This window comes from Halomonas binhaiensis, from assembly GCF_008329985.2.
Taxonomy (GTDB): Bacteria; Pseudomonadota; Gammaproteobacteria; order Pseudomonadales; family Halomonadaceae; genus Halomonas; species Halomonas binhaiensis.
On record NZ_CP038437.2, the window covers coordinates 2935578 to 2993248 of the forward strand.

The following is a 57671-nucleotide window of genomic DNA, read 5'->3' on the forward strand; positions in this document are numbered from 1 at the left end:
CCTCGGTCCGCTGATGATTGCTGCTGTACTTGGCGTGTCACTGATTCCTCAGCAACCAGACGCCACTAGCTGGAGTGCCACTCTCCTCGGCTGTATCGTCACTTTCGGAGTATGGTATCGCACCCGAACCCTTGGCTGGCCAGTCGCCGCAGGCGTCGCGACCTTCGGGATGGTAATCGTGGTGGGTAGCATGCTGTAAGTGATCATCCATATTTCCACCGGCACCAGGCATGCAGAGCGCTCCACAGATAGGCCTCCTCTGCATGGCTATGCGACAAGACCAAAGTCGGGAAAGGCGCTCACTCTAGTGCGTGATACCATTCGTGCCGTTGTCAGCGATCTCGTCGCCAGATCAATCTGGAAGTAAAGGTGTCCTGCCTTTGCCTATCGGTCACGGCGAACGCTTTATCGTACGAGTCGTCGAGACTCCAGCGTCAAACTCTCTACGACAGGAAACCCTGCGCGCACTGGACGAGTGCAATACCCAGCCCCACGCCGACCACTAGCGGGGCCTGGAGTGAGCCTCCCATTCCCTGGCCGGGTCGGTTCCCAACAGCTGCCACACGGTTAGCGTTTTACCGGCCAGTTTGAGCTTACTCATGACGCTGGTATGACCAGGTACCCAAGATCGGCAAGAGTGCATCCTGCCTAACTTTTTACGGTGGTGAAATGAAATACCCCCTCCCTCCCCTTAACCCACTGAGAACCTTCGAAGCCGCAGCACGGCTTTGCAGTCTGACCAGCGCAGCTGAGGAGCTGAACGTTTCCCAGGTTGCCGTCAGTCGCCAGGTTCGGGTGCTCGAGGACTACCTGGGTGTCGCCCTTTTCCGGCGCCTGCACAGAGGTATCGAGCTGACACGCGAGGGCAAGGAGCTGTATGAAGGCATCACTCAGGCCTTTCAGGACATCGGCAGTGCCGCGCGCAAGGTGTCGCGCCGGGGCCGAAGAGATATTCTTTCGATTCAGTCCTATACGACCTTCTCGCAACGCTGGCTGATCCCCCGACTGGCCAACTTCCATGACACTAACGAATCTATCGAAGTCAGGTTATCGTCCTCGCTGTCACCGGTGGATTTCGACACGCAGAATATCGACGCCTCCATCCGCTCTGGCCGCGGCGACTGGCCCGACCTGCATGCCGAGAAGCTGGTGGACATCGAGCTCATCCCGATATGCTCCCCGGCGCTGATGGAATCGGCGAAACTGACATCACCACAGGACCTGTCCCGCATACGCCTGCTGCACTCCATGGCACGCCCCAACGACTGGGCCAGCTGGCTTTCGTCGGCCGGCGCCAACATCGACGCCGATGCCGGTATTCGCTTCGACAACTCAGCCTTGGCCTACGAAGCGGCCTCGATGAACATTGGTGTGGCTATCGCAGTCAAGGTCTTCATAGAACGCCAACTTCAGAATGGCAGTTTTATTGCGCCCTTTGAGACCACGTGCAAAACAGGTGAAGGTTATTACCTGACATGGCCGCGAAACATGAAGCCATCCGAGCCACTGCTGAAATTTTTATCCTGGATGCGCGAACTATTGGCCAATACGCAATAACTTCCCACCTTCATTCTTCAGCCAACCCATCTTGACCTAGATTCAATGGGTTCGATATTCGAGCCTTATTGTTGGCTCTCTCCTTTGCAAAAGTCGCCACAAAAGCGCCAATGACGAACCTGGAGTAGCGCCCAGGCTTGCCTGACCAAAACATGCCCAATGACTGACAAATCATCAGTACCACGCTCACATGCTTTTTGGGATTCTTGATGCAAGGGCTCAGCCCCAGCATCAGATATTCAAAGAATAATACCCAATTGGAGCGCCGGACATGCTACAGAAAATCACAAAGAACGCCTGCAGCTATCTAAACACAGCCTGTCTAAGCACATTCTGTCCAAGTACGTTCTGTCTAAGCACAACCCGCCGTGTCCTAAGCACGACCAGCCTTGCCGCCACGATATTGCTGTGTAGTGCAGGAACAGCCCTGGCCGACAATGACTGGCCGACGGGTCCCGTCAACATGATCATGCACACCAAGGCGGGTGGCTCTGCGGATGTATTCATCAGGACGTTGGCGAAGTCGCTGGAACCAGAGATCGGCCAGCAGGTTGTCGTTATCAATTCTCCCGGCGGGGGCGGCGCTACCCAGATGACGCGGGTTCGTGGCGCCAAACCTGATGGCCTGACACTTGGCGTCAATACGCTGACCCACTTCACGTCCATGCTGACCAATCTCGAGGGAACCTTCACGCCTGATGATTTCTCCTGGATCGCCTCGACACAGGAAGATGCCATCTTGCTGTTCGTCAAATCCGATTCCGATATCAAGAACCTTGACGACCTGATCGCCAAGGCCCGGGAAAACGATGGGCAGATCAATATGGGAGGCTTTGGCCCCATCGGTTCGATGCAGAGCATAGGCATTTCAATGCTCGAAGAGGCCGCTGACGTCAAGTTCAACTGGGTCGCCTTCAACTCCACACCAGATATTGTCGCCGCGCTGCTGGGCGGCCACGTGGATGTGGGCGTCTCTAACCTTGGCTCGGTAAGTTCCTTCTTCGATGCAAACCGCATCACCGGCCTGGGTGTCCTGGGAGAAGAGCGCCTGACCGGCCTGCCTGATCTGCCTACCTTCGGCGAGCAAGGTTATGAGGTCGACACCAGTTGGCTGCAGGTTCGAGGCATATTCGGTCCAGCAGATATCCCGATGGACATCCAACAGAAAATTGCCGATGCCTTCCACAAGGCGATGCGTGCGGAGGACTACCAGACCTATGCGCGCAATGCCGGGGTCGTCGATTCCTGGATGGGCCCCGAGGAGTACACGGACTTCGTTCATCGGATCAGTGACATCGCGGAAAAACAGCTGAAGACAGCGGGCATTAGCGAGTAACGGCTGCATGCCTCCTTGTTCGCCACATCTTGCACCGAAGGGGTAAGTGCCCCCTTCGGTGTGACCTGATGGGCTTCGATGGCCAATAACCGCCATACGAAACTTTCCCGCCCCCATAACTTCGATCTCGAGACCCCGCCCAGACCGGTTCGGTCTCCTGCTAAAACTCCGGTACGTAATCAGGTGAGTCCCCATGACCAAAGCATTTGATGGAATTCGAGTCGTCGATACAACACATGTACTCGCGGGCCCCTTTGCCAGCTATCAAATGGCCGTACTGGGGGCCGAAGTCATCAAGGTCGAGTCTCCCAATGACCCCGATCAGGCACGCATGCAGGGCTCTGACCGTGCCTTGAACGACATCGGAATGGGCACCGCATTCATGGCTCAGGCTTCCAACAAGAAAACGCTGGCACTCGACCTCAAGACCCCCGAAGGGCGTGAGGCAATGATGCGACTCATTTCAACGGCAGATGTATTCGTGGAAAACTACCGGCCAGGTGCATTCGATGAGCTCGGCCTGGGCTATGAAGAAATGTCTAAACTGAACCCGAAGCTGATCTATTGTTCGATTTCCGCCTTCGGATCGACCGGCCCCCGTCGTAAGCAAACCGCCTACGACAACGTGATCCAGGCATTCTCCGGCATGATGGCAATGACGGGACATGGCGACGGCAGACCCCTGAAATCGGGCGCTCCAGTGGTCGACTATGCCACTGGCACGACGGCGGCCCTTGCGATCTCGACCGCCCTGTTCCAGCGTGAACGGAACGGCGGTAAAGGCCAATTTGTTGATGTTTCCATGCTCGACGTTGCGCTGATACTGTCCAGTTCCCACCTCACCGGCTATCTCTGGAACGGCAAACACCCCGAGCAAAAGGGCAACACCTTCCCCTTCGCCACCATTGGCTGTTATCAAGCGGCCGACGTACCGATAATGATCGCCGCTTCGAACCTTCAGCAACAGCGGCGCCTCTGGACAGCGCTCGGTCGCGAAGACATGATCAAGACCGATAACAATCAGCGCCTGGACGCCCATGCCGAAGAAAGCGACGCCCTATCGAAGATCATCGGCACAATGACGGCGGACTACTGGGAAGAATTCTTGCAGAAGAGACGCATCCCGGCCGCGCGCATACGCCGCATGGAAGAAACTCTGTCCGACCACCAGGTGGCCAACCAACAGGTACTGTACAAGCATGCGGTTCCCAATAGTGCCATCAACGGCCTGACGGTCCCGGTCGCTGCCTTCAACTTGTCCGATAGCCAGCCGGAAGTCACACTGCCACCGCAGCCAATGGGGGCACAGAGCACGGAGATTCTCACACAACTCGGCTACGAAGCAGAGGAAATCGAGGCAATGCGGGCAGCTGGCGCCATCAACTGAGCACTCGCCGGCCTGTCCACAACCCACAGTGTTGACCAACGGCCCTGTGCCTTCAGGATCAAGATCACACCATGACCAATCCCATTGTTGTACTGGCCAACACGGCAGCTGCCTGGCACAGCCAATGCTTGAATGCAGACGTGACCTGGGCGACACGACGCGCTCTCCTCGACTGGTTCGCCACGACACTACCGGGTTGCGTACTTCCACCGACGACACTGCTGTCCGAGGCTTTTGCCGCCAGCCGCGGCCAGGGCAAGGCCATTTCTTACGTCGATGGTCAAACCGGATCCGCGCGGCACGCGGCCCTCCTGAACGCCACCGCAAGCCATACCGTCGAATTCGATGACATCTTCAAGGATGGCGGCTATCACCCAGGAAGCCCGACAATTGCCGCCGCCCTGGCCATGGCACAGGACAAGGGAACCTCACTCGAACAGCTGCACCGCGCCATCATTGCCGGCTACGAGGTTGGCTGCCGGATTTCACTGGCCATTCAGCCCAGCCACTACCGCTACTGGCATACCACCTCGACGGTGGGCACTATAGGCGCCGCCGTCTCGACCGCCATGATCCTGGGATGTGACGCAGATCGAATTGCTCATGCCATTGCCCTGTCCAGCAGTTTTGCCGGCGGCCATCAACAGAATCTCCAGGGTGAAGGCATGGCCAAGGCCCTCCATCCGGGCCATGCGGCCGACGCAGGGATTCTGGCGGGCCTCGCCGCAGCCAAGGGCGTCACTGCTTCCCTTGACAGCCTGCATGCGGACAAAGGTTACGCCGCGGCGACTAGCGCGTCGTGCGGTGACTGGGACATAGCGCTCGAGGGTATCGGCGACTGGACGCCTATCACTCGCATGACGGTCAAGAACCACGGTTGCTGCGGACACATATTTCCCGCGCTCGATGGGCTGAAGCTTATGCAGGAAAACGATGGATTCGTACCCGATGACATCGGCTCGATTCATGTCGAGGGGTACAGCGCCACCTATCAGATGTGCAACCGACCGGAGCCCCGCTCGGCCCAAGAAGCCCGGTTCAGCATTCAGTACTGCCTCGCGGCACAATTGCTGCTGGGCGGCGTCCGGCTGGCAGCTTTCACACCAGAGACACTGGCAAGGCAGGAAATTCGCGCTTTGATGCAGAGAATAACCGTCAGCGAGGATGCAGATCTGGCCTCTGCCTATCCGAAGCAACGCATGGCCAGGTTGCTCGTTCATCTAAAAGACGGCCGGCGAGTCCAGCATTTCCAGGCAACCCGGAAAGGCGATCCGGAAGACCCACTGTCGGATCAGGAACTGATCGACAAGTTCGACGAGTTGGCTAGGTCCGTCCTCACTTGTCAGCAGATAGAGGCATTGCGTCGAGACATATTGTACGGAACCGAGCTGCCAGGCTCGGTCGTACCATCGGCTGAAACCCACGCCTGATTCGCAAGCCTGCACCCGTCGATTGGCCCGGCATGATCCACTGGGCCAATCACTGCCACCGATACCTCCTTGCTGCACTGATTAACGCACTTCTCTTACCCACTACACGGATATTCCATCTGCCAATGGAAAGGTTATCCTGAACGCTCGGATTCATATCGACGCGCCACGGCGATAAACCCGTGTATCCCCGGCATGAGAATACAGATCCTCACGACCTGGAAAGAGGTGATAATCGCCACATCGTATCCCAGAAATTGCGCGGTCAATGCCATTTCTGTCACTCCTCCGGGGGCGGCACTCAGCACCATTGTTTCCCAAGGCTGGCCAATCAGCTCGGCGAAGACAATAGCGGTAGCGCTGGTAAAAAGAATAAAGCACAACATCGAGACGATCAGCGCAAGCGTCAGCTTTCCGCCACCGAAAAAGAGGTCCTTGGTAAACACAGAACCCAGCCAGGTGCCAAGCACCACTTGGGCCCCTGCCAGAACCAGGTATGGATAAGGTGCCACCTGCAGGCCACTGCTGGATACGACGGCACAGCTCAACAGGGATCCGAAAAAATAGGGGTTTGGCAAGCGTAATATCTTGAACAGAAGCCCACCTGCCAAAGCGGAAATCGCCAGTAGCGCGACGCCACCCAGATCGAATACATACGCCGAATCAAGCCCTCTAGCGGGATCGCCAGGCCAACCATCGGCTAAATACAACGCGATAGGAATGAGCACCACAACGCTAGCTATTCTGATGGTTTGTGACAGGACGACCAGACCGAGGTTCAGGCCAAACTTTTCCGCGATAACAACAGCTTCCACCGGGCTGGTCGGCATAGTGGCCAGCAGTGCCGTTGGGTAATCGAGCCCAGTAAATCGCCTGAGCAGAACCGACACTCCTACGGCATTCATGCTGGTAAGAAATGTCAGTCCGACAATGACAGGTGCCATAGTCATGACGATGGCCAACGCATCACTGGTAAAGGCCATACCTACCGTCGAAGCAATGATCATCTGGCCCAGAGGTCGGGTCTTTGCAGATACTGGTGTCGTTACCAGGCCTGAAACGTATAGCGTGGCTGACAACATGATGGGCCCTATCAAGAACGGCAATGGCATTCCTATTTCACGAAAAGCCCAGCCTACAGAAGTTGAAGACAAATAAAGCGTCAACAACTTAATCAAATTGGTCAATGCGACCCCCTAAGGAATAAATCCACCATATGGCAGCACAAATATCGAAGCCAAAGGCGCCAATGCTCGATCACCCATGACACATGAAGGAGAAAAAAGAGCCCGCAACAGCAAATCAAAATCGATCTGCGGTTACGGGCTTGAAACGTCATGGACGGATTAGCCTATATCTCGACAAAATAGCAACATTACTCTTCTTCGTGAGAGACTTTTCGAGCATGTCGACGCAGGTTGAATTTCTCGTGTAGAAACCGAACAATCGGCATCGCAAAGGACAGAACTGCAACCGACAGCAGGATCAACGTTAGCGGACTGGTATAGAAGATATCGAGATTTCCATTGGAAATGACCAGTGCGCGACGGAAATTCGTTTCAAGCATTTCGCCCAACACCAGAGCCAGAATGATCGGCGCCAGTGGGATATTGACCTTGCGCAGAAGGTAGCCGATAACACCGAATGCCAAGGTGACATACACCGGGAACATCGAGTTTTCGGAGGCGTAGGCTCCCATCAGGCAGATGGCCGCAACGATTGCCGCAATCGCCGGACGAGGTACATCGGCGACTTTCGCCCAGTACCTGGCCCCCGCCAGGCCGATAAAGACCATCACCGGAACGCTGATCCAGAGGGAGGCAAAGATCGTGTAGGGAATCTCCGGCTTGGTGGTGAACAGCAAAGGGCCAGGCTGGATGCCGTGTATCATCAGGGCGCCAATCATGATCGCCGTGGTTGGTGATCCAGGAATGCCCAGCGCCAGCAATGGCGCCAGAGCTCCTGATACCGCCGAATTGTTGGCCGCCTCCGATGCAGCGATGCCCTCTATGCTGCCCTTTCCGAACTGTTCGGGCGTCTTCGAGGTCTTCTTGGCAACCGCGTAGGAAACAAAGGCAGCGATCGAGGCACCTGCGCCCGGCACGACACCAATGACATAGCCAATGAGCGAACTGCGCATCAGATGAAATTTCAACTTGCCGAATGTTTTCAAGGGTACCGCAAGAATACCGCTCATCGGCTGACTCTTGGTCTTTTCGGACGGCCCCGCCTCGACCATGAAAAGTACCTCGGAAAGCGCGAAGAGCCCCAGCAACACCGGTACCAACGGGAAACCTTCGAAAAATTCGGGGTGTGAGCTGAAACGGGGAATTCCGGTCTGGTCATCAAGCCCTACAGTCGCAAGTGCAAGGCCAATGCCCATGGCGATACCGCCCTTCAGCGCCGAGCCGCTGGACAAGGCCGATACAAGGCTCAACCCCACCAGGGCCAACGCAAAATAGGCCGTGGGGCCGAAGTTTAACGCAAATTCGGATAAGGGAACCGCTGTCAGGAACAACAGGATGGTACTGACGAAAATGCCCATACCCGAAGAAACGATCGAGATGTTCAGCGCGACACCGGCCTTGCCCTGTTGTGTCAGCGGAAAACCGTCCCAGGATGTGGTCACGGCAGCTGCAGTGCCGGGAGAATTGACAAGTATCGCCGAAATGGCACCGCCGTACTCAGCCGCGGCGTAGAGGGCAACCAACGTTACGATCGACACCAGAGGATCGAGACTATAGGTAAAGGGAATCAGCAACGCGACACCGAGGCTTGGCCCTAACCCCGGCACTGCCCCAATCATGTATCCGAGCAACGCACCAACAACCAGCCCGATCGGCACCAACGGATCAGCGAATGCTGAGAAACCAAGCAATATATTCTCAAACATGTCGACACCTTAAGGAAAATAGACACTGAGGACGAGAACGAAAACAGCATAGAGGCCAAGTGCCAAGCTCAGAGGAACAGCAATGAGCTGAAGCGGCCGTCGTTCCCCTACCGCCATCATGAGCAAAGCAGACAGGCTCACTATGGCAATGATGACTCCCAGAGCGTCCAGAAAAGCGCCAATACCGCCCAGAACAAACATCGCAATAATGACGGAGACAGGGCGATTCAGTGACACCAGTACAGGCTCCTTTTCCCTAAATACTTTCCACAGACCTTGGCAGCACATCATAAAAACGGCGACCAGGGTTCCGATGGCTATCATCATCGGGAAATCGCCAGCCCCCACTGCCTTGGGGTTTATCGGAGCGGGAAGTTGAGTCGCTTCGTATAGATAGACTGCAACGCCTATCAGCAAAACGAGTCCAAACAGCAACTCCAGCCATGCCAAGGGAATCTGTATTGTTCTCTCTTGCCTGCGATGTGTTTTGGCTGACTCCTTCGGCGCGCTTCGAGCCGATACTGTCGACGAATTCATTCTGTCCTCCTCAGGACCAGATGCAGGTCCTGCTTGTAACCACTCCAACGCTGGACGTGGACCGATTGTTATTGTGCGAGGCAACTGCCTCCCCGATGTACCCTGGCATTCGATGCCCAAGCACCACCGATCGAACGGCTATCCGACGAGACTCAATGCCTCTGAATACGACGCTTACTATGGCTGAAGGCACATCACTGCTGAACTGAGTATTTATTGGGCCTTAGGCCAGCTTTATGTTGGGCAGAAGAAAAAAGCATCATGGAAGCTTCCTCAAGTTACGCTCCTGGCCTTTACTACGACTACCTTGATCTTTCTCCCTTCCCAGCTCTTTCCCTCCACCCGCCCCTCCCTCTATCCAGCTCCTTCCCCCTTATCCAGCCCCTTACTTCTATTCACCCTCTAACTTTTTGTTAGTGCTGGCGGCAGCTTTACTCATTTGCACGCTGAAGACGCAAATTCAAGAATAATTCGCGGGATAACGGGATGAACAAACGATGACAAGTGTTCTGTTCCCGATGTGAATTCAGTTTTTTCGGACAATCAACCCGACACCTATCTTTCCAATAACACTCGAATTCGTTTTACGAAAAGAACAAGAGGCCCACCATGAATCAAGACGCTCTCATCGAATATCAGCAGGAAGATGGTATTGCCATTCTGACACTCAACCGGCCCGAAAAGCGCAATGCCATGAGTGATGCTATGCGCGCTGAATTGGTGGAACATCTAGCTCACCTTCGGCGCGACCGTAGCATCCGCGCACTGGTCATCACCGGGGCCGGCAAGGGCTTCTGCGCCGGCGGTGATATCGCCGGCATGAAAACACGCATGGAAGCAGATCCGGCCACGGTTGGATTCAATGGATGGGAACGTCAGCAAGGCGTGCATCAGGCCGCCAGCATGCTGCTCAACCTGCCGATTCCCACCATCGCGGCGGTCAATGGCGCCGCGGCAGGGCTCGGAGCCGATCTTGCCCTCTCTTGCGATTTTGTCGTAGCTGCGCGCTCTGCCACCTTCACTTGGGCTTACATCGCCCGCGGCCTGATACCTGATGGCGGCGGCATCTACTTTCTGCCACGCCGAATTGGTCTGGCACGCGCCAAGGCCCTGATCTTCAGCGGCCGCCGTGTCGATGCCGAAGAAGCCGTCCAGCTCGGTATCGCAGACCAGTTGTGCGAAGAGAATAGGCTGTTGGCAACCGCCAAGGCTATAGCCGAAGAAATGAGCAGTGGTTCGCGTACTGCTGTCGCCCTGACCAAGTCAATCATCAACCGCAGCTATGAGTTGTCAGAGCACCAGGTATTCGCTGAAGGCAGCAAGGCCCAGGGCATCTGTTACACCTCTCAGGAACATCGCGCTTCAGTGCAGTCCTTCCTCGATCGCGCCAAGGAGACAGGCAAATGAAACAGCTCGACGCCCTGCTCAATCCCAGAAGCATCGCCGTCATCGGGGCCTCGGCGGATCCCGGCAAGACATCCGGTCGTCCGATATCCTACCTGCTCAAGCATGGCTTCAGTGGCGCCATCTATCCGGTCAACCCCAAGGCATCCGAGATCCAGGGCCTAACCTGCTATGCCAGTATCGAGGCACTGCCGGAAGCTCCTGATGTCGGCCTGGTGCTGCTCAACGCCAAGCGTAGCGTCGACGCCGTCCGCTCTCTTTCTCAAATGGGCTGCAAGGCAGCGATCGTTCTTGCCAGTGGCTTTGCCGAGGCGGGTGAAGATGGACAGGACCTGCAGGAAGCACTGAAAGAGGCCGCCGGCGCCATGCGCATTCTCGGTCCGAACACCATCGGCCTGGTCAACCTGTCCGCGCGGATTCCACTCTCTGCCAGTGGTGCCCTTGAAGTCAGTGACCTGCCCACCGGCCATGTTGCCGTTGTCTCCCAAAGCGGCGGTATTCTCGGTGCCCTGCTCTCCCGTGCGGCCGGCCGCGGTGTAGGCCTTTCATCGCTGATATCCACCAGCAATGAGGTAGACCTTGAAGTCAGCGACTTCATCGACTATCTGGTGGACGATGACAATACCCGGGTCATCGCGCTCTACCTGGAAAGTGTGCGCAACCCGAAACGCTTTCGCGAAGCGGCCATCCGTGCCCGAGACGCCGGCAAGCCGCTGGTGGTGTTCAAGATCGGCCGTTCCGAGGCAGGTGCCAGTGCAGCCAGTTCCCATACTGGCGCGCTGGCCGGCGAAGACCGTGTTTATGATGCATTCTTCCGTGAACTGGGCGTTATCCGTGCCAACACCTTCGACGAGTTCCTAGACATTCCGGCTGTACTGGTATCCGGTCGCAAGCTGACCGGCCGCCGCGTAGCCATCCTGACGTCAACTGGCGGTGCCGGAACACTGATCGCCGACAGTCTCGGGATGAATCATTTCGACACACCGGCACCTGATGCCAACACCGCCTCGCAATTGCGTGCACTGCAGGGCAACACTCCGACAGCCCTGGATCGCAATCCGATCGATGTGACACTCGCCGGCCTGCAGCCCGAGCTACTGCGACAGGCAATCCGTACTCTTCTGGCAAGTGATAGCTACGATGCCCTCATCGTGGTCATCGGCTCTTCAGGACTGGCCATGCCCGACCTGGTTGTTGGTGCTATCCAGGACTGCCTGGATATCAATGACAAGCCGGTGCTGGCCTACGTCAGCCCCCACGCACCGGATACGCTGAAGCGTCTGAATCGCGCCGGCATTCCGGGATTCAGTTCTCCGGAAAGCTGCAGTGCTGTGCTTGAGGCCCTGCACTTTACCGGACAACCACTGCCTGGCGGACGGCCCACTCCCAGTGTCGAATTGCCTGATCTGACCGGCCTGACCGGAGGAGCAATCGATGAGGCCTCAGCCAAGTCATTGTTCAGCCGGACGGGTATCCAGGTGCCGGCAAGTCGTGTCGTGACTTGCCGCGATGAAGCCGTACAAGCGGCTCGCGAACTGGGGCAACCAGTGGTTCTCAAGGTGCTGGATGCCAACCTGCTGCACAAGAGTGATATCGGTGGCGTGGCCTTGCATCAGAATGCAGACACCATTGGCGCGCGCTTCGAGCAGATGATCCAGGATGTGGGAAGCCGGATTGACCGCCGTCCGGACCGCTTCCTGGTCGAGGCGATGGTCACCGGCGGCCACGAACTGATTCTCGGTGCCAATCGTGATGCCTTGGGTACGGCGATCCTGCTGGGTGCCGGAGGTGTGACCGCCGAATTATTCAAGGACACCACACTCTGCCTGTTGCCCGAGCAAGGCGGCCTGACGTTGGAACAGGCCAAGACGATGATGCGGAAACTGACGACCTGGCCACTGCTTGATGGCTACCGTGGTTCTGTTCACTGCGACACAGATGCCCTGGCCCAGGCCATCGTCGACTTCTCGAACCTGATCGCTGCGCTCGGCGACCGCGTGGTGACCTCTGAAATCAATCCGTTGTTCGTCCTGCCAGAGGGCCATGGTGTCGTGGCGGCTGACGCCGTCCTGGTACTGGAACAGATGGAGAGTGACAACGTCGAGGGAGAGCGCCGTTATGGCTGAACCAAAGCGCTACGGCCAGGTTCATTTTCGGCGCGAGGGGGAGATAGCCGTGATCACCATCGACAATCCCCCCGTCAACAGCAGTACGGATGCGGTACGCAAGGGAATCCTGTCCGCCCTGGCGAGCATCGATGCTGAGCAGGTTCACGCAGTCGTCCTGACCGGAGCCGGCCGGCACCTGATGGCCGGTGCCGATCTGCGCGAACTCGAGAACCAACCGACGGAGCCTACCCTGCCCCAGGTTACGGCAGCCCTGGAAGCCTGTCCGGTGCCGGTTATCGCTGCCATCAAGGGTCACACCCTCGGCGGGGGCCTGGAGTTGGCTCTAGCCTGTGATGCAAGGCTGGCAACGACCGATGCGGTCCTTGGCATGCCGGAGGTCAGCGTCGGCATCATCCCGGGAGCCGGAGGTACCCAGCGTCTGCCGCGCGCGGTCGGCCTGTCAGCCGCGATCGACATGATCGTCACAGGCAAGCCGATCAACGCCTCTCGCGCCCTGGACCTGGGGCTGGTCGACCAGTTACTGGCCAGCACCGACGCGGACGCCCAATACGCCGAAATCCTGGCTTTCGCCCGAGATTACCAAGCGGGTAAACAGCCATTGAGCGCACAAACGCCCGACCCCAGCGACAGCGCCGCACTGGAGGAACAAGCACAGCAGCTGGTTACCCGCGCCCGTGGCTTGCCGGCTGCAACCGTGGCGGCCGAGGTTGTTCTCAATGCGGCAAGACTGAGCTTCACCGACGGAGTCGCCCAAGAGCGCGCACAATTTCTTGCCCTGCGTGGCAGCGAACCGGCGCAGGCATTGCGCTACCTGTTCTTCACCGAACGCGCCAAACCCTTCGTGCCGCAGCAGCCGGTGCAGCCTCGTGCACTTGAGCGCATCGCGGTGATTGGTGCCGGCACCATGGGCAGCGGCATTGCCCTCTGTGCTCTGAACGCTGGCTACCATGTCGACCTGATTGAATTGAATTCGGCCGCACTCGACGCCGGCATCCATCGCATCATGAGCGAACTGGAAGGTGATGTCAGCCGACAGCGTTTGAGCGCCGAGCAACGCGAGGCTCACTTGGCTCGCCTGGCACCGAGCGAGGATATTCAGGTCGCCGCTCATGCGGACCTGGTGATCGAAGCAATCATAGAAGATCTCAGCGCCAAGCAGTCGCTGTTCAACACTCTGGCCGGGATCGTGCGTAAGGACACCCTGCTGGCAACCAACACATCCTATCTCGATATTGACGTGATCACGGCCGATATCCCGTACCCGGAACGTGTACTTGGCCTGCACTTCTTCAGCCCCGCCCATCGCATGTCACTGCTGGAGATTGTACGCGGAGCGTCGACCCATGACGAAGTGCTATGCACGGCAATGGCCTTCGCCAGCAGGCTGAAGAAGAAGGCGATCATCGTCGCCAACGCCTGGGGCTTTGTCGGCAACCGACTCTATGCCGCCTACCGGCGTCAGTGCGAGTTCATGCTCGAAGAAGGCGCCAGTCCAGAAAAGATCGACACCGCGATCGAGGCCTACGGCTTCGCCATGGGGCCATTCAAGGTGGCCGACATGTCGGGGCTGGATATTGCTTGGAAGATGCGCCAGCAGACCGCCGATAGCCGTCACCTGCGGCGCTATGTCGGCATTCCGGACCTGATCTGTGAAGCCGGACGGCTCGGGCGCAAGACCGGCAAGGGCTACTACCGCTACGACAAGAGTCAGCTACAGTCCGACCCGGACGTTGCCGAGATCATCGCCGTCTACCGCGCGGACAAGGGCATCGTGCCCAAGACATTCAGTGTCGAAGACATACAGCAGCGCGCCGTACTGGCACTGATCAACGAAGCCCTGCTGCTGCTCGGCGAAGGCGTCTGCCAGCGTCCCGAAGATATCGATATCGCCCTGGCGCATGGCTACGGCTTTCCACGCTGGCGCGGCGGTCCGATCTTCATTGCCCGCCGGATGCAACTGAACCAACTCAATGCAGCCCTCGATCGGTTCGTCGCTGTCAGTGGCAAAGGCCAGGAACGGGGTGACGCCACCCTGATAGCCCTTGATGCCAATAGGATTCAGCAGTGAATGGATGACAGACGCTTACGAGCGCTTCACAGGAAAAGTCGGCGTACTGAAGGGAGTTGCAATGGATGGCGACAGAGACCACCGACAACGCCTCTGCCATCAATGACGCAGCCGGCGTCAAGCAGTTCTTCACTGGCCAGCCGACTCGTAAACCTATTGGTCAGCCGGCTTCTCTGACTCTCCGGTATGAGTACAGGACCATGCGCCACTATTTCGAAGCATCGATCAAGCCGCGCTTCAGCGAAACCGATATGCGCGGCCATATCAATAACACCGTGATTCCCGTCTGGCTGGCGGATGGTCGGGCGGCACTGTTCCGCGAGGAACTCGGATCCCGGATACCGACCATGGTCGTCAACCTGAACGTCAATTTCAGCCGCGAACTCCACTGGGGAGCCCTGGTGATGGCACGGACGAACGTGGAAAGGATCGGCAACAGCTCCATCCGCTTCGCCCAGGAACTCTGGCAAAACGAGCATCGGTGCGTGCAGGCGTGTACCACCGTCGTGACCCTGGACATGGAGACTCGCAGGCCAATACGCGTACCTGACCGCGAAAGAACCCTCCTGGAGCCTTATCTGCTAAAGGATGCTGGCTAATGGTCTCTCATTATCCATGTACTTGACTTCGTAACCTTGTAGCATTCTGGAAAAGAAAAAATACAGCAATAAGATATATGTCCAGACATGACATGTACCCCAAAATCAAAAGGGCAATGCCTTTCGGCATTGCCCAGAACTACACCAAGCCTTCTGGCCTATGATATAGGCTCTGACTTATGAGAGCAGATCACCTGTAACACCACCGGTGAGACCGCCCAGGCTGCCCAGCAGGCTGTTCAGTGAGCCCAGGATAAGAGCAGGAGTCAGCGCAATCCCGGTGTAGGCGCTTGCGATCAGGCTACCAGCGCCACCACCAAGAAGGGCGCCGCCTTCCATGAAGTCGTTATACGCATCGTCGAAACTGATGCCGCCAGCAACAACGTCGATTTCATCGTTGCTCAGAACGCGGAGAGTAGAATCAGACATAATGCCTCCAGAAATATTGAATGTGTTCAGACAGCCGCTTCAATATCCTCATGCAGATCAATAACGTCAAACTCGAATTGTTTTTTTAAGGCACGATATTTTCCATGATGTAACGGAGAAATCATCCCTGATACATAACAAGAAAACTGTCATATAAATTTACCAACAGCCAAGAACATGAAGCCTCTTTACGAGAAACTTCACCGTACAGGCATATTCAGGCAATGGATCGGCTGCCGATATCCTGACTTTTGCCCTGCCAGGGCCACCAGCCAGCCCCCGGCAGCCTGTTTTGCCTTCTTCCACCCTGGGACGGAATCCCTCAAGACGACTTCCCTGTCATTCTTCCTCGAGGTTTATCGCACGTATTCTCCAGCGGCGTTCATCATCGGAGCAGCCCGGCACATCATTGCAACGTGCCAGCTCCATAGTGCCTGCTCGCGAGAATGATTCCCCTCGGCGCGAGCCTGAAACCTGAATCGGGACCTCGGCATAAAGCGTTCCGGCGGCCCCTTCCGTGTGGGCATCTCCCATCGTTTTTCCGTCGAAGGATTGGTAGGCCAGCATGGAGCGTTCAAAGAGATCACTACCGCCCTCACCGGTCGGTGTATTTGGAGCCCACATCACATAAGCCTGTTCAAACTCCCCCGCTGCCAACAAATCGAAATAACGCTGGCTGGTCAACACGGGGTCGCCCGAAACGTTATCCATATCCTTCGTCTCGGCTCCGGTCTCAGCCTTTCCTTGTTGCTGCTCCTGTTGTTGTTCCTGCTCCTGTTGTTGTTCCTGCTCCTGGGCCTCACTTGTCTCCACTCCTGGAGTGCAGGCAGCAAGAACGCAGAGCAACAGGGCCGAGAGCGAGACCACCTTGGCGCTTTGGCGCATGTTGAGATGCATGATCGTCACCTTTTGCTGAGGGATAACAAATGGGCTCAGCATAGTGCATGACATGTCCATAAAAACACTAGATATGTGTCGATCTGCCAATCAGGCATCACATTTCAATGAAGCAAAAGTACTGGTCAATGAGGCCAGACACAGGATCCATCATCTGACGTATCTGGCAATGGCATCAAAAGCCTTGCTCTGGCATAGCGCCTGCAGATACCAGAACTCGAGCACATCCGGAGCATCGTGAAGTGTTGTTGCAGTAGACATGGCTACATTCCTCTTTCCAGTAGATGTCACAACCATAGGGCATTTTGTTGCGACGCAGCATATAGAGTGTCACGTGTCAGAAAAAGTTCATGATCCGAGCACGCAAGACGCTATCGGAAACAGACAGGTGCCTGTGGCAGAACAGTGTATTGAGTAGCGACGTCATGTCTGGATGTCAGGAATAACGGGCATTGATTAGCCCATCAGTGGCGCATATTGTCCCGGAGTCACGCCGAACATATGCCGGAACAAGGCAATGAAGGCGCTGGCGTTGTCATAACCAAGGTCCAGTGCGATTGCTGTCACCGATCTGCCCGAGGCCAGCAACTCTAGGGCTCTCAACATGCGAACGCGTTGCCGCCATTCGGTAAAGCTGAAACCCGTTTCGGCCACGAAACGGCGCGACAGTGTACGTGGTGCAATGTTTGCCCAGGTTGCCCACTCTTCCAGTCGCCTCCTGTCACCTGGTTGGTCCGACAGTGCACGGGCTATCTTCAACAGGCGCGGGTCCTGTGGCATCGGCAGGCCCAGTGCCACCTGGGGCAGAATACGAATTTCGTCCAGAATCACACCTGCCAGGCGTGTCTGCGCCTCATCCAGGCTCCCCTCACCCCATGATGAAGCCCGTGTCACCGCTTCGCGCAACAGGCCAGAAACAGCCAGTGTGCACGGTTGGCAGGGCAAGTCTGTGCAGAGGGTTTCCGTGACATACACACTCCAACCTGCGAATGGCCCGTGAGAACGTAGCCCATGAACGACGTTGGGCGGTATCCATACGGCATGGGTCGCCGGGACAACCCAACAGCTATTGCCCGTATCAACCGACAGCAACCCATGGGTGGCTCCCAGCAATTGTCCACGTGTGTGGTGATGACGCTGAGTCACACGTGCCCCATTGGACAACCGCGATGCTGCAATCAACGGTGGGCCATCATCTGAGGAAGCTTGCTCAAGGGAAATCAGTGGACTCGTCATTGTGGCATCAAATAGGTATTGAATGTCCTTTATAGCGTACTCAGACCATTTTGGTATGCCTACAATGATGTCCTGAATACGTCACAGGCATTACAGGAGATGAATATGCAGGCTGAAGACATGTTACCTGATGGCCAGAACCAGGTTGAACGCGATGGTGTTGTCATTCGCAAAGGTACTGTCGGTGCCTTTCTGGTCAATGCCAGATTATGGTGTGATCCAACGACTAGTGCTCAGCAAAGGCAAAAGGCTGAGCATGACATCGTCAATGCCTTGCCTGCACTGCAGGCCCTGGGATTATTCGATGTTCTTGCCATTCGGGATGACGCATTAAGGAAGCTGGTCGAGGCGGCTGAGAAATGAATCCGGCATTCGCAGCTTCTATATGCGGTAATACGCGGTGAAGTTTGGACGAGGGACCCGCAGGGAAGCGGGGTTGGCGTGATGGCCGGGAATAGTTTCAGCGATGGCATTCATACGGTCTTCATGACCAGAAAATGGCCACTTGTCAGCTTGGGCGGATGCAGGTTATGAGTATTTCCCCAAGAGCACTTCTGCAGCCGTATCCTCATTTAAAAAGTAACCCTCTAGAAGCACATGGCATGAACGACTAGAGAGTTACAACCTAAAACCAAGAATTTCTATATCACATACTTATATCCTAGAGACCCCATCAGTAGCAGCATCGAGACCGATAACGTACTGCTAACCATCCGAGGGCCGTATTTAAGTGCCGAGCTGCTACCAAGATGGTTACCTGCCAAGTTTGCCAGCACTAACGGTATTGCCAAGAGATAGAGCACCTTCCCCGCGAACATGAACGCTACCAATGCCCCAATATTAGAAGAGAAATTGAATAGCTTCGAGTTAGCAGATGCCGATATCAAATCGAAACGCAGAATGAAATGTAAAGCCAGTATCAGGAAACTTCCCGTGCCGGGGCCAAAGAAACCATCATAGAAGCCAATCAGAAAGACCGTAACCGGAACGCCCACGTACAACTTGAATGGGGAGAAGTGCTGCATCCCTTCGTGATGGTCCTTCTTCGGCATGAAAGATAGAATGATGCCGACTGGCAACAGGGCCAGGATAATCTTCCCCACCGTATCTGGATCAAAAAAGAGGATCGTTTCAGCCCCTACATAGGCACCGACCAAACCAGCCGGAATACCAGTAGCGACCGCCTTCCAGATTACCTTACGATTCTTCATGAAATTTCGGATTGCAGCGAGCGTCCCCAAGGTACTGACTATTTTCTCCTGACCCAGTGCTACCTGTGGAGGCAATCCAGCGAGGATAAAGGAAGGCACCAAGATCAACCCACCTCCACCAGCTACGCTATCGATAAACCCTGCGGCAAAAGCTGCCAGCATCAAGGCTGCCACCAGCCCTACTGAGAGATCCAGGTTGAGAAACTCCATTTTCTTTCTTCTCCTTATTTAAGCCAGCGCTTTCTCACCATCTCTTTTCAAGGCCCTTACGAGTACCGATGTATCCATACGCCCCAACCCTTCTCGCTGCAGCAGTTGGTAACGCTGGTCCACGGCTTCTGTCATTGGCAAGCGAACACCATAGGTGGCAGCTTCGTCCATGCAGATCCCCAGATCCTTGCGCATCCAGTCGATAGCAAATCCAAAGTCAAATTCATCCTTGGCCATGGTTTCCAAACGGTTCACCATCTGCCAGGAACCAGCCGCTCCGTGCTGCAGGGTATCAACGACTTTTTCAATGGGTAGCCCCGCTTTTTCTGCCAGTAACAAGGCCTCACTCAAACCTTGCAACACCCCGGCAATACAAATCTGGTTTACCATTTTGCAGCGCTGCCCTTGTCCGCTTTCCCCCATCAGCTGTACCTGACGTGAGTAGCTCCGCATCACTGCCTCAACGTTACGGAATGCCGATTCATCTCCTCCACACATGACGGTCAGACAGCCGTTCTCCGCACCAGCCTGCCCTCCGGACACTGGAGCATCAATAAATGAACAGCCATTCTTTTCACAGGCATTTGCTAGCTCGATCGACAGATGCGCAGAGGTTGTCGTGTGGTCTACAAGCACGCCACTAGGCTTCATGCCTGCGAGCACTCCGTCATCGCCATAGATCACGCTACGCACATCGTCATCATTACCGACACACACAAAAACGATGTCGGCATTGCTGGCGGCTTCTCGTGGTGTCGATACCGCTTGACCTTGGAACTCGGAAGCCCAGGAGTCTGCTCTCGCACGTGTCCGGTTATACACAGTGGTTGGATATCCGTTACGAGCCAAATGACCCGCCATTGGATAACCCATGACTCCCAGACCAACGAAGGCTACTTTCAAGGCGCTCATAAACTTTCCCCTACTTTGATTAATCCAAACCGATGTGGCTCTTTTCTTTTGATACAGATTTCAGCCTTGCCCATGACTGCATCCCAAATAACCGAATAAGCCATCGATCGGCCCCATCATCTCTTGGCTGATAGCCTTCGCGACGATGCAAAGTACGTTGGTTACGGATGATTAGCAGGTCACCAGGAAGAAATACCGTGGCTATCTGATTTTCAACACGTTCCAAAGCCGCTTCGAACATAAGCAAGGCAGCAGCAGCTCGAGAAGTGAGAGGAGCAGTGTTTTCTTTGTCGTATCGACAAAAAGCCACTCCGGCGTCACAAAAAACCAATAGAGGAAGACAAGTCTTTTTGCCCTCAGCAAAAGAGTCCGGGCGCGAGATCAGGAATTCGCTCTCACAAAGATGTGAGATCACATTGGCATTCAGGTCGCCCAATACCTTGTCCAATAGAGCAATGGATGACCGAACCTTGAGGTCACTTCGCATAGCAAGGAGAGATAGAAACTCAGGACAAGCAGAGCAGTCACCTAGAGGCTCTGGTGTTAGAGGTAAGTCAGGATTATCGACATGGAATCCAAAGGTGAGCTTCGAGCCATGAGAAGACCTCTGCCCCCTCCCCCCAGAAGCAGGCACTACATGGCGAAACAGCTGGCCACCATTTTCATTCTGATAAGCGACAGGGCGAAGGCCTGCTAGATGATACAAGCCGATATGAATTGCATTAGCCAATGGAGAGCTTTCAGGAGATTCATATCCTTTATAAGGCGTTGGAGGCAAGTGGTGGTCTATCGGTAACCCCCGAATCACCAGTGCACTCTGCTGAGCGTTCTTCCCGAAGGACCGGATTGTGCCAACCACATCAGGCGATAGTGCATACGCCAGTTGAGCCCCTAACCACTCAGAAGCATCCAACCATTCCCTATCATTCTGCAGAGCCAGCTGGCTGAAGTGCTCTCTTATCACTGCTGAGGATTGATAAGAGATGTGACACTCACTAACAGGCAAGTCCTCCCCTGCAAACTCCTTATGCATCTGCAACATACCCATGGCATTCCCTTGCGTGTCTAGTGCTGAATCGTTATAGAGCGCAATAGGCTAATGTATAAATGATATATGTTAATTTTCAAAATGACAAATGTCACTAGACTTTAGTATCACATAGTCATTCTCTACTCGCAGGCCACATGGAGCTAAGCGGTAGGTTCAGGTAGAATGGAAATAAATTTCATAGACATGGAAACGACTTTAATGGGCGAAGCCAAGTACGTAGAGATCGCTCAAGAAATTGAGTCAAAGATTGATATTGGTCATTATGCCGAAGGTGACAAATTGCCTGCTCATCGCGCACTAGCTGATGAGCTCAATACGACGCCAATGACCATTGCCAAGGCTTACGGGCTACTCTCAGAAAAGGGCCGCATCGAGTCTTTTGTTGGACGCGGCAGCTTCGTGAAGGCAAAGTCTCAGCTTAAACAGGCAATCCAGTCGCAGCTTGATGATAGGGAATGGAATTTTTCCATCCTGCAACCCTGCTATGCCGAACACGTGGAAACGCTCCATGCCCACCTACAACACAGCTTTGCGAAGCTGACCAAACCAGCACTGTACGGCTACATCGAAGATTCAGGCCTGATATCCCACAAAGCAGCAGGTATGCAATGGATGCACCTCCAAGGAGTAACGGTGCGTTCTCCTGAGCAAGTACTGCTGACCAACGGTGCACAACACGCGCTGTCGATTTTGATCGAGCTCTATAGCAAGCCTGGTGATTACATTGCCGTTGATGAGTGGACATACCCCGGTTTGCTATCCATTGTCAGCCTTCTTGGCCGCAAAGTAGCCGGGGTAGCCATGGACGACCAAGGGATGATTCCGGAAGCTTTGGTCGATATTTACCACCGCCACAAACCGGCCATGGTGATATTGCTGCCTTCTCATCAAAACCCAACCACCATCACACTGTCGCAGCAGAGACGGGAGCAGCTCGCCGAAATCGTGCAGCGCTATCCTCTATGGCTAGTAGAAGACGATATATACAGCTTTCTGAACACCCACCCCACCCAGGCAATGACCAACCTGGTGCCTGAAAAAAGTTTCTGCATTCATAGCCTATCCAAAGCAATAAGCCCAGGCCTTCGCTGTGGTTACATCAAGGCCCCTCAAAGCCAGATCGATCGGCTATCAGCGTTTATCCGTGCAACCATCTGGTTGCCATCGCCCCTGATGTTCGAAGTCGCAAGCAACCTGATTGAATCAAACCAGGCAGTTGAGATGGCCGAAGCACAACGGCAAATCGCTTGCCGTCGACAACGCGTAGCACGCAAGCAATTTGCCGATCAAGTATTCCACGCGCAAGACTCTAGCTACCACCTTTGGCTTCAGTTACCAGATGGCTGGCAGGCTGATAGCTTTACTCTGACAGCAAAAGAGCGCGGCTTACTGGTTAGCAGTGGAAACTATTTCTACACAGGAAGTGATGAGACTAGCTCAATTCGACTATCGCTTATGGCGATTACTGATGATGCCGCACTAGAAACAGGACTGACCGCATTGAGCTCTCTTCTCAATGCAAAAATAGATAAAAACTAATATGCCATATTGCCCACTTGCCATAGGTCGCCCTATAGCAAGTGGGGCGATACAGTAGTCGCCTTTTAGTCACAGCGCTTGTGCATATGCTCACCATGCCATGCTTATAAGCGTCAAATTTCATTAACACTGCATAGCGCGGCATGGCCGAAAATAGACCATACACGGCGTTCTGTTCTATATGCGGTAATGTGCGGTGAAGTTTGAAAGACAAAACCAATGGTGGCGGGAAGTTACTACTGATAGGCGGGAATGTTTGAGCATATGCGGGAGTGCATTTGGAGCGGGTGAAGGGAATCGAACCCTCGTCTTAAGCTTGGGAAGCTTCTGCTCTACCATTGAGCTACACCCGCAAGAGAGATTTCGATAGTAGACTCATGAAGTTATGTTGTGCAAGTCGTCTCTTGCTCATCTTGATACCAATACGCCAATCCATAGTTTTCCCATATGATGGCATTGCACCTATTTCCTGACCAAAGGCCTCTCCCGTATGACCCTGCCGTTGTTCCTGCTTGTTCTTGGCATATGCGTCCTGTTGTTCGGCTCTGTGCTGGCGATACTGATGCTGGCTCGTACACCTCGTTATCGCACGGAGCCTTCCCACCTGCTGGATCTGTTCGACAAGGCACTGGATGAGAGCCTGTCCGAAGGCGAGTGGAATGCCATCATCAACTATCCCATTCGTCATGATGATTTCCTGGATGGAGTACGTCGACGCGCCCGCCATATCATGGATGAACATGGCCGTTTCGGCCGTATGTCTCGCGGCAGGCCGCTATTGGACAAGACCGGTGGCGAGGAGCTCAGCGCCCTGCGTGATCACCTGCAGGCACATACCCGTCTTAGAGAACAACGTGAAAAGCGGTGAGCTAGAAGCCACAATCCGATAGAATGGTGAAATTCGTCCGTCCCGCCGGAGACTGTGGATGAACAGCGCGATACGACAGATTCCTCTTGATACCGCCACCCAGCACCATGCCCACGATTACCATCAGATCGTGATTGCGCTGGAAGGCCGCGCTGACTTCGACATTGAAGGACTGGGCGGCAGTATCGAAGGTTTTTCTGGGTGTATCGTTCCCGCCAACCATATGCACTACTACGCGGGGACCGGCAATAATCGCCAGCTGATTCTTGACCTGCCGGCAGACGCCCTGGCCTTGACCGGGCATCACCATGAACTGGCCCGGTTGTTCGATGCCCCACGCTTCTTTACCTTGGACACACCACTCAAGCACTATCTTGCCTTTCTGACCCAGGAAATCGGCCAGCTCGCGACGGATGGGCCTGTGCCTTCCCTGCATCAAGAACGTCTGGCCACGACACTGCTTGGATCACTGTATACACGCCTGGCCAATGAAGCGCCTCCTGGCCATCGCCGTATCGACCTGCAGGCTCTGGACCGCTACATCGACGATCATCTTTCGAGCCGCATCAAGGTCGCCGACCTCGCCGCCTTTGCCTGCCTGAGCGAAACGCACTTTACCGAACGCTTCCGGGCCCAGACCGGCCTATCCCCTTGGCAGTACGTGATCCAGCGCCGTCTTGAGGCCTCACGCCATTTGCTCACGCGCAGCCACCTGCCTCTATCCGAAATCGCTGCCTTGACTGGCTTCTCCCATCAAAGCGCCCTGTCCCGTGCATATCGCCAGGCTTATGGCCACCCTCCCAGCCAGTTACGTCGCCATCCCAGCACCAAGACTCTGACAACCAACAGCAAACTTCTCGACAGATAAGCGGTCTCGACAGGTAAACGTGCGCCTGCCAAGAAGCCCCGAAAGCGCTATATCTGCGCGCTGAGCGTGGGATGCCATCATCCACGGCGACTGCCTTTACAACGGGGTTTGACAACATTGCCGGTGAATTCGGTAAATCCTCCGTCTATTTTGACAAGCATCCAGCTCCTGTCACGCCTAGTCTTCTAGTATGCCCATCCTCTGCGGAACTGTTCCGCAGCGAGTTAATTCCGCGACGTGCTGCCTGTGCAGCCTGCCGCGACTGGTTACCACCGCCCTTGGCGCCCACTCCTCGGGGACCGACATGCTCAATGCTAACAACATGCTGGACGCTGCCACCTGGCAAACTGACCTCGACACTCTGTTCGCTCGTATCAGCGAGCATTATATCGTCGAAGAAAATGACTATGTCAGCGAACTGATCAAGCTGATCGATGGTGACAAGGCCCATATCGAACAAATCGCCCAGAAGGCGGCTTCTCTGGTACGCGAAGTGCGTGAGATGGATACCGCCGTCGATACGATCGATGAGCTGCTCCAGCAATACAGTCTGGACACCCATGAAGGTCTGATGCTGATGTGTCTGGCCGAAGCCATGCTGCGCATCCCGGACAAGGAGACTGCCGATGCGCTGATCGAAGACCGCCTTGGCCCGGCCGATTGGAAGGCTCACATGGGCAAGAGCGAGTCGTGGCTGGTCAATGCATCTACCTGGGGCCTGTTGATGACAGGGCGCGTGGTCACGCTGGACAAGCCTCGCGATGATGGCAAGCCCTCCAGCTTCATCAACAAGATGGTCAACCGCATGGGCGAGCCTGTCATTCGCCGCGCCATGGTCGAGGCCATGAAGGTCATGGGCAAGCAGTTCGTGCTTGGCCGTGACATCAAGGAAGCGCTCAAGCGCTCCCAGCCTCTGTTCGATAAAGGCTACACCTATTCCTACGACATGCTCGGCGAGGCAGCTCGTACGCGCAAGGATGCGCAGCGCTACTTCGACGACTATGCTCGCGCTATCGAAGAAGTCGGCAAGACCAGCCGCAAGCTCAGCGCCAACACACCTGCGCCATCCATCTCGATCAAGCTCTCTGCCCTGCACCCACGCTACGAGTTCGGTCGTCGCGAGCAAGTGCTCGAGGAACTGGTCGATAGCGTGCGCAAGCTGGCACAGCTGGCCCGTGACAACGATGTGGCCGTGACGATCGATGCCGAGGAAGTCGATCGCCTGGAGCTGTCCCTCGAGGTATTTCGCGCCGTTTACGAAAGCGCCACCTGCAAGGGCTGGGGGCGTTTTGGCCTGGTCGTCCAGGCTTACTCCAAGCGCGCTCTTCCGGTATTGCATTACCTCAACCGTCTGGCTGACCAGCAAGGCGACGAAATCCCCCTGCGTCTGGTCAAGGGCGCCTACTGGGACACCGAAATCAAGGAATCGCAGACACATGGCGTCGACGGTTATCCGGTGTTCACCCGCAAGGCAGCCACCGATGTTGCCTACTTGTCCTGCGCCCGCTTCCTGCTGTCGGACAACACCAAAGGGCGGATTTTCCCGCAGTTTGCCACCCACAATGCCCACACTATCTCGGCCATTCTCGAGCAGGCTGGCAACAGTCAGCGGGCATTTGAATTCCAGCGTCTGCACGGCATGGGGGAAGCACTCTACGATGCCGCGTTGAAGCGCGCTCCCCAGGGAACCTACTGCCGTATCTACGCTCCGGTGGGTGCCCACAAGGACCTGCTGCCCTACTTGGTTCGTCGATTGCTGGAAAATGGTGCCAACTCTTCCTTCGTGCATCAGTTGGTCGATCCCAAGGTTCCGGTGGAGTCTCTATGCGTGCATCCCATCGAGACACTGAGCAAGTATCCTTCTCTGGCCAACAACCGCATTCCGTTACCGCGTGACATCTACGGTGAGAAGCGTCTCAATTCCCGCGGCGTCAATCTCAATATCCGCAGTCAGTATCAGCCGCTGATGGATGAGATGGCCAAGCACATGGACACCCAGTACGAGGCACGCCCCCTGCTGGCTTTCTCCGTGGCAACGGACCCCAGCCTGGTGCATGAAGTGACCAGCCCCTACGATCGCCGTCAGAAAGTGGGTAGCGTTCTGTGGACCAGCAAGTCCCAGGCGGAACAGGCGGTCGATGCCGCCTGGAAGGCTTTCCCCACCTGGGAAGCGACTCCGGTAAGCCAGCGTGCCGATATCCTGCGACGCTTTGCCGAGCTGATGGAAACCAACCTGGCCGAGCTGATGGCGCTTTGCTCTCGCGAAGGCGGCAAGCTGCTGACCGATGGCATCGATGAGATTCGTGAAGCAGTGGATTTCTGCCGTTACTATGCCACTCGCGCCGAAGAAGTGTTCGCCACTCCAACGGACCTACCTGGCCCGACCGGCGAATCCAACCGTCTGATCATGGGTGGCAAAGGCGTTTTTGCAGCGATCAGCCCATGGAACTTCCCGGTCGCCATTTTCTGCGGCCAGGTGGTCGCCACCGCAGTGGCAGGCAATACTGTACTGGCCAAACCGGCCGAACAGACCTCTATCGTCGCCCATCGGGTGGTGGAATTGATGTACGAAGCCGGCATGCCCCACGATGTGGTGCAGCTCCTGCCTGGCGACGGCCCCACGGTGGGCAATGTCCTGACCAGTGATCCTCGTGTTACCGGCGTGGTCTTCACTGGAGGCACTGACACAGCCCAGATCATCAATCGTGCCCTGGCAGCAAGAGAGAATGCACCCCTGCCCACCCTGGTTGCCGAAACAGGCGGCATGAATGCCATGATTGTCGACTCCACAGCTCTTCCCGAGCAAGTCGTGGCGGACGTCGTCCAATCAGCGTTCCAGAGTGCCGGGCAGCGCTGTTCCGCCTTGCGCGTTCTCTACATTCAGGACGATGTAGCCGACCGAGTCCTTGAAATCCTCGATGGCGCCATGGCCGAACTGCGCGTGGGCGATCCTCGCGACCTTGGCACCGACGTAGGCCCTGTTATTGATGAAGAAGCTCGTCAAGGCCTGCAGGCACACATCGAGCGCCTCAAGGGAGAAGGCCGCCTGATCAGCGAAACGCCCCTGGACCCGCACGAAACAGCAAATGGAACTTTCGTCGCACCTGCCGCCTTCCGCATCGACAGCATTGATGCCCTGGAGCGCGAACAGTTCGGTCCGGTGCTGCATGTGGTGCGCTGGAAGAGTAAGGAACTCGATCAGGTCATCGACTCCATCAATGGCCGGGGTTACGGCCTGACCTTTGGTGTGCATAGCCGCAATGAGTCCTTTGCCGCTGAAATTGCACGAAAAATGCGAGTTGGCAATATCTATGTCAACCGCAATATCATCGGCGCCGTCGTCGGTGTTCAGCCTTTTGGAGGGCAGGGACTCTCCGGTACTGGCCCGAAGGCGGGTGGCCCTCACTATCTGCTACGTTTCGCTACCGAAAAAACGGTGACGATCAACACCGCAGCACTGGGTGGCAATGCCTCTCTGCTGGCCCTGGACGACGAGTAATCCTGGTGAATCGGTGCCGATCCTGCAAGGACGGCACCGATTTCCTTCTGCAAGATCAGCAGGATTTCTCAAAAGAACTCTGAAAGCTGACATTCAATACAGTTCGAGAAAGTCCAGCATGAAACCTCTCATCACCATGGCATCATGCTCAACCTTCGCACTATGATAAAAGGGTTGCCAATCGCCATGACAATGAGGGATTTAATGGAGCAATCCTGCTTTCCTGGTGAGTGAAAGTGGGAAGGGAGTCAGTACCTTTGCTACCATGAAAAGGTAAAAATACTCACCACCACCCTATAGGGATATAGCTGCCATTAACGGGGCCTTCCCCGAAAATATAGTAGGATTCACAAGGCTTTCTGGGTTGCACCACATGTTTCTTTACCTCATGTGGCGCCTACAAGAAACCATGCGAAATCTGACAACAACTCAACCTACAAGCAAGGGGTATCTACATGGCAATTGGAGTCTGGATTAGCCTGATAACCTATTTCGCATTAATGATCGGAATTGGCGTCTACTCAGCCAAGCGCTCTACCTCGAACTCCGAGGAATACATGCTTGGTGGTCGCCAACTTCCCCCTGCCGTCGCCGCACTCTCCGCTGGTGCATCGGACATGTCAGGCTGGCTGCTTCTGGGCCTTCCTGGGGCACTCTATCTATCCGGCCTGGTAGAAGCATGGATAGGAATTGGCCTTTTTATCGGCGCCTTCATCAACTGGATTGTCGTGGCGCCACGACTGCGAGAGCAGACAGAACGCTATGACAACGCCCTGACAGTGCCACAATTCCTGGCCAACCGCTTCCCGACCCGGGCCACGGCATTGCGCACGGTCTCCGCCATCATCATTGTGGTGTTCTTCGCCGTCTACACGGCCTCTGGCCTGGTCGCTGGCGGCAAACTTTTCCATAGCGCCTTTGGTGAACTGATCAACTTCGGCGGCATCAGCGATTACTCAATAGGTGTCTGGCTGACTCTGGGTATCGTTCTTGCCTATACCGTCATGGGCGGCTTCCTCGCAGTATCACTCACCGACTTTGTGCAAGGCTGCATCATGATGCTGGCACTAGTGATCATGCCTGCGGTGGTGTTGTTTGGAGAAGGCGGAGGGGGTTTCACTCAAGCTTCAGAGACACTCGCCTCGGTTGATCCCAATTTCTTGTCTCTATTCCAGGGACTGACATTAATTGGCTTCATTTCAACCGTGGCATGGGGATTGGGCTACTTTGGTCAGCCGCATATCATCGTGCGCTTCATGGCCATTCGCTCAGTCAAGGATGTTCCCACCGCCCGCAATATCGGCATGGGCTGGATGGCAATTTCACTCGCCGGTGCAGTAGCTCTTGGTGTCTTCGGACGAGCCTACGTTGAGCGCAATGGTCTGGTTCTGGACGATGCAGAAACTCTGTTCATTGTCCTTTCCAATCTGCTGTTCCACCCTCTGGTCACCGGCTTCCTGTATGCCGCATTGCTAGCCGCGGTCATGTCGACGATCTCGAGCCAGCTTCTGGTGGCATCTTCATCGCTGACCGAAGACTTCTACCGCTTGTTCCTCAACAAGAAAGCCGATGACAAGACGCTGGTTCTGGTTGGACGCATCTGTGTTCTCGCCGTAGGTATCATTGCCGCGATCATCGCCGGCGATCCCAACAGCCAAGTGTTGGGCCTGGTGTCCAATGCCTGGGCTGGATTCGGAGCGGCATTCGGCCCGCTTATCATTCTGTCCCTGACATGGAACAGGATGTCAGGCACCGGTGCTCTGGCTGGTCTGGTAACCGGTGCAGCCACCGTCATGATCTGGATTGCTCTAGGCTGGAACTCCAGCTTCTTCGGCCTGCCGGGCATCTATGAAATCGTACCAGGATTCATTCTGTCCTGGATCGCTATCGTTGTGGTGAGCAAGGCCACTGCCACCGATACAGAGTTCCGCCCGATAACATAACCATCGGCCTTGCATGAAAGACGCCTGCCACAACCTTGTGGCAGGCGTCTTAGTCTGTAGATCAGGTTTACATCATCCAGGAACGCATGAGCAGCATCAGTGTAAACAGAACGAGCACGACGGGATACCAGGGAAGCTGGCCAGCCATCAGCCACCACCCCGGAACACCGCTGTAGTGCAGTGGAAGTGCCAATCCCCCACCTACCGCCCACACTCCCAGAATGATCAATGGCAGACGCAGGATCAGCGGCAGGCCACTGATCAGCCATGGCTGCAACAACAGCCATATCGCCAGTAGCACTGATATCCCCAGCATTACCGCAGCCCAGACCACAGGCAACGGGCTCAAGCCAATCAGCCACTCCTTTCTTCGTCCCATCATCCCTCGCTCCTGTCAGGCTCCAGACATCCGCCTTTACAGAGCCCGTGCAATGCACTGCCGGGCATTACTCATAGTGAAGACGATTTCTGCAAATCCAGCGACTTCTGTGAAGTGCACCGCCATAAACACACGCAGATAAATCCACCCCAGCACGCTTCTCTATCTTTCTCTTTCGCACAAAAAGTGAGTTTCAGGCAAACGGATCACTTTTCGCGCACACATTAATACACGCTAGATTACAAAATGTGCCATTTCTGGCAAGCATCACAGAATATCCCTAGAAATCACAGATTTTCCGATAAAATATCGTTACAAATGTTTTGGAAACAGTGTTCTTGTTGCCGTAACGATCCGAAGGCGTCCGCATCGCGATACGACCTTCTGGATGATCTGGAGATATCTAATGAAAACCGCACGCCTGATAGCATCCGCTGCTCTACTCACCACCACTGCCTTTGCTGCCCAGTCCGCCCTGGCCTACCAGGCAGGCGACATCTATGGCCGTCTCAGCTTCGAGAAGCAGGACTCTCAACATAGCAGCATCAGGGCTGACCCCTGGACACTTGGTGTCAGCAACGCTACTGGATTTGGCTATGCTGCTGGTTACCTGTTCCATGACAAATTTGGCGTGGAACTGAATGGTAGCCAGACAATGAAACATGAAATGAGCCATATCGGAGTATTCAAGCGCACCCCCATCAACCTGATGCTCAATTATTATCCCTTGGGTGGTATCGCTCATACACGTATCAACCCTTACCTTGGCTTAGGCGTCAACTATTCCGACTTCAGCACTGAAAGCAGTTTCGATGGTCACATTGACGACACGTGGGGGGTTGCGGTTCAAGCGGGAATGGAACTCAGCCTGACCGATAACATTCTGGTAGGCGCGTATGCTCGTTACGCCGAAGCTGACGCAGACCTGAAGGTCGATGGCTATCACAAAGGCAAGCTGGAACTTGACCCGGTATCGGTTGGTGCTGGCCTGACCTATCGCTTCTAATCTATCGTCTCTAACCTGTCTTTCTTGCTAATCAGCGGGCTCCATTTGCCCGCTGCTTTAGCCATATCAACGAAATATCTTCCTCACCGGGGGCAGATTGGCACTCTGACGCCACTATCACCTCTGGTGGGAGCATCCTTTCCGTTTCGTGAAATCCTCATAGATGCCAGTCACTTATATCAAGCTTTTCTTGTCGGCCTCACTCATACGACTAAAGTTCGATAGGTATAATTAAAAACATAACATTCAAACGATAGTTTTTTTTAACAAGACATTTGGAAACACTGTTTCCTATAATCTGCATCATCCTGAGGTCATCGCTCTTTTCAGCCACGCGACCTCTCAGATAAAAGGAGACAGACCATGAAAACTTCACGTCTGATGGGAACCGCTGCCCTGCTGGCCATCACCGCTTTCGGCGCACAGTCCGCCTTCGCTTGGCAGGCTGGCGACATCTATGTCCGCGGCGGCTACGAGAAGAGTGACTCATCTTCCAGCAATGCCGCCGACTATGGCGAGAAGATGGACGTCAATGATGACGGCGGTTTCGCCTATGGTCTCGGTTACCTGTTCCACGACAACATCGGTGTAGAACTCAATGGTTCCCAGACTACCAAGCATGAACTGGGCAACCTGGGTGGCTTCGAGCGCACCCCGATCAACCTGATGGTCAACTACTATCCGCTCGGCGGCCATGCCGCTCGCGTTAACCCCTACGTTGGTGCCGGTGTCAACTACACCACCTTCGACGTGGATAACGGTTTCGATGCCAGCATTGACGACTCTTGGGGCCTGGCGGCTCAAGCCGGTGTAGACCTGAGCGTCACTGAAAATGTTCTGGTTGGTGCCTGGGCTCGTTATGCTGATGTCGATGCCGACATGAAGATCGACGGCAACAACGCCGGCGACCTGGATCTTGATCCGGTGAGCGTTGGTGCTGGTGTCACTTACCGCTTCTAATCGGTAGGCATCTGACAGTTCATTTTGAACTGGCTCTAGAAACGGCGCCTGACTTCGGTCAGGCGCCGTTTTTTTATTCCGCATTCTCCTACGAGGATGAATTAGCTCTAACCCATTCTTTTCAAAGAGGTAAGTCAAGGAAAAAAGATGTAACAAGCTTCCATCCATTGATCTGTGTCAATTCAGCATAGCGCACCGGCAAATACACTACGCCCTCTTGCAGGAAGCGCCCTCGCTGGAGTTACCAGTCATCTGTTCATGGAGGTTTTCATGCGCCATCCCTTGGCATCATCAATATTGCTCACCGCCCTTACCAGCTCTGCCCTTATCAGCACCCAGGCTTTAGCTACCGACCTGTCTTACGGTCAAGGTGACTTCTATGCTCGCATGGGGGTCGCCAAGGTGGTACCGGAGTCCGACAATGGCAATCTGGCCGGTGGCTCCCTGAGCGCTGACGTCGATTCCGACAGCGGCTTTGCCTTTACTCTGGGATATCGCTTTACCGACAAGCTTGGCATTGAACTTCTTGGGGCCCAGGAATTCGATCACAACATCAACTTGAAGGGCGCTGACGGCTCTTCCATCAATGCCAGTACCAGTGAGCTACCTCCCACTCTATTCCTGCAGTACTACCCCATGGGTGGAATGCAGTCACGCATCCAGCCTTATGTCGGTATCGGCGTGAACTACACCGCCTTCTCCGATGAGAAGATCAGCGTCGACGGTGCCGATCTCGAACTGGATGATTCCTGGGGCGCTGCTGGCCAGGTGGGCCTTGACCTGGTCATCAATGAGCATTGGGCTGTCAACGCCTCTGCTACCTACGCAGACATCGACAGCGATGTCTCCCTCAATGGCGACGACATTGGCAGCGTAGACATAGATCCGTGGGTCATCATGTCTGGTGTTTCATTCCGCTTCTAAGCCAGACGCTATATGCAATGAGCCCGCCTGATCAGGCGGGCTCATTGCTTTCAGCCGAAAGGTCTTGTCTGCTCGAACATTTCAGCGAGGACTGTGGCGAGATAGACCCAGTTGCTTCAGGGTTACATCATCCAACCCCTCTACAACATCGACCCGAGCCAATGCAGCATGATAATCGGGGCTGAGGAAATCACGCCCGGCCAGAAGGTGCTCCAGATATTCCCGGGCAGGCTTGAGCGTGTCTGCCAAGCGGTTCTGGGTACCGATATACACCCATGCTTCAATCACACCTTCTGAGGTATGGATGGGTAACAGCTCCCGATCATATTCGTGAGGATAGCCCTCGAATGGGTCCATATCATGAATCTGCTGCGGATGTGACAGCTCGAACAGGGCACCTTCGACACACTCTCCCAGTACAGAGACCACATTGGCATGGGCAATACCAGGCACCTTTGAGGCCTTGTTGAAACGCAGGCCATAATCCCTGAGCATGCCTGCCAGGACACGTTGCGTATCACCGATACGGGCAGACACCCTGGCTTCGTTCATGTTGCTGCCATAGGCAAAGTACCAGGACATTTCAGCTCCTTAGCTCTCGCTGATGATGCGATCGATATCCTCGACGACCTTCTTCATCAGCAGACGGTCTTTGGCTCTTACGCCTTCCTGAACAAGATAGGCCTCCACTGCCGGCGCCACCTCACACTTGGCAGGCAACTGAGATTCATTGTCGATCAGGACCTCAAGACGAGCGATGAACACGAATCTCAACCATTGGGCCAGCGACATGGTGTCAATGCAGAATGGTTGTTGGCTGTTGAAGGCCTCAGGTGCGGGTTCATCCATGCGCCACAAGTCGGTGGCTTTCATGGTGGCTTCCAGATCTCGCAGCGCTCCGGCAAGCTGAGCGTGGACATTGACTTCGTCGGACATAATGCCTCCGCTTAAAATGAAGGGGACTCGACAGGTGCTTCAGGCAGGACCTTGCGCAGGAAGTCCCGCGTACGAGGATCCTTGGGCGCGCGAAACAGCTCAGACGGAGGCCCCTGTTCAACAATACGCCCACCTTCCATGAACACCACGCGATCGGCGACGTCCCGGGCAAAACTCATCTCATGTGTCACAACCAACATGGTCTGACGCTCTTCTGCCAGTTGCTTCATCAATGACAGTACCTCATCGACCCACTCAGGATCGAGGGATGAGGTAGGCTCATCAAATAGAATCACCTCAGCTTGAGCCGCCATGGCACGCCCAATACCCACCCGCTGCTGCTGGCCTCCTGATAAGGAAGCTGGATAGGCATTGGCCTTGTCCTTCAAACCTATGCGGTCAAGAATCTGGCGAGCACGCTCGTGAGCCTTGGCCACAGGCCACCGGTTAACCACAATCAGCCCTTCTGCAATGTTTTCCAACGCCGTCTTGTTGGCAAACAATGCATAGTTCTGGAATACAAAGGCGGTGTGCCGACGTATCTCCAGAATCTGTCGGCGAGTCGCCCGAGTAACGTCGACAGACAGGTCACCAATGGTGAGTTGCCCACCATCAGGCTGTTCAAGAAAGTTGAGGCAGCGCAGCAAGGTCGACTTGCCCGTTCCCGATGGGCCAATGATGACGATGATTTCACCCTGCTGAATTTCCAGGTCAATGCCATCGAGCACCACGCTGTCGGCGAAACGCTTGACCAGTTTATCTACCTTGATCATCGGCGATAGGCCTCATTGAGTCGTGACTCCAGACGACGCTGCACCCAGGCCAACAGCTCAACGACTGCCCAGTAGAGCACAGCGGCAGTGATGAAGGCTTCGAAGTAATTGAAGCTGGAGGCCGCCTCTTTCTGTGTTGCCCCCATCAGTTCCGTCACCCCCAAGGCAAATGCCAGGGAAGTGGCCTTGATCATGTCGATGAAATAATTCATCAACGTGGGTACTGCGATTCGAGTTGCCTGAGGCAGCACGATGCGGCGCATCAGTTGGCCATTGGTCATGCCGATGGATAGCGCGGCTTCGGTCTGACTGCGGTCTACACCGACAATAGCAGCTCGAATCGACTCAGCCATATAAGCGGAGAAATGCAACGTCAGACCGATGATAGCGGCGGTGATGGCACTGATCTCTGTCGCATCCTCCAGCCACATGGGCAAGATGGTGGTATGCCCCAGAATAGTGACGCTGACACCGGCCATATCTGCTATCAGCTTGGGAAAACCGTAATAGAAAAGAAACAGCTGCACCAGCAGCGGAGTACCACGAAAGAACGAGATGAACAGCTTGGTCAGGCCGTTCAGGATCGGTAATCGCAGCACCCGGATGACAGCCAGGCAGCAGGAAAGCATCAGAGCCATTACCATCCCGGCGGCAGCCATGCCCAATGTCAAAGGCAGGTAACTCACCAGGATGGGGAATAGCCCCAGCATGTAGTCGACGTTGAGAATGCTCATCGCAGAGTCAATTGAAAGTCAGGGAGTGGTGATGTCAGCGTCAAACCAGCGCTGGGATATCTCGCTCAAAGTACCATCCTCGCGCAGGGTTCCGAGTGCGCTGTTGACCTGGTCGCGCAGCTCGGCATCTTTCTGGCGGAATGGCAACGCATTGCGAATCTCGGAGAATGGGCTACCCGCAAGCTGCAGCGGGAGAGATTTTTCCTTGATCACCTGCGTGGCGCTGACGCGATCCATGACAAAGGCATCCACGCGCCCCAGGGCGGTGTCTTGCTCGATATTGCTGTCATAGGTACGAATGTCGATCTCGCCAGCGTAGGGCAGCTCGTTCAACAGCTGTTCGTAGTTGGAACCAAGGTTGACGGCAACCTTCTTGCCCTTCAGGTCATCGACCCCCTGGATGTCGTCATTACCCTTCTTCACCACCACCTGGGCGCCGTCGTACACATAAGGATCGGTGAACAGGTATTTTTGCTCACGCTCCTCGGTAATGGTGATCTGATTGGCAATCGTGTCGACACGGCCAGACTCGAGCATACCGAACAGGCCGGAGAAACTGGCAGTGACGAATTCCACATCAACCCCCATTTCTTCGCCCACAGCTTCCATCACATCGACTTCAAAGCCTTTCAGCTTGTCCTGCTCCACGAAAGTGAATGGGAAGTAGCCTCCGGACATACCCACCTTGAGGGTATCATCGGCGGCCTGAGCGTTGACTGCCAGACTGATAACGCCGGTAGCCAGAATCGAAACGGTCAGATGACGAAGCATGGGTGACTCCTCGTTTCTGCAGGATTATTAAGGCAACGGGGATAACGCAGCCCTGCAAGTATGGATAGACTCTGCGTTTATTGGAATAAAAGCCGCGCATTATATTCCATACTGACGCTCGACACAGTGGAAAATCCACGTTTTTCTTCATGATCTTTGCTGTTTCACATAACTGTCCTGGGTTCATCAGCAAATGTTCACAGATACCCTGAACGTCCTTGTGGATAACCATTGAACATCCTCGCTCAACCCAGAGAATACGGCGCCTGCAGGGAACTGTTCAAAATTTGATCAGGCAGGTGCGCGATGCAACAGAATTTTTCCTTCGCACCAGGCTGACACTTACCGTTTGGCAAGGTAGAGTGCACGCTTCCTGATGGGAGGGGCCATGCAACAGATTCACAGCCTTCACGACTTCTTCGTTCTGAGCGGAGCCGATGTACGCCTGTACCACATGGGGCGGCGCATCTCTCCTTGCGCGCTCGATACGTTATCCGACTTCGAGAAAGGCGAACTCGCTTGGCCTGCCCCATGGCAAGGACAGGCACGCCTGGCCATGCTCTTCCGTCTTGGTGACATGAAGGATCCGCTCATCTGGTTTCTGGCCCTGCCCCTGGACGAACAAGGCCATCTGGAACCTGCTCTACGTGATGCTTTTCTCGAGCGTCTGCTAGACACTCTTGGCCGTAATGCAGCAGCCGTGGCAGCTGGGAATGCCGGCGATGTGGATAATCTGATGAAGGACAATCCCCTGGCCTTCACCCCATCACTCACATTTCAGGCAATGCTCCACGCTCACGCAAGCCATGATCTGGACCTGCCAGCCAGCGAGCACCTGGAACCGGTAGAAGCCTTTTTCACTGGCCAGGGTAGCCAGGACTGGCGCGCGCTAGGACTCCAGGGGTTGGCAGATTATGTTGTCCGCCTGGAAGCCGAAACACGCGACGCTCTGATCGCTCGACTACCGAAACTACACAACAATGCCCTAGTCTCCCTGTGTTACTGTCTAGAGCATGCACATATCGATAACGAGCTGGCCGAAGCCATTCGTCAACGTGGCGAACAACAGGCAAGGCAAGGAGACATCGAAGGCTTTTGTGCCTGCATCCGCGCCATCGGCAATGCAGGCACAGCAGCCTGCAACTGGTTTGATGCCCTGCTCGCCGACGCGCATGCCTGTGGCCCCGATGCCTTGGTCGCCATGGCAGCCCGAGGCTGGGTGCACCTTGAAGATGGAGAGCGCCTCCCCCTCTATCTGGAACGGGTCGCTCAATGCGAGCAAGCGGACTTTCTCGCTGTGGCTCGGGACCTGGCGATGATTCCGCGTCTGCGCCTTCCCGTGCTAATGACATTACGACAGGCCGGCCAGGATTCGATCATCGGCCAGCGGCTGCGACAAGTCAGAAACCAGCAGTGACACCACTGGTCCGCACTATTATGTGGTTTACAGCGATATGGTTTACAGCTACGTGATATACGGCCATCTGATTCGCAGCGACTTGGTCCACAATAACATTTGATCCTTTGGTCAATGACTGTGACAACAGCGATGAGAGGTACATCTGTGACTCGAGAGAAAGCCATGCAGGGTTTACCTCACAGAGCCAAGGCTATCGTAGGCCGCCGTGAGATGATCGTATTGCCGGACATGCACATGCACTTGTGCGCCAAGATTGACACTGGTGCGCGTACATCTGCCATGCATGCGGAAGATATAGAGGCCTTCGAGGAAGAAGAGGTCCTCTGGGTGAGCTTTGTCACGCGCACCGGTGGAAATCACACACCTGCTCACAGCTTCCGTATGCATGTGCATGATCGCCGTCGAGTGACGAGTTCCAACGGTCAGTCAGAATGGCGCTATATCATTCGCACCCGCATGCAGTTGGGCGAACTCGTCTACCCTATCGAGCTGTCTTTGACCAATCGCAGCAACATGCGACACCCCTTGCTGCTTGGGCGTAGAGCCCTACGCCATCTGCTGGTTGCTCCCGGAGAGACTTTCCTGCACGGCGAACCCTAACGCATTCCTCCACCGCCACTCTGGAGACAGGCCTATGCATATTGCATTGTTGTCACGTAATCGAAATCTGTACTCGACCCGCCGCCTGTTGGAAGCAGCCGAGCAACGGGGGCATACAGCTCGGGTGGTGGACACCCTGCGCTGCTACATGAGCATCACTTCACACAGCCCTTCGATTCACTACAAGGGGCAGGAGCTGGAGCCTTTTGATGCCGTGATTCCCCGTATCGGTGCCTCCATCACCTTCTATGGCTGCGCAGTTCTGCGCCAGTTCGAGATGATGAATATTCCGGTGCTCAACGACAGCGTTGGCATCACTCGTTCCCGAGACAAGCTACGCTCGTTGCAGCTGTTGTCACGCAAGGGTATCGGCCTACCTGTCACTGGCTTCGCACACTCTCCGGACGATATTCCCGACCTGATCACCATGGTGCGAGGCGCGCCACTAGTGATCAAGCTGCTGGAAGGCACCCAGGGCATAGGCGTGGTACTGGCGGAAACCAACCAGGCAGCTGAATCCGTGATCCAGGCTTTCATGGGAATGAAAGCCAACATCATGGTTCAGGAATTTATCAAGGAAGCCAAGGGCGCCGACATCCGCTGTCTTGTCATCGGTGACAAAGTCGTCGCATCAATGAAGCGCCAGGCTGCCGAGGGAGAGTTTCGCTCCAATCTGCATCGCGGAGGTAGTGCCAGCGTCATCCGTATCACTCCCGAAGAACGCTCGACCGCAATTCGTGCTGCCAAGGCCATGGGCTTGCGTGTCGCTGGCGTAGACTTGCTGCGCTCGAATCATGGCCCCGTGGTGATGGAGGTCAACTCCTCGCCGGGACTGCATGGTATCGAAACAGCTACCGGGAAGGATATTGCCGGCATGATCATCGAAGACCTGGAAAAGGCCGCTGCCAGTCGCCCTTCCCGCCCCCCGAGCAAGCCTAAAGGTTAATATCCGCTGCGACAGGGATGGGCATGGAAGGCCATTATCACCCTCCTTTCTTTCCCTGTCGCAAGGTCGATACCAGAAATCATAAATATTTGTCACTTTGGGGGTGGCAAATATTTCATTAGCACCCCACAATCTGCGTCACCGGAGGAGGTGACGCGCATGTTTCTCGACAATCGCCAAGTGGCGATGGACAGCCTGCTGGAGGCTCTGGCTGACAGCATTGATTATTTCCAGGACAACCTCGAGCGCCTGCGGCCATCGCTGCGCGATGCGCTGGAGCCGCATTACGAGGCACGTCAAAAGGCCATGGGCAAGCTGCAGACCCTGGCACGTCGTTATCTGGACCTGCTGCCTCGCGATGCCGATGTCGAACGTGATGACTACATGTGGCTATGGAGTCGCTTGAAGAGCTTTGTCGGTAACGACTCCGTGGTACTGATCAACGAACTGCTCGAGCAGGAACGCGGCTTGATGCAGGCGCTGTCTACGATCTTTACCCACCCTCTGCCCAGCTCAATCGAGCCGGTTATCGAGGAATTGTGGAAGGGTTGCCGAGCGCTAATTCGCGAGCTCTATGACCTGCAGCAGAAAACAGCGCCAAAGAAATCTTCCACTCGCCCCAAGCAGAAGAAAGCTGTTGCTCGTCGTGCCGGTGGAAGGCGTCGCTGACGGTCAATCAGAGCCTCATCGTTCACTGCACGACTTCATCAGGCACGACACCGGAGTGGGTATCTCGCTCCGGTTCATCCAAGTCATGCCCCTGATACTTTCCCTGACCTTGAGTTCCCCGCCCTTGAGACGGTGCCTGAGGCGAAGCCAGCACAGTTGGTAACGTCACAGCCTCAGCCTTGTCGCCATCAATGTCAGCCGCACCTGCGTTCTTATCAAGATGATTCGGTGCTAGCTCTACAGGCGGTGCAAACTGCAACGGTTCCAGTGGCCCCAGAAAACGTGGAGTCCTGGCCCATATATACAGGTCCCCTACTGTCGCGACACGCGCAGCCGCTTCGCGCAGCTTCAGCCACCAGACTCCCAGGCTTGGCGTCTCTTCGGCGGCACAGCCGTATGCCTCCAGGCCCAGCGCATTGGCAATGAACAGCGCACGAGGCAGATGCCAGGACTGGGTGATCAAGGCGGCTTTCTCGACCAGAAATACATCCCGTGCCCGGGCCAGGGTGTCGAAGGTACTGAAACCGGCATAATCGAGGGTCATATCCACCTCGCGCACCCCGCGACCTCGCAGATCACGCCACATGGTGGCCGGCTCATTGTAGTAGAGAGTAGCATTATCACCTGATACCAGAAGGTGCTCTATCTTACCGTCCCTGAGCAATTCCGCTGCAGCTTCCATACGGCCTTCAAAGTGAGGATTGCGTTCGCCGCTACGGGTCCAGTGAGAGGTTCCGAAGACAATACCAACCTTTCCGCTCGGACAGGATGTTACGGGATAGATGCGCTCCCGGGTGCTGAACAACACCCAGGCATTGGCACCAAGGAAGACCAGAGTAGACAAAAGAGCAAGACCGCCGAAACACATCAGCAGGCGACGGAACAGCGTCATTAGCGACTTGCGCATCAGGCTCCCACTCAAGGCAGTGATATCGAAACGATGGAGACCAGAATCTTGCCTTGAAGGCCCGATCGAAAAGTCAGCAAGCCACGAGACCAATGGGCCTTTATCGTCACAAGCAAAGACTTTTCGCCTCTTCGCAGTACGTGTCTGACTCGTACATAACTGGCTCGCACATGTCCAACTTGCTTATGCCAAACGAGAAGACACCGAACTAGAACATGCCTAGCTCCAGCTTGGCCTCATCGGACATCATCTCACGACTCCAAGGCGGATCGAAGACGATTTCAGTATGCACTCGTGATATCTGCGGCGCACCAAGGATCTTGTTACGCGCATCAGCAGCGATCACATCACCCATGCCGCAACCAGGGGCGGTAAGTGTCATGCGAATCGTCACGATACGCTCACCACTGAGCAGACGCTCGATACGACAACCGTACACCAGGCCGAGATCCACGATATTGACCGGTATCTCGGGATCAAAGCAAGTGCGTAGCTGATCCCACACAAACGCCTCGATCTGTTCTTCACTGGCACCCTCTGGAAGCGTTGGACGCGGCAGCGCCTCCAACCCAATCGCATCAAGATTGCTACCTTCAATCAGGTACAGGCGCCCCTCGAAAGCCACGCTGACACTACTGCCCTTGGCCTGCATCACGGTGACGATGCAGTCCTCATCCAGCATCACAGTCTTGCCGAAAGGAATCGAGATGACCTCGACGTCGCGCTGCAGGGGCAATTGCTGCCCCTTGCTCAACTTGCCATCGATATTGGGGATCCGTTCATTGTCGCTCATAGAAGCCCTTATTCATGCCGGCTTTCCGCCAGGCAACTTCAATTCGTTTCAGCGCAACATCCCGATGACGCGTTGCAGTGCCTCAACAAAGATATCCACTTCCTCGGGAGTGTTGTAGGCAGCAAAGGAAGCTCGACAGGTTGCCTCAACACCGAAACGATGCAGCAGCGGCTGAGCACAGTGATGCCCAGTACGAATCGCCACTCCCAGTTGATCGATCAACAGCCCAATATCCTGGCTATGCGCCCCTTCGACCACAAAGGACAGTACACCGGCCTTATCCGGGGACGTCCCCAGGATGCGCAACCCCTCTATGTTGCTGACACCTTCCGTTGCATGTTCAAGCAGCCGCTCTTCCCAGGCGGAAATATGCTTCAGGCCAATCTCGTGGATCCATCGAATCGCACACCCCAGTGCAATCACCTCGGCAACAGCGGGAGTCCCTGCTTCAAACTTGTGAGGGATGGCTGCAAAGGTCGTCGGTACGTCGAAGGATACTGTCGCGATCATTTCACCGCCGCCCTGCCAAGGAGGCATGGCCTCGAGCAGATCCGCCCGGCCATAAAGCACGCCGACACCGGTAGGACCATAGACCTTATGCCCTGAGAAGGCATAAAAGTCCGCCCCAATGGCCTGGACATCAATCTCCAGATGCGGTGCAGCCTGAGCACCATCAATCAGGATCAAGGCCCCGTGTTCATGGGCCAGACGCGCCATTTCCTGCACAGGATTGATGGTTCCCAGCGCATTGGAGACATGGTTCACCGCTACTAGCCTGGTACGCTCTCCAAGCAGGTCGCGATAGGCATCCATGTCGAGCACACCACGCTCATCCACGGGGATGACCTTGATGATGAAGCCACGCTCTGCCGCCAGCAGCTGCCAGGGCACGATGTTGGAGTGATGCTCGAGATTCGAGATCAGCACCTCATCACCTGGTCCCAGGTTGGCACGCCCCCAGCTCTGGGCCACCAGATTCAGGGCCTCGGTAGTCCCGCGGGTAAAGATGATTTCCCGGGTTTCAGCCGCATTGAGAAAGTCGCGCACGATTTCCCGAGAGCCTTCATAGGCTGCTGTCGCCTCATCAGCCAGGGTATGCAAGCCACGATGGATATTGGCATTGATACGGCGATAGTAGTCGTCGAAAGCCTCGATAACCGCCAGAGGCGTCTGGCTGGTTGCAGCATTGTCCAGATATACCAGTGGCTTGCCATGGACTTCTCTTTCCAGAATCGGGAAATCCTGGCGTACACGGGCCACATCCAACAACAGATCGCTGAAATTGGCCATTGCTTATTCCTCGCCTCCACTCTCATGCAAGGCCACGGCAGCTTCCACCAGCCCAGCCAGATTGAACCGCTCAGGCAGCTTGCCAGCCACTGTCAGTTCCACTCGCTCGGCAATGGCATCCAGTTCCACCTGCTCCATGACCTCACCGGCAAATGCCAGAGTCAGCAAGCCACGAGCGGTCGCTTCATCAAGGCCACGGGAACGCAAGGCGAAGACCGCCCCCTCGTCAAGCTGGCCTGTCGTGGCACCATGCGAGCACTTGACATCATCTGCATAGATTTCCAACTCTGGCTTGGTATCGATCTCGGCCCGATCGGAGAGCAACAGGTTGGCATTACTCTGGTCGGCTTCGATCTTCTGGCTATCGCGCTTGACGATGACCTTGCCGTTGAACACACCATGAGCCCTATCATCGAGAATGCCTTTGTAGTTCTCATGGGAATAGGTGTACGGCGCGTTATGGTTGGCCAGAGTATGATTGTCCACGTGCTGGCGACCATTGCCGTAGAACAGACCATTGAAGGTCACCTCAGCACCCTGACCATTGAGATCGCTGACCAGGTCGTTGCGAACGAGTCCACCACCCAGTGTCAGGTTGAACGAGGTAAACTTGGCATCACGCCCCTGCTCTACGTGGATACTGGCCACGTGCAGATCCTGCTCCGGCGACTCCACCAGCTTGTAATGCGTCAGGATGGCACCCCGATCTAGGATGACTTCCTCCACCAGATTGGTGAAGTTGGCCGCGCCAGCCTCCCCGACATGATGCTCGATCAACGTTGCCTGTGAACGTCCCGCCGCCTCGATCAGGATACGCGGATGGCTCATCACCGCGGCATCGCCGTTACGCGACAGAAACTGCAGCAGAATCGGCTTGTCCACTACGGTCCCGGGCGCGATGCGCACCAATGCACCTTCCTCGAAGAAGGCGGTGTTAAGCGCTGAAAATGGTGAGAACTCAACACCTGTCAGGCGACCCAGAGGCCCACCGACAGCTTCATGGTTCTCGTTCAGCGCCTGGGACAGCGGCTTGACCTGTACGCTATCGGGCAACCCCGCCAGATCCGACAGGGCGCTGGAAAAGACCCCATCGACAAACGTCAGGCGATAGGCACTGATCGGTAGCGTCAGCGCCGCAGCAGACGATGGAGAAAACTCGGCATCAGCCGCCAGCTGGAAGTCACCCTGGGCAATGGCGCGTACATCGGTGTACTTCCAGGCTTCAACACGGCGGTTGGGAAAGCCCAGCGCTTCGAAACGAGCCGCCCCGGCCTGGCGGCGAGCCGCCATCCAGCTGGGCTCCTGCCCACGGCCGGCATTGCGCTCATTCAGGCGGTCAAGAAATCCTTGCACACCACTCATGCCGCCGGCTCCTCTACGACCCAGTCGTAGCCACGGGACTCAAGCTCATGCGCCAGATCAGCATCACCACTCTTGACGATGCGTCCATCAACCAGGACATGCACATGATCCGGCACAATGTAGTCGAGCAGGCGCTGGTAATGTGTCACCAGCAGGATGGCGCGCTCTTCACCACGCAGGGAGTTGACGCCTTCCGCCACTACTTTCAAGGCATCAATGTCGAGACCGGAGTCAATCTCGTCGAGCATCGCAAGCTTGGGCTGCAGCACCAGCATCTGCAGAATTTCATTGCGCTTCTTCTCACCGCCGGAGAAGCCTTCGTTGACCGCTCGCTGCAGGAAGCTGGTATCCATCTTCATGAATGCCACCTTCTCCTTGATCAGCTTCATGAACTCCGGCGCAGGAATCTCGCCTTCACCACGAGCCTCTCGCTGAGCATTCAGAGCAGCCTTGAGCAGGTAGATGTTCTTCACACCCGGGATCTCGACCGGATACTGGAAGCCCAGCAGCAAGCCCGCCTGGGCGCGCTCTTCGACTTCCATCTCCAATACGTCTCGACCCTCGAAGGTGATGGTGCCAGAAGTCACTTCATAGCCTTCCTTGCCGGCAATGACAGACGACAGCGTCGACTTGCCAGCACCATTGGGACCCATGATGGCGTGAACTTCACCGGGGTTGATGGTCAGAGTGAGACCCTTGAGGATCTCGGAACCCTCAACCTTGACGTGCAGATCCTTGACTTCGAGCATCTTACTTACCTTTGTTTCGTGTCGGGCGAGCCGGCGGTCGGCCCAGCATTGCATTCTTTTCTGTGGCGCCTTGAGCTATGTCTTATTGAACAAAGTCTTGCTCAGGCTTTGTACCGTGACGTCGAGCCACGGTGGGCCATCAACCGACGGCACCCTCCAGGGTCACGTTCAGCAGCGCTTCAGCTTCAACGGCAAATTCCATGGGCAGTTCCTGGAACACATCCTTGCAGAAGCCATTGACGATCATGTTCACCGCGTCTTCCTCGGAAATGCCTCGGCTCTGCAAATAGAACAACTGGTCATCCCCGATCTTGGAGGTCGTGGCCTCATGCTCGATGGTGGCGGTGCTGTTGCCAATTTCCTGGTACGGGAAAGTGTGGGCACCACAGGTGTCACCAATCAGCAGAGAGTCGCATTGAGTGAAGTTGCGCGCGCCCTTGGCGCGTGAGCCCACCTTGACCAGGCCACGATAGGACTGGTTCGAGCGACCGGCGGAAATCCCCTTGGAGACGATGGTGGAACGAGAGCCCTCGCCAAGATGAATCATCTTGGTACCAGTGTCCGCCTGCTGACGCCCATTGGTCACCGCCACGGAGTAGAACTCACCGATGCTGTCCTTGCCGCGCAGCACACAGGACGGATACTTCCAGGTGATGGCAGAGCCGGTTTCCACCTGAGTCCAGCTGATATGGGAGCGATCACCACGGCAGTCACCGCGCTTGGTCACAAAGTTATAGATACCGCCCTTGCCATCTTCGTCACCGGGATACCAGTTCTGTACGGTGGAGTACTTGATCTTGGCATCTTCCAGGGCGACCAGTTCCACCACTGCTGCATGCAACTGATTTTCATCGCGCATCGGCGCCGTACAGCCCTCCAGGTAGGAAACCTGGGCTTGCTTCTCACACACGATCAAGGTGCGCTCGAACTGGCCTGTATTGGCTGCATTTATGCGGAAATAAGTGGAGAGCTCCATTGGACAAGTCACGCCCTCAGGTACGAAGACAAAGGAGCCATCAGTGAACACTGCAGAGTTGAGTGCGGCGAAATAGTTATCACCGACGGGTACCACAGTGCCCAGATACTGCTTGACCAGCTCAGGGTAGTCGCGGATTGCCTCGGAGATGGAGCAAAAGATCACCCCGGCCTCATGCAGCTTGTCCTTGAATGTCGTGGCAACGGAAACGGAATCGAACACCGCATCCACAGCCACCCCAGCCAGGGCTGCACGCTCATGCAAAGGAATGCCGAGCTTTTCGTAGGTTTCCAGCAGCTTAGGGTCAACCTCGTCGAGACTCTGGGGGCCATCTTCCGGGCGCTTCGGCGCACTGTAGTAGGAAATCGCCTGGTAATCGATCGGTGGATAATCCAGGTGGGCCCAGGAGGGTGGCGTCATCTTCAGCCACTGACGATAAGCTTCCAGGCGCCACTCCAGCATCCACTCGGGCTCGCCCTTCTTCTGGGAAATGAAGGAGATCGTGCCCTCATCCAGGCCGGGTGGTACTGTTTCACTCTCGATGTCGGTCACGAATCCTTCTTTGTACTCGCGACGGACAAGTTGTTCCATTTCCTGACTTGCCATGATGCGTCCCCTCCCGGACTGTTGGGGCACCCCGGAGGGCATGCCCTGTCCAGGATGTTGATAACAAAGATGTTGCAAGGTCGGCGCCATTCATGATGGCCTGCGCACCCTGATTCGTTACGCCAAGGCTCAGGCCTCGGCAGCCAGCGTCACTGCTTGAATCGGCAGGCGAATCGGCAGCTTCAGGGGTGTCTTGTCAGCCAGATGCGCCAAGGTGACACTGTCCAGCAGTTCACGAATGGCCACGGATACTCGCTGCCAGTTGTCCGACACACCACACGACGCCACAAGCTCGCAGTCACCGTCTGCATGACTGCATTCGGTCACGGCCACCGGACCTTCAATGGCCGCAATGATATCGCTGGCAGTAATCTGTGAAGCAGGACGGGCCAGGCTATATCCCCCTTGAACACCACGCCGAGACACCAGCAGTCCTGCCTTGACCAGCATCTTCAGCGTCTTGCTGACAGTGGGATGAGGCAATAGCACCTCTTCAGCCAATTCAGTGGCGGCATGCGCCTGATCGGGATGGCGCGCAATCTGCGCCATTACTACAGCTGCATAGTCCGTCATCCGAGAAAGCTTGAGCATGCCCATCCCCCGGGACCCAGGTCCCATCCTGAGACGGCTCGTCCATGGCAATCCGCTCAGGTCTGCTGAAAGAGATCCAGCGGAGAGAAATGCCAGGCAAGAAACCGTCTCGCTTCAATTGCGGACCATTTTAGTCCTGTATAGAGGCGATGTGAAGATGTAAAAACAGCTATCAAACCGATAGAAAGGGTTTTATCGACACGTTCGGCGACGTTCGGCATCTATTGCCAATCATTCGCATTTGCAACAAGGGCAAGCCTCGGCCACAAAGGGACAACGCCCCTCCCCTTCCTGAGCCAAGTCATTCATTGGCAAACCAAATAGATAGCGATTCTGCTAGACTTAACGCATCACCATGTTCCCAACATGCCATGTGTCTCTGGCATGCACGATGACTGCATGCAAGATCTCCGAGACATTCACTCGCCCACCATGTGGTGCGAGCAGTTCAGCAACGCCCGTACTTCAGGAATTGCTGGCTACATCATCCAAGCAATGAAACACACAACACATCAACCGAGCGTGATGCACATGACTGCCTTACTGCATCAAGCCCGCGCACGCAGACCTGCAGGCTGCACTTGCCAAATGGAGCCGACAGATTGGAACTCTTGCAGTACGCCCTGGACAACCTTGAACTGCTGACCTCACGCACCCTGGAACATATTGCGCTGGTGGCCGTGGCAGTCGGCATCGCCACGCTGACGGGGGTCCCTATCGGTATCGCTATCACCCGTAATGAGCGGGCCGCTCAGGCAGTGCTATATGTTGCCTCGATCATCGTGACCATCCCCTCCATTGCCCTGTTCGGCATCATGATTCCGGTTCTGTCGTTGATCGGCCAGGGAATCGGATACCTACCGGCCGTGATCGCGGTTTTGCTCTATTCGCAGTTGCCCATCATCCGCAACACCTACACCGCCATCCATAATGTCGACCCAGCATTGCGCGAAGCCGCTCGCGGCATTGGCATGAGTCCGAACCAGCGCCTAAGCATGGTCGAGATCCCTCTTGCCATCCCCGTGATCATGGCCGGGGTACGTACAGCCGTGGTGCTCAACATCGGAGTCATGGCCATCGCCGCCTACATTGGAGCCGGTGGCCTCGGCACCTTTATCAGCCGTGGCATTTCCCAATCCGACCCGCGTCAGCTCATCGTTGGCGCCGTCGCCGTCAGCCTGCTGGCCATTATCGCTGACTATACGCTGCTCGCTGTGCAGAAATGGCTAACTCCGAAGGGCATGGGCAATACCGCCATCCCGAACTGAGCCGGACCTCGGAGCACTGCACAGCAAAAGAAAAACAAGGGTTACGCCATGATTCGTCTGGAAAATCTGACCAAGGTCTTCGACACCCCGGATGGTGCCGTGGTTGCCGCGGACCATATCAACATGGAAGTGCCGCGGGGAAAGATCTGCATCCTGCTGGGCCCATCGGGCTGCGGCAAGACCACTACGCTGAAGATGATCAATCGCATCATTCGCGCCACGTCCGGCAAGGTATTCATCGACGGACAGGATACCGCTGAGCTGGACACTCAGGAATTGCGTCGCAACATCGGCTACGTCATCCAGCAGATCGGTCTGTTTCCCAATATGACCATCGAGGAAAACATTACCGTGGTACCGAAGCTGCTGGGTTGGGATAAGGCTCGCTACCGGGAGCGTGCGCGCGAACTGATGCGCATGATCGCTCTGGAGCCCGATGCTTTTCTCAAGCGCTACCCCAAGGAGCTCTCCGGTGGCCAACAGCAACGTATCGGAGTGGCTCGCGCCCTGGCCGCTGACCCACCCGTCATGCTGATGGATGAGCCTTTCGGCGCCATTGACCCGATCAACCGTGCTGTCATTCAGGACGAGTTCCTGAAGATGCAGCAGGAGCTCAACAAGACCATCATGTTCGTCAGCCATGATATTGATGAAGCGATCAAGATGGGCGATCGCATTGCCATCTTCCGCAGCGGCAAGCTGATTCAGCACTCTTCTCCCGATGACCTCCTGGCCAGCCCCGTGGATGAATTCGTCGAATCATTTCTTGGTGAAGACCGTGCACTCAAGCGTCTACACCTGGTCAAGGTACGCGACTTCATTTCCTCTTGCATTGGTACCGTCAAGCCAACTGACAGCATGGAAACCGCCCAGGCCAGAATGCAGGAGTACGGATATACCGTGGGCATCGTCATGGTCAATGATCACAACCAGCCGATTGGCATGATCAGTCGTGCCATGACACAAATAACCAGCGGCTACTGTGGTGATCATTTCGAGAACCTGCCCGCCATGGCCCACCTCGACGACGACCTGCGCAAGGTTGTCTCACTCATGTTCGCCCACGACCTGGTCTGGCTGCCCTGCGTCGACGATCAAGGCCATCTGCACGGACATATCACTCAACGCTCGATCACTCATCACCTTGGCGCTCGCTATCGGGTCCAGGCCGATCACGATGCTGTTGCGGGGGAGTGAACAATGCCTCGCATTTTGCTTTTTCTATTGCTCATCGGGACTTTCACCGCCGGAGCCTGGGCTCAGGCCAGTGGTACGCTGGGCGAGCTGTTGTTCTATCTTCCTGATATTCAGTACCTCACCGTTCAGCACCTGTGGCTGACCTTCCTGTCCGGCGGACTGGCCATCCTGATCGCCATTCCACTAGGCATCCTGCTGTCACGCCCGCGCGTGTCCTCAAGTGCCGAGAACATCATGCAGGTGCTCAATATTGGCACTACCATTCCGACACTTGCCGTTCTTGCGCTCTCCATGAGCTTTCTAGGCATCGGTACCCTGCCTGCTGTATTCGGCCTGTTCGTTGCTACCTTGCTGCCTATTGCGCGCAATACCTATGCCGGCCTCAAGGGAGTCTCTCCCGAACTGCTCGAAGCTGCCGCAGGCATCGGCATGTCACCCTTTCAGCGCCTGCTCAAGGTGGAACTGCCCAATGCGCTGTATGTCATCTTCGCAGGCATACGTACGGCCCTGACCATCAACGTCGGGACAGTACCACTCGCTTTCCTGATCGGTGCCGGAGGCCTTGGAGAGCTGATCTTCACTGGTATCGATCTGTATGACCCGTTGATGATGCTGGCAGGCGCCATTCCCACCGCATTCCTGGCAGTAGTGGTCGATGCACTGATTGCCCTCGTCGCTCTTGTCGTGGTCCCCAGGGGTGTCAACCCCGGCCGGGCATGACCTGAGCCCTGCGGAATGAATATCGCCTTGTCATCCCTCCGACTGATTTTCCCAAGGAGACACCCCATGAAATTCTGGATTCCCGCTCTGACAGGCCTGGCACTGGTTACTGCTGCCACCAGCGCCAACGCTGACGAAATCGTGGTTGGCGGCAAGAACTTCACCGAACAACAGATCCTGGCCAGCATGACCAGCCAATATCTGGAGCAACTGGGATATGACGTCGAGACACGTGCAGGGATGGGCTCCGCTGTACTGCGCCAGGCCCAGGAGAATGGTCAGATCGACCTTTACTGGGAATATACCGGCACATCCCTGATCAACTACAACGACGTGACTGAGTCACTGAGCCTGGAAGACACCTATGCCAAGGTCAAGGAACTGGATGGCGAGAAGGGACTGGTATGGCTTGCGCCTTCCAAGGCCAATAACACCTATGCCCTCGCCATGCGCTCCGACAGCGTCAAGGAGACCGGCATCAAGACCCTTTCCGACCTGGCTGCAGCGATCAACGAAGATGACAGCCTCACCTTCGCCCTGAATGCCGAATTCTACGCCCGGGAAGACGGTTGGCGCCCACTGCAGCAGGCTTACGACTTCCGAGTCGGTCGCAGCAACATCAAGCGCATGGATTCCGGCCTGGTCTATCCTGCCCTGCGCGATGGTCAGGTCGATATCGGTCTGGTGTTTGCTACCGATGGCCGCATCCCGGCCTTTGATTTCACGGTGCTGAAAGACGATCAGGACTTCTTCCCGGCCTATTCGCTCGCTCCAGTGGTGCGCCAGGAAACCCTCGACGCCAACCCGGAACTGGCGGAACAGATGAACAAGCTTTCCTCCCTTCTGGACGACGACACAATGGCGGAACTCAACGCTCAAGTCGATGTGGAGCGCCGCACCATAGAAGATGTTGCCAATACCTTCCTGGAAGCCAATGAGCTGCTATGAGTCGAGTAGCCAATAAATCGAATGCTATAAGTTGAACTGCTGATAAGTTGAACTGCTGACAAGTTGAACTGCTGCAGGAAATGAAAGGGAAGCGGAATATAGAGGCACAAGCCGAGGGCGATACCAGGGGTATCGCCGAGCTTGCTTCGCTTTTTTTCTGGCGCCCTCACGGCAATATCAGGCAATGTGAGTGGCGATCATCCAAGGAACATTGCCATGCCTACCTTTTCTGATGATGTCATCGTAATCACCGGCGGCTCTCGTGGTATCGGCCGCGCCACCGCCCTGGCCTGCATTCGCTCAGGAGCCAGGGTGGTCTTCAGCTATCGTGGCAATGAAGCTGCCGCTATTGAAACAGTGAAAGAATGCCAGGTCATCGGTGGTGTCGACAGTATCAAGGCCGTTCAAGCCGATGTCTGCTCGGAAGCAGATATCATCCGCTTGTTTGCCACAGCCAAATCCCACTTCGGCACCATCGCTGGAGTCGTCAACAATGCAGGCATCGTGGCACCTTCTATGCCTCTGGCCGACATGGATGCCAAACGCATTCGAGAAGTCCTTGATACTAACGTGTTCGGGGCTCTGCTCGTCGCCAGGCAAGCCGCTCGCGACCTGACAGATGGAGGCGCCTTGGTCAATGTAGGCTCCATGGCCTCCAAGCTCGGATCAGCCAATGAATATGTCGATTATGCTGCCAGCAAAGGAGCCCTGGACAGCCTCACCATTGGCTTGTCCAAGGAGTTGGGGCCTCGTCATATTCGCGTCAATGCCGTGCGCCCAGGATTGATCGACACAGAGATCCATGCCAGCGGTGGACGACCTGAACGCATTATCGAGCTAGGCCCCAGATGCCCTCTGGGAAGGCCAGGAGATGCCGCTGAAGTCGCAGCCAGTATTGTCTGGCTACTTTCTGACGCTGCGTCCTATGTTACCGGCAGCTTCATTGACGTTGCCGGTGGGCGATGATAACGCTACCGGCACAATACCTCGATGAATCATGCCCAGCTCTCTGGCGGCTTGCTTCGACAGATCAATGACTCTGCCTTTCACGAATGGTCCTCTGTCATTGATCGTAACCTCAACCGACTTTCCCGTATCCTGACGAGTTACCAGAACTCTGGTACCAAAGGGCAAAGAGCGATGGGCGGCAGTGAGTGCAGACTGATCAAAGACCTCACCATTGGCGGTCGTCCTTCCCTGAAACATATCAGCATAATAAGAAGCCAGCCCGTATTCGCTATACGATACTTTATCTGGTGGCTGGGCCATAGCAGGACAACATGCCAACAAACTACCAGCTATCGCAAACATAATCCTCTTGACAAGAACGTCTAATACACAGTAGATCCCTGCATGAAAGCACATGCTTTTATCCTTTTTCTTCTTGAACAAGCACGTGCTTACTTAACAAGGATACAAGTGGTAAATCTAGAGAAAAAACCACACAAAGAAAATTCTGAGAAAACAGTCAGAAACCGCCTACAAAGAACTGCGCGCACATATATAAAACATGCAAAAACAACAACAGAAAAACACTCCAACCAATGGAAAATATCTTTATACATCCCTTAAAACAACTCAGAAAATACAATGATTTTTCGATATCACAAATATAATTCTCCCACAGAATCTATCACAACAAGACAACACCAAACTTATATCATCATGACCACATGCGCTCACATGTCATCATGATGACAAAAACAAAGAAAAACTTCTCACTGCTTGTATCCATCAAGATAATACGACACTGCTGGCTCGCTACCTCTACTGCCAGAAGGTATAAACAACATGTATTATCGTGACTATTTAATTATTGACCGCGCCCAAACTAAAACTCATCTAGACGATGTAGATGGCAGCCTCGACCAACATCTCGACATATGGCGGCCTTGAAGAGGGTAAATGGTTCCCCATGGAAACGACCTGGTTCAAGCCACGGTACGGTTGGGCTGGATATCCACTGCCGAGATCTGTGCAAACATGTGGAGCCCCGCATTGTGCACGCTGCTTTGCTGACCCGCCCCACGGTGCCATGTGCCCCGATCAATTTCGCCTCAGGCATCGTCAGCAAGAATTTTTTCTAATGAAGACAGCAGGGTACTGAGCGTACGCTTCTATGCTATGACATATGGCGCTCCCGTACTCATGGCTAATCGCTACGGCCCCGAAGGCTCTAGTCACTTCAGGGGAGGGTCTCCTACCCTTGTACCGCGAGGTGAAATTCTGGCCGTGGCTGACCACCGCGGAAGACTGATCACGGCCCAGCAATCGCCGAGGCTCGCTTCGAGCTACCGACATTGCCAGATGCAGATACTCCGCTAGTACGAGAGCTGATGAGTGGCTATCGCTGAAGGCATCCCCGAGGATTTTCTTTCCGAGCAAGCAAGGTTACTCGATATCCACCACAGGTTTTTTTTCTGTAGGCACGAGAAAAATTAACGAGACATCCAGAAAAAATGCTAAAATTTAGCTATCAACTGGAACCTGAACCGTGTAAACAATTTTGTGTAAAATGGCATGAATATCACTTCCGCTCATCCTTTTCTTTCGACACCATTCAGCTTTCTTGTCATGGGTGTTTCCGGCTCTGGAAAATCCCATATTGGCCGACAACTTGCAGCCGAGACCAGCGCTGTTTTTATTGATGCCGACGATTACCACAGCCCTGAAAATGTTGCCAAGATGTCTCGCGGCGAACCGCTCACTGACATGGATCGAGAGTCATGGCTTAAAACGCTTTCCGAACTGTATCGAGAGCATCAGGCCACTGGAACGTCTCTAGTGATCGGCTGCTCAGCCTTGAGGCGCCACTATCGGGATGTGTTACGCCAAGGAGCACCAGAGCTGCATATTCTTTATCTGCACGGCTCACGAGAAGTTCTGCTTGAGCGCATCAATACTCGGGGGTCTCATTTTTTTGCTGGTGAGCACATGCTCAATAGTCAGCTTGATACCTTGGAGCTGCCTGGCACAGATGAAGCCATCATGTGCAGCATCGAAAACACACCCAAGGAAATCATTGACAATTTTCTCGACGAACTTTCCAGAAGAATCTCCGAAACACAGTAATGGAAAAGAATGAAAAATAGCGATGCTTCTTAAAGAAGCATCGCTATTTTTATTACTACAAATATAAATTTCAAAGTGAGTGATGACGATCAGCCAAGGCCAGCAATCCTGCCAGAGTAGCGCTATCGCTATCGATTTCTTTCACTTTGATACCTTGAGCTTCCAGTGCCTGGCGATAGAGTGGATTCAAACTCGAGGAACCGACCAGCAGGACGTCACTTTCACCGCGCCCCGCCTCACTCTCCTTCAACATATGCGATTCTTGCGCCAGCACCTCTGCCCCAATCAGTACACCCGAGAGAAAGCTTCCAACTTGATGCGCCTCCAGGCCCGCATATAGATGTCGACTGCGTCCTTCGAACAGAGCGTGGAGTACACCAGAAGGATGTGTTGCAGCGACCAGCCCTTGAGCAAAGGCTTCAGCATCATGAGAAGCATCTTCCCGGGCGGGCTCACCGGGCAGGGTGTGAAAGCGCACAGCATGAAACAATTCACCCGTCATGACAGTGGTGAACTCCAGCAAGCGTCCACTCACCATTCTGGCCCATTTGCTGTGGGTACCCGGCAGGCAGCAGATCGCACTCTGAGCCGCCACCATCGCCAGAGCCCCGAATGCCTGGATCTCTTCACCACGCATCACATCGACGTGATCATGGCGCACCATCTTGAGTCCGGGCACGATCCAGGCATTATCCAGGCCAGGTGCAGCAACGACATTGGCGGCCAGATCCTCGGCACTGGCTGGCACATCCAACTGAGGCGCCTCACTCCAGCCCCTGGCAGACCCTACCATACCGGCCAGGTACACCGGCACTTCCCCACCTTGGCGCCAGTCACCCACCTGAGCTTCACAATAATGCGGAAACTCAGCACTGGTCAGAGAACGCAACCCTGCATCGGAACGGCGGCTATCGAGACACTCACCACTCGCACGGTCGACCAGAAAGGCGCGAAAGTTGCTCGTTCCCCAATCAATGGCGATCAGGCGTTCACTCATGCCCTTGCCTCCTGCAAGCGCATCCATTCAGCCACCAGCTCCTTGGCTGACGCTTCTACTTCAGCGGCACTGCGTCCCGGTTTATAGAGGTTGCTGCCATAACCGAAACCACTGATGCCAGCAGCATGCCATTCAGCCATGTTGCTCTTGTCGATGCCGCCGACTGCCAGTACTGGCAATCCTCTGGGCAAGATGGCACTGATATCCTTGTAGTAGGCAGTCCCGAGGCGGGCCGCAGGGAACAGTTTCAATGCACTGGCGCCAGCCTTGGCAGCCGCCAGTGCTTCTGTTGGCGTCATGCAGCCGATCATCGGTGCCAAGCCACGCTCAGCGCCCAGACTGACCAATGCAGGATCCGTGTTGGGAGTGATCATCAGCGGCGCCCCCAACTGGGCCAGACGCAAGGTGTCCTCCTCCTCCAGCACGGTCCCTGCTCCAATCAGAACATCATCAGGACAATGCGCCACTGCCCGCTCGATGCTGACCCAAGGTTCTGGAGAATTGAGCGGAATCTCGATCAGACGAAAGCCGGCACTCACCAATGCATCGCATACACCTTCCACCTCATCCGGTGTAATGCCACGCAGGATGGCCACCAGTGGCAGCTCCTCCAGGGCCTTGTCCAGAATCTTGCGCTGGTTGTCGTTCATCGAAACTCCTCGTTACTTGGCTTATATCGTCGTTACACCAGCCACAATGCCATGTTCGGCCACAACAACAGAGCGGCGAGAACACATAGTTGCAGGGCAATGAAAGGCAGTAGAGAGACAAAGATGTCCTTGAGGCTGATGCCCGGCGGTGCCACACCCTTGAGATAAAAGGCCGCAGGGCCAAAGGGTGGGGACAGGAAGGAAACCTGCATGTTGACGGCAAACAGGATACCGAACCAGATCGGGCTGTAACCCAGTTGCTCGACGATAGGTACGAAAATCGGCAGGGTCAGCATTGCGACACCGATCCAGTCAAGGAACATGCCCAGCACCAGCAATATCGCCATCATCACCAGAATGATCGCGATTGGCGGTACATCCAGGCCCATGATCATGCCATTGATAAAGCGGTTACCACCCATCAGGTTGTAGACCCCCACCAGAGCGGCGGCCCCTATACCAATCCAGATGATCATACCGCAAGTCACCAAGGTCTGGGACAGGCTCTCATGCATGGTCTTGAACGAGAATTCTCCACGCAGGACAACCGCCAGCAATACACCGAACACCCCCATGGCAGCGGCTTCCGTCACTGATGCCACGCCGCCATAGATGGAGCCCAGCACCAGGCCAGCAATCAGCCCAGGCACGACAATAGCCTTGATCGCCTGACGCTTGCTGGAAAAGCCATCATTGCGATCAGCCTCGCTCATGGGCGGACCAAGCTCAGGGTTTCTCAAGCAGCGAACCAGAACATAGCCGATATACGACAGCATCAGAATCACTGCGGGTGTCACCGCCGCCGTAAACAGGTCAGCAATGGACTGACTGGCAATCAGACCGTAGATGATCAGTACAATCGACGGCGGCATCATGGTTCCCAAGGCGCCACCGGCACACACCACGCCAATGGACAGATGCTTGTCATAACCAAGGCGCAACATCTGCGGTAATGCCAGGATACCGAGCAGCACGATCTCACCGCCGATGATGCCGGACAATGCCGCCAGGAAAAACGCCACCACGATGGTCTGTACCGCCACGCCTCCGGGAAGGCGGCCGGCGAATACCCGCATGGCATTGAATAGATCCTTGGCGATTCCCGAGCGATCAAGTAGCGATGCCATCAACACGAACATCGGCACCGCCACCAGAGAATATTCCGTGACGAACCCATAGACCCGGCTGGTCACCAGAGGCAGAGCCATGGGACCAAACCAGCCGAAGGTGAACACCAGGGCCACAAGCCCCGTGATGAAGGCCAACGGCAGGCCGGTAACCAGCAATGCAAAGATGGCCCCAACCATCAATATCGTTCCGTCTGCGATATCCATCAGGCGGCTCCTTCATCGTGGGGTTGAGGAGCTGGCTTGCCTTTGATCGACTGCACCAGATGGATCAGCGACTGAATGCACATGATGGCT

55 protein-coding genes and 1 tRNA gene (2 of these 56 cut by a window edge) are annotated in these 57671 nt (G+C 55.4%); 28 read left to right on the plus strand and 28 right to left on the minus strand.

Translation table 11 applies throughout. The features are described 5' to 3' along the window. The 5 genes from E4T21_RS12920 to E4T21_RS12940 form a co-directional block, all read left to right on the plus strand. A protein-coding gene (locus E4T21_RS12920) for an AzlD domain-containing protein (RefSeq protein WP_149285462.1) crosses the window boundary here: on the plus strand, positions 1-199 show its 3' portion. It extends 143 nt beyond the left edge of the window; only the last 199 of its 342 coding nucleotides appear in the window; the start codon falls outside the window, past its left edge; its stop codon occupies positions 197-199. 470 nt (positions 200-669) lie between these two features. Further along, entirely contained in the window at positions 670-1557 is an 888-nt protein-coding gene (gene gcvA, locus E4T21_RS12925) for a transcriptional regulator GcvA (RefSeq protein WP_149285463.1), read from the plus strand. A gap of 463 nt (positions 1558-2020) precedes the next feature. Next, the gene (locus E4T21_RS12930) at positions 2021-2893 is read left to right on the plus strand and encodes a tripartite tricarboxylate transporter substrate binding protein (protein WP_240349132.1); all 873 of its coding nucleotides are present in this window, start codon (positions 2021-2023) and stop codon (positions 2891-2893) included. A 193-nt stretch (positions 2894-3086) separates the two neighbouring features. After that, positions 3087-4280 (plus strand): CaiB/BaiF CoA transferase family protein, encoded by a 1194-nt coding sequence (locus E4T21_RS12935; RefSeq protein WP_149285465.1) that lies wholly within the window; start codon positions 3087-3089, stop codon positions 4278-4280. 71 nt (positions 4281-4351) lie between these two features. Beyond that, a complete protein-coding gene (locus tag E4T21_RS12940) occupies positions 4352-5710 on the plus strand; it encodes an MmgE/PrpD family protein (RefSeq protein ID WP_149285466.1) in 1359 nt (452 codons plus the stop codon). A 134-nt stretch (positions 5711-5844) separates the two neighbouring features. Here E4T21_RS12940 and E4T21_RS12945 read toward each other — a convergent pair whose 3' ends face one another. The 3 genes from E4T21_RS12945 to E4T21_RS12955 all read right to left on the minus strand — a co-directional run bounded on the left by E4T21_RS12945 (position 5845) and on the right by E4T21_RS12955 (position 9140). Continuing rightward, a complete protein-coding gene (locus E4T21_RS12945) occupies positions 5845-6822 on the minus strand; it encodes an AbrB family transcriptional regulator (RefSeq protein WP_149285467.1) in 978 nt (325 codons plus the stop codon). Between the two features lie 263 nt (positions 6823-7085). Next, positions 7086-8555, minus strand: coding sequence for a tripartite tricarboxylate transporter permease (locus E4T21_RS12950; RefSeq protein ID WP_240349133.1), 1470 nt, complete (start codon positions 8553-8555; stop codon positions 7086-7088). Between the two features lie 57 nt (positions 8556-8612). Further along, positions 8613-9140, minus strand: a complete 528-nt coding sequence (locus E4T21_RS12955) for a tripartite tricarboxylate transporter TctB family protein (protein WP_149285469.1) — start codon at positions 9138-9140, stop codon at positions 8613-8615. A 609-nt stretch (positions 9141-9749) separates the two neighbouring features. Here E4T21_RS12955 and E4T21_RS12960 point away from each other — a divergent pair. The 4 genes from E4T21_RS12960 to E4T21_RS12975 all read left to right on the plus strand — a co-directional run bounded on the left by E4T21_RS12960 (position 9750) and on the right by E4T21_RS12975 (position 15340). Next, positions 9750-10547 (plus strand): enoyl-CoA hydratase/isomerase family protein, encoded by a 798-nt coding sequence (locus E4T21_RS12960; RefSeq protein ID WP_149285470.1) that lies wholly within the window; start codon positions 9750-9752, stop codon positions 10545-10547. Then, positions 10544-12670, plus strand: coding sequence for an acetate--CoA ligase family protein (locus E4T21_RS12965; RefSeq protein WP_149285471.1), 2127 nt, complete (start codon positions 10544-10546; stop codon positions 12668-12670). The genes E4T21_RS12960 and E4T21_RS12965 overlap by 4 nt, the downstream gene beginning before the upstream one ends. Next, complete coding sequence (locus E4T21_RS12970; RefSeq protein WP_149285472.1) at positions 12663-14741, plus strand: 3-hydroxyacyl-CoA dehydrogenase NAD-binding domain-containing protein; 2079 nt, start codon at positions 12663-12665, stop codon at positions 14739-14741. The genes E4T21_RS12965 and E4T21_RS12970 overlap by 8 nt, the downstream gene beginning before the upstream one ends. Before the next feature lie 65 nt (positions 14742-14806). Next, entirely contained in the window at positions 14807-15340 is a 534-nt protein-coding gene (locus E4T21_RS12975; protein ID WP_149285473.1) for an acyl-CoA thioesterase, read from the plus strand. 177 nt (positions 15341-15517) lie between these two features. On the opposite strand, the gene E4T21_RS12980 is transcribed toward E4T21_RS12975, so the two are convergent. From E4T21_RS12980 to E4T21_RS12990, 3 genes are all read right to left on the minus strand, one after another. Next, on the minus strand, positions 15518-15769 hold the full coding sequence (locus E4T21_RS12980) for a hypothetical protein (protein ID WP_149285474.1): 252 nt from the start codon (positions 15767-15769) through the stop codon (positions 15518-15520). Positions 15770-16108: 339 nt separating this feature from the next. Continuing rightward, on the minus strand, positions 16109-16666 hold the full coding sequence (locus E4T21_RS12985; protein ID WP_149285475.1) for a hypothetical protein: 558 nt from the start codon (positions 16664-16666) through the stop codon (positions 16109-16111). Positions 16667-17122: 456 nt separating this feature from the next. Further along, the gene (locus E4T21_RS12990) at positions 17123-17902 is read right to left on the minus strand and encodes an AraC family transcriptional regulator (protein WP_149285476.1); all 780 of its coding nucleotides are present in this window, start codon (positions 17900-17902) and stop codon (positions 17123-17125) included. Between the two features lie 105 nt (positions 17903-18007). Here E4T21_RS12990 and E4T21_RS12995 point away from each other — a divergent pair, with 105 nt between their 5' ends. Then, positions 18008-18265, plus strand: a complete 258-nt coding sequence (locus E4T21_RS12995; RefSeq protein WP_149285477.1) for a hypothetical protein — start codon at positions 18008-18010, stop codon at positions 18263-18265. A 278-nt stretch (positions 18266-18543) separates the two neighbouring features. Here E4T21_RS12995 and E4T21_RS13000 read toward each other — a convergent pair whose 3' ends face one another. From E4T21_RS13000 to E4T21_RS13010, 3 genes are read right to left on the minus strand one after another with little or no spacing between them, the layout of a single operon-like run. Beyond that, positions 18544-19323, minus strand: a complete 780-nt coding sequence (locus E4T21_RS13000; RefSeq protein WP_149285478.1) for a sulfite exporter TauE/SafE family protein — start codon at positions 19321-19323, stop codon at positions 18544-18546. A gap of 18 nt (positions 19324-19341) precedes the next feature. Continuing rightward, positions 19342-20235 (minus strand): NAD(P)-dependent oxidoreductase, encoded by an 894-nt coding sequence (locus E4T21_RS13005; RefSeq protein WP_149285479.1) that lies wholly within the window; start codon positions 20233-20235, stop codon positions 19342-19344. A 19-nt stretch (positions 20236-20254) separates the two neighbouring features. Further along, on the minus strand, positions 20255-21283 hold the full coding sequence (locus tag E4T21_RS13010) for a TauD/TfdA family dioxygenase (RefSeq protein WP_205423388.1): 1029 nt from the start codon (positions 21281-21283) through the stop codon (positions 20255-20257). A 201-nt stretch (positions 21284-21484) separates the two neighbouring features. Here E4T21_RS13010 and E4T21_RS13015 point away from each other — a divergent pair, with 201 nt between their 5' ends. After that, entirely contained in the window at positions 21485-22825 is a 1341-nt protein-coding gene (locus E4T21_RS13015) for an aminotransferase-like domain-containing protein (protein WP_149287205.1), read from the plus strand. Positions 22826-23104: 279 nt separating this feature from the next. On the opposite strand, the gene E4T21_RS13020 is transcribed toward E4T21_RS13015, so the two are convergent. Continuing rightward, a tRNA-Gly gene (locus tag E4T21_RS13020) sits at positions 23105-23178 on the minus strand. 137 nt (positions 23179-23315) lie between these two features. Here E4T21_RS13020 and E4T21_RS13025 point away from each other — a divergent pair. The 4 genes from E4T21_RS13025 (at position 23316) to putP (ending at position 30003) form a co-directional block, all read left to right on the plus strand. After that, positions 23316-23693 carry a hypothetical protein gene (locus E4T21_RS13025; RefSeq protein WP_420827710.1) on the plus strand — a complete coding sequence of 126 codons (378 nt, stop codon included), beginning with the start codon at positions 23316-23318 and terminating at the stop codon, positions 23691-23693. A gap of 58 nt (positions 23694-23751) precedes the next feature. Beyond that, positions 23752-24561, plus strand: a complete 810-nt coding sequence (locus E4T21_RS13030; protein WP_149285480.1) for an AraC family transcriptional regulator — start codon at positions 23752-23754, stop codon at positions 24559-24561. Positions 24562-24865: 304 nt separating this feature from the next. Further along, a complete protein-coding gene (gene putA, locus E4T21_RS13035) occupies positions 24866-28060 on the plus strand; it encodes a bifunctional proline dehydrogenase/L-glutamate gamma-semialdehyde dehydrogenase PutA (protein ID WP_149285481.1) in 3195 nt (1064 codons plus the stop codon). A 455-nt stretch (positions 28061-28515) separates the two neighbouring features. Then, positions 28516-30003: a sodium/proline symporter PutP gene (gene putP, locus E4T21_RS13040; RefSeq protein WP_149285482.1), complete on the plus strand. Its 1488-nt coding sequence runs from the start codon at positions 28516-28518 to the stop codon at positions 30001-30003. Positions 30004-30070: 67 nt separating this feature from the next. On the opposite strand, the gene E4T21_RS13045 is transcribed toward putP, so the two are convergent. Further along, positions 30071-30385: a hypothetical protein gene (locus E4T21_RS13045; protein WP_149285483.1), complete on the minus strand. Its 315-nt coding sequence runs from the start codon at positions 30383-30385 to the stop codon at positions 30071-30073. 403 nt (positions 30386-30788) lie between these two features. Here E4T21_RS13045 and E4T21_RS13050 point away from each other — a divergent pair, with 403 nt between their 5' ends. From E4T21_RS13050 to E4T21_RS13060, 3 genes are all read left to right on the plus strand, one after another. Then, positions 30789-31388 (plus strand): OmpW/AlkL family protein, encoded by a 600-nt coding sequence (locus E4T21_RS13050; protein ID WP_149285484.1) that lies wholly within the window; start codon positions 30789-30791, stop codon positions 31386-31388. Positions 31389-31751: 363 nt separating this feature from the next. Then, positions 31752-32348, plus strand: coding sequence for an OmpW/AlkL family protein (locus tag E4T21_RS13055; protein ID WP_149285485.1), 597 nt, complete (start codon positions 31752-31754; stop codon positions 32346-32348). 270 nt (positions 32349-32618) lie between these two features. Then, positions 32619-33272 (plus strand): OmpW/AlkL family protein, encoded by a 654-nt coding sequence (locus E4T21_RS13060; RefSeq protein WP_149285486.1) that lies wholly within the window; start codon positions 32619-32621, stop codon positions 33270-33272. Positions 33273-33353: 81 nt separating this feature from the next. On the opposite strand, the gene E4T21_RS13065 is transcribed toward E4T21_RS13060, so the two are convergent. From E4T21_RS13065 to E4T21_RS13085, 5 genes are read right to left on the minus strand one after another with little or no spacing between them, the layout of a single operon-like run. Then, positions 33354-33854 (minus strand): gamma-glutamylcyclotransferase family protein, encoded by a 501-nt coding sequence (locus E4T21_RS13065; RefSeq protein WP_149285487.1) that lies wholly within the window; start codon positions 33852-33854, stop codon positions 33354-33356. Positions 33855-33863: 9 nt separating this feature from the next. Continuing rightward, positions 33864-34208, minus strand: a complete 345-nt coding sequence (locus E4T21_RS13070) for a YqcC family protein (protein ID WP_149285488.1) — start codon at positions 34206-34208, stop codon at positions 33864-33866. Positions 34209-34219: 11 nt separating this feature from the next. Continuing rightward, positions 34220-34981, minus strand: a complete 762-nt coding sequence (locus E4T21_RS13075; RefSeq protein WP_149285489.1) for an amino acid ABC transporter ATP-binding protein — start codon at positions 34979-34981, stop codon at positions 34220-34222. Then, positions 34978-35715 (minus strand): amino acid ABC transporter permease, encoded by a 738-nt coding sequence (locus E4T21_RS13080; RefSeq protein ID WP_149285490.1) that lies wholly within the window; start codon positions 35713-35715, stop codon positions 34978-34980. Before E4T21_RS13080 ends, E4T21_RS13075 begins: the two co-directional genes overlap by 4 nt. An 18-nt stretch (positions 35716-35733) precedes the next feature. Next, the gene (locus E4T21_RS13085; protein WP_149285491.1) at positions 35734-36486 is read right to left on the minus strand and encodes an amino acid ABC transporter substrate-binding protein; all 753 of its coding nucleotides are present in this window, start codon (positions 36484-36486) and stop codon (positions 35734-35736) included. Between the two features lie 388 nt (positions 36487-36874). Between E4T21_RS13085 and E4T21_RS13090 the strand changes: the two genes are divergently transcribed. The 4 genes from E4T21_RS13090 (at position 36875) to E4T21_RS13105 (ending at position 40121) form a co-directional block, all read left to right on the plus strand. Further along, positions 36875-37903, plus strand: a complete 1029-nt coding sequence (locus E4T21_RS13090; protein ID WP_149285492.1) for a DUF3549 family protein — start codon at positions 36875-36877, stop codon at positions 37901-37903. Between the two features lie 165 nt (positions 37904-38068). Continuing rightward, positions 38069-38506 (plus strand): ATP-dependent zinc protease family protein, encoded by a 438-nt coding sequence (locus tag E4T21_RS13095; RefSeq protein WP_149285493.1) that lies wholly within the window; start codon positions 38069-38071, stop codon positions 38504-38506. A gap of 34 nt (positions 38507-38540) precedes the next feature. After that, positions 38541-39452 carry a 30S ribosomal protein S6--L-glutamate ligase gene (gene rimK, locus E4T21_RS13100; protein ID WP_149285494.1) on the plus strand — a complete coding sequence of 304 codons (912 nt, stop codon included), beginning with the start codon at positions 38541-38543 and terminating at the stop codon, positions 39450-39452. Between the two features lie 159 nt (positions 39453-39611). Then, positions 39612-40121, plus strand: coding sequence for a hypothetical protein (locus E4T21_RS13105; RefSeq protein ID WP_240349134.1), 510 nt, complete (start codon positions 39612-39614; stop codon positions 40119-40121). A gap of 22 nt (positions 40122-40143) precedes the next feature. Here the strand turns inward: E4T21_RS13105 and E4T21_RS13110 are convergent, their stop codons facing one another. The 7 genes from E4T21_RS13110 to E4T21_RS13140 all read right to left on the minus strand — a co-directional run bounded on the left by E4T21_RS13110 (position 40144) and on the right by E4T21_RS13140 (position 47395). After that, positions 40144-41028: a SanA/YdcF family protein gene (locus tag E4T21_RS13110; protein ID WP_240349135.1), complete on the minus strand. Its 885-nt coding sequence runs from the start codon at positions 41026-41028 to the stop codon at positions 40144-40146. Between the two features lie 208 nt (positions 41029-41236). Next, positions 41237-41821 carry a putative Fe-S cluster assembly protein SufT gene (sufT, locus tag E4T21_RS13115; protein ID WP_149285495.1) on the minus strand — a complete coding sequence of 195 codons (585 nt, stop codon included), beginning with the start codon at positions 41819-41821 and terminating at the stop codon, positions 41237-41239. A 48-nt stretch (positions 41822-41869) separates the two neighbouring features. Continuing rightward, entirely contained in the window at positions 41870-43111 is a 1242-nt protein-coding gene (locus E4T21_RS13120) for a cysteine desulfurase (protein ID WP_149285496.1), read from the minus strand. A gap of 3 nt (positions 43112-43114) precedes the next feature. Then, entirely contained in the window at positions 43115-44473 is a 1359-nt protein-coding gene (gene sufD, locus E4T21_RS13125; protein ID WP_149285497.1) for a Fe-S cluster assembly protein SufD, read from the minus strand. Next, positions 44470-45222 (minus strand): Fe-S cluster assembly ATPase SufC, encoded by a 753-nt coding sequence (gene sufC, locus E4T21_RS13130; RefSeq protein WP_149285498.1) that lies wholly within the window; start codon positions 45220-45222, stop codon positions 44470-44472. The genes sufD and sufC overlap by 4 nt, the downstream gene beginning before the upstream one ends. 139 nt (positions 45223-45361) lie before the next feature. Beyond that, positions 45362-46804 carry a Fe-S cluster assembly protein SufB gene (gene sufB / locus E4T21_RS13135; protein ID WP_149285499.1) on the minus strand — a complete coding sequence of 481 codons (1443 nt, stop codon included), beginning with the start codon at positions 46802-46804 and terminating at the stop codon, positions 45362-45364. A 129-nt stretch (positions 46805-46933) separates the two neighbouring features. Then, complete coding sequence (locus tag E4T21_RS13140; RefSeq protein ID WP_149285500.1) at positions 46934-47395, minus strand: SUF system Fe-S cluster assembly regulator; 462 nt, start codon at positions 47393-47395, stop codon at positions 46934-46936. 602 nt (positions 47396-47997) lie between these two features. On the opposite strand from E4T21_RS13140, the gene E4T21_RS13145 reads away from it, so the two are divergent. The 5 genes from E4T21_RS13145 to E4T21_RS13165 all read left to right on the plus strand — a co-directional run bounded on the left by E4T21_RS13145 (position 47998) and on the right by E4T21_RS13165 (position 52494). Next, complete coding sequence (locus E4T21_RS13145; protein WP_149285501.1) at positions 47998-48663, plus strand: ABC transporter permease; 666 nt, start codon at positions 47998-48000, stop codon at positions 48661-48663. Between the two features lie 48 nt (positions 48664-48711). Further along, a complete protein-coding gene (locus E4T21_RS13150; RefSeq protein ID WP_149285502.1) occupies positions 48712-49860 on the plus strand; it encodes an ABC transporter ATP-binding protein in 1149 nt (382 codons plus the stop codon). Positions 49861-49863: 3 nt separating this feature from the next. Next, positions 49864-50580, plus strand: coding sequence for an ABC transporter permease (locus E4T21_RS13155; protein WP_149285503.1), 717 nt, complete (start codon positions 49864-49866; stop codon positions 50578-50580). Between the two features lie 66 nt (positions 50581-50646). Next, positions 50647-51528, plus strand: a complete 882-nt coding sequence (locus tag E4T21_RS13160) for a glycine betaine ABC transporter substrate-binding protein (protein WP_149285504.1) — start codon at positions 50647-50649, stop codon at positions 51526-51528. Between the two features lie 216 nt (positions 51529-51744). Next, positions 51745-52494, plus strand: a complete 750-nt coding sequence (locus tag E4T21_RS13165; RefSeq protein ID WP_149285505.1) for an SDR family oxidoreductase — start codon at positions 51745-51747, stop codon at positions 52492-52494. On the opposite strand, the gene E4T21_RS13170 is transcribed toward E4T21_RS13165, so the two are convergent. Then, entirely contained in the window at positions 52432-52797 is a 366-nt protein-coding gene (locus E4T21_RS13170; RefSeq protein ID WP_240349390.1) for a septal ring lytic transglycosylase RlpA family protein, read from the minus strand. The two genes, E4T21_RS13165 and E4T21_RS13170, sit on opposite strands and share 63 nt — an antisense overlap. Before the next feature lie 1251 nt (positions 52798-54048). Here E4T21_RS13170 and E4T21_RS13175 point away from each other — a divergent pair. Continuing rightward, the gene (locus E4T21_RS13175; RefSeq protein ID WP_240349136.1) at positions 54049-54600 is read left to right on the plus strand and encodes a gluconokinase; all 552 of its coding nucleotides are present in this window, start codon (positions 54049-54051) and stop codon (positions 54598-54600) included. A gap of 70 nt (positions 54601-54670) precedes the next feature. Here E4T21_RS13175 and E4T21_RS13180 read toward each other — a convergent pair whose 3' ends face one another. The 4 genes in view from E4T21_RS13180 to E4T21_RS13195 are tightly spaced (at most 32 nt apart) and all read right to left on the minus strand, a layout consistent with a single transcriptional unit that may run on beyond the window. Then, positions 54671-55597: a 2-dehydro-3-deoxygalactonokinase gene (locus E4T21_RS13180; protein ID WP_149285506.1), complete on the minus strand. Its 927-nt coding sequence runs from the start codon at positions 55595-55597 to the stop codon at positions 54671-54673. After that, positions 55594-56247 carry a 2-dehydro-3-deoxy-6-phosphogalactonate aldolase gene (locus E4T21_RS13185; RefSeq protein ID WP_149285507.1) on the minus strand — a complete coding sequence of 218 codons (654 nt, stop codon included), beginning with the start codon at positions 56245-56247 and terminating at the stop codon, positions 55594-55596. The genes E4T21_RS13180 and E4T21_RS13185 overlap by 4 nt, the downstream gene beginning before the upstream one ends. 32 nt (positions 56248-56279) lie before the next feature. Then, positions 56280-57581 carry a TRAP transporter large permease gene (locus E4T21_RS13190; RefSeq protein ID WP_149285508.1) on the minus strand — a complete coding sequence of 434 codons (1302 nt, stop codon included), beginning with the start codon at positions 57579-57581 and terminating at the stop codon, positions 56280-56282. After that, positions 57581-57671, minus strand: partial view of a TRAP transporter small permease subunit gene (locus E4T21_RS13195; protein ID WP_149285509.1) — the 3' portion only. It continues 515 nt past the right edge of the window; the window shows 91 of its 606 coding nt (coding positions 516-606); the start codon falls outside the window, past its right edge — the gene reads right to left on this strand; the stop codon is at positions 57581-57583. Before E4T21_RS13195 ends, E4T21_RS13190 begins: the two co-directional genes overlap by 1 nt.

Bases quoted from the DNA above. Each gene is read 5' to 3' on its own strand.
- gcvA (WP_149285463.1), top strand. From the start codon at position 670: ATGAAATACCCCCTCCCTCCCCTTAACCCACTGAGAACCTTCGAAGCC.
- E4T21_RS12930 (WP_240349132.1), top strand. From the start codon at position 2,021: ATGATCATGCACACCAAGGCGGGTGGCTCTGCGGATGTATTCATCAGG.
- E4T21_RS12935 (WP_149285465.1), top strand. From the start codon at position 3,087: ATGACCAAAGCATTTGATGGAATTCGAGTCGTCGATACAACACATGTA.
- E4T21_RS12940 (WP_149285466.1), top strand. From the start codon at position 4,352: ATGACCAATCCCATTGTTGTACTGGCCAACACGGCAGCTGCCTGGCAC.
- E4T21_RS12945 (WP_149285467.1), bottom strand. From the start codon at position 6,822: ATGCCATTGCCGTTCTTGATAGGGCCCATCATGTTGTCAGCCACGCTA.
- E4T21_RS12955 (WP_149285469.1), bottom strand. From the start codon at position 9,140: ATGAATTCGTCGACAGTATCGGCTCGAAGCGCGCCGAAGGAGTCAGCC.
- E4T21_RS12960 (WP_149285470.1), top strand. From the start codon at position 9,750: ATGAATCAAGACGCTCTCATCGAATATCAGCAGGAAGATGGTATTGCC.
- E4T21_RS12965 (WP_149285471.1), top strand. From the start codon at position 10,544: ATGAAACAGCTCGACGCCCTGCTCAATCCCAGAAGCATCGCCGTCATC.
- E4T21_RS12970 (WP_149285472.1), top strand. From the start codon at position 12,663: ATGGCTGAACCAAAGCGCTACGGCCAGGTTCATTTTCGGCGCGAGGGG.
- E4T21_RS12975 (WP_149285473.1), top strand. From the start codon at position 14,807: ATGGCGACAGAGACCACCGACAACGCCTCTGCCATCAATGACGCAGCC.
- E4T21_RS12980 (WP_149285474.1), bottom strand. From the start codon at position 15,769: ATGTCTGATTCTACTCTCCGCGTTCTGAGCAACGATGAAATCGACGTT.
- E4T21_RS12985 (WP_149285475.1), bottom strand. From the start codon at position 16,666: ATGCATCTCAACATGCGCCAAAGCGCCAAGGTGGTCTCGCTCTCGGCC.
- E4T21_RS12990 (WP_149285476.1), bottom strand. From the start codon at position 17,902: ATGACGAGTCCACTGATTTCCCTTGAGCAAGCTTCCTCAGATGATGGC.
- E4T21_RS12995 (WP_149285477.1), top strand. From the start codon at position 18,008: ATGCAGGCTGAAGACATGTTACCTGATGGCCAGAACCAGGTTGAACGC.
- E4T21_RS13000 (WP_149285478.1), bottom strand. From the start codon at position 19,323: ATGGAGTTTCTCAACCTGGATCTCTCAGTAGGGCTGGTGGCAGCCTTG.
- E4T21_RS13005 (WP_149285479.1), bottom strand. From the start codon at position 20,235: ATGAGCGCCTTGAAAGTAGCCTTCGTTGGTCTGGGAGTCATGGGTTAT.
- E4T21_RS13010 (WP_205423388.1), bottom strand. From the start codon at position 21,283: ATGGGTATGTTGCAGATGCATAAGGAGTTTGCAGGGGAGGACTTGCCT.
- E4T21_RS13015 (WP_149287205.1), top strand. From the start codon at position 21,485: ATGGGCGAAGCCAAGTACGTAGAGATCGCTCAAGAAATTGAGTCAAAG.
- E4T21_RS13025 (WP_420827710.1), top strand. From the start codon at position 23,316: ATGACCCTGCCGTTGTTCCTGCTTGTTCTTGGCATATGCGTCCTGTTG.
- E4T21_RS13030 (WP_149285480.1), top strand. From the start codon at position 23,752: ATGAACAGCGCGATACGACAGATTCCTCTTGATACCGCCACCCAGCAC.
- putA (WP_149285481.1), top strand. From the start codon at position 24,866: ATGCTCAATGCTAACAACATGCTGGACGCTGCCACCTGGCAAACTGAC.
- putP (WP_149285482.1), top strand. From the start codon at position 28,516: ATGGCAATTGGAGTCTGGATTAGCCTGATAACCTATTTCGCATTAATG.
- E4T21_RS13045 (WP_149285483.1), bottom strand. From the start codon at position 30,385: ATGATGGGACGAAGAAAGGAGTGGCTGATTGGCTTGAGCCCGTTGCCT.
- E4T21_RS13050 (WP_149285484.1), top strand. From the start codon at position 30,789: ATGAAAACCGCACGCCTGATAGCATCCGCTGCTCTACTCACCACCACT.
- E4T21_RS13055 (WP_149285485.1), top strand. From the start codon at position 31,752: ATGAAAACTTCACGTCTGATGGGAACCGCTGCCCTGCTGGCCATCACC.
- E4T21_RS13060 (WP_149285486.1), top strand. From the start codon at position 32,619: ATGCGCCATCCCTTGGCATCATCAATATTGCTCACCGCCCTTACCAGC.
- E4T21_RS13065 (WP_149285487.1), bottom strand. From the start codon at position 33,854: ATGTCCTGGTACTTTGCCTATGGCAGCAACATGAACGAAGCCAGGGTG.
- E4T21_RS13070 (WP_149285488.1), bottom strand. From the start codon at position 34,208: ATGTCCGACGAAGTCAATGTCCACGCTCAGCTTGCCGGAGCGCTGCGA.
- E4T21_RS13075 (WP_149285489.1), bottom strand. From the start codon at position 34,981: ATGATCAAGGTAGATAAACTGGTCAAGCGTTTCGCCGACAGCGTGGTG.
- E4T21_RS13080 (WP_149285490.1), bottom strand. From the start codon at position 35,715: ATGAGCATTCTCAACGTCGACTACATGCTGGGGCTATTCCCCATCCTG.
- E4T21_RS13085 (WP_149285491.1), bottom strand. From the start codon at position 36,486: ATGCTTCGTCATCTGACCGTTTCGATTCTGGCTACCGGCGTTATCAGT.
- E4T21_RS13090 (WP_149285492.1), top strand. From the start codon at position 36,875: ATGCAACAGATTCACAGCCTTCACGACTTCTTCGTTCTGAGCGGAGCC.
- E4T21_RS13095 (WP_149285493.1), top strand. From the start codon at position 38,069: ATGCAGGGTTTACCTCACAGAGCCAAGGCTATCGTAGGCCGCCGTGAG.
- rimK (WP_149285494.1), top strand. From the start codon at position 38,541: ATGCATATTGCATTGTTGTCACGTAATCGAAATCTGTACTCGACCCGC.
- E4T21_RS13105 (WP_240349134.1), top strand. From the start codon at position 39,612: ATGTTTCTCGACAATCGCCAAGTGGCGATGGACAGCCTGCTGGAGGCT.
- E4T21_RS13110 (WP_240349135.1), bottom strand. From the start codon at position 41,028: ATGCGCAAGTCGCTAATGACGCTGTTCCGTCGCCTGCTGATGTGTTTC.
- sufT (WP_149285495.1), bottom strand. From the start codon at position 41,821: ATGAGCGACAATGAACGGATCCCCAATATCGATGGCAAGTTGAGCAAG.
- E4T21_RS13120 (WP_149285496.1), bottom strand. From the start codon at position 43,111: ATGGCCAATTTCAGCGATCTGTTGTTGGATGTGGCCCGTGTACGCCAG.
- sufD (WP_149285497.1), bottom strand. From the start codon at position 44,473: ATGAGTGGTGTGCAAGGATTTCTTGACCGCCTGAATGAGCGCAATGCC.
- sufC (WP_149285498.1), bottom strand. From the start codon at position 45,222: ATGCTCGAAGTCAAGGATCTGCACGTCAAGGTTGAGGGTTCCGAGATC.
- sufB (WP_149285499.1), bottom strand. From the start codon at position 46,804: ATGGCAAGTCAGGAAATGGAACAACTTGTCCGTCGCGAGTACAAAGAA.
- E4T21_RS13140 (WP_149285500.1), bottom strand. From the start codon at position 47,395: ATGCTCAAGCTTTCTCGGATGACGGACTATGCAGCTGTAGTAATGGCG.
- E4T21_RS13150 (WP_149285502.1), top strand. From the start codon at position 48,712: ATGATTCGTCTGGAAAATCTGACCAAGGTCTTCGACACCCCGGATGGT.
- E4T21_RS13155 (WP_149285503.1), top strand. From the start codon at position 49,864: ATGCCTCGCATTTTGCTTTTTCTATTGCTCATCGGGACTTTCACCGCC.
- E4T21_RS13160 (WP_149285504.1), top strand. From the start codon at position 50,647: ATGAAATTCTGGATTCCCGCTCTGACAGGCCTGGCACTGGTTACTGCT.
- E4T21_RS13165 (WP_149285505.1), top strand. From the start codon at position 51,745: ATGCCTACCTTTTCTGATGATGTCATCGTAATCACCGGCGGCTCTCGT.
- E4T21_RS13170 (WP_240349390.1), bottom strand. From the start codon at position 52,797: ATGGCCCAGCCACCAGATAAAGTATCGTATAGCGAATACGGGCTGGCT.
- E4T21_RS13175 (WP_240349136.1), top strand. From the start codon at position 54,049: ATGAATATCACTTCCGCTCATCCTTTTCTTTCGACACCATTCAGCTTT.
- E4T21_RS13180 (WP_149285506.1), bottom strand. From the start codon at position 55,597: ATGAGTGAACGCCTGATCGCCATTGATTGGGGAACGAGCAACTTTCGC.
- E4T21_RS13185 (WP_149285507.1), bottom strand. From the start codon at position 56,247: ATGAACGACAACCAGCGCAAGATTCTGGACAAGGCCCTGGAGGAGCTG.
- E4T21_RS13190 (WP_149285508.1), bottom strand. From the start codon at position 57,581: ATGGATATCGCAGACGGAACGATATTGATGGTTGGGGCCATCTTTGCA.